This is a genomic window from Variovorax gossypii, from assembly GCF_003965815.1.
Classification (GTDB): domain Bacteria; phylum Pseudomonadota; class Gammaproteobacteria; order Burkholderiales; family Burkholderiaceae_C; genus Variovorax; species Variovorax gossypii.
Map to the genome: position 1 here is coordinate 1 of NZ_RXOE01000008.1, position 55,351 is coordinate 55,351.

Genomic DNA, 55,351 nt, shown 5'->3' on the forward strand with positions numbered 1-55,351 from the left:
GGTGGTGACGCCGGGGCCGACGTCGACCACGATGCCCGCGCCTTCATGGCCGAGGATGGCGGGGAAGATGCCTTCGGGGTCGGCGCCCGAGAGGGTGTAGTAGTCGGTATGGCAGATGCCGGTGGCCTTGATCTCGACGAGCACTTCGCCGAACTTCGGGCCTTCGAGGTCCACGGTTTCGATGGTGAGCGGGGCTGCGGATTTCCAGGCGACGGCGGCTTTGGTTTTCATGATGTTCGGTCTCGAAAGCGGGGGATGGGGGAGGATTCTCAGGCAGGGCCAGCAGGGAAGATACCCGACATGCCGATGAACCCGGGCAAGTGGCGGAAATCCCAGACCCAGTTTCGCAGCGCGGGAAACTCGTCGAGCGAAATGCCGCCTTCTCCCGCGAGCGCGACGTAGGGAAAGCAGGCGAGGTCGGCAACGGTGGGCCCGGGCGACGACGCGAGCCAGCGCAGGCCCTCGCTGGCCCGCTCGGCGAGATGGTCGTCGAGCACCCGGAACACGGCGCGTGCGCCGCTGCGGCAGGCCTCGATGTCGAGGTGGTGATAGCCGAGCGCGTCGTGCAGTCGCGCGGCCGATGCGGTGCGCGTGATCTCGTCGGCGGTGGCGAGCCACTGGGCGACTTCGCCGCGCAGCTTCGGGTCGGCGGGATACCAGCGGCCCTCCGCGTCGTGGCGGCTCGCGAGGTAGACCAGGATGGCCTGTGCGTCCCGCAGCACGAAGCCGTCGTCGTCGATCACCGGCAGCTGGCCCAGCGGATTGACGTTGGCGAGGAATGCGGCCGACTTGTGCTCGCGGCCGGGAAAGAAATCGACCGGCACCGTTTGATACGGCACGCCCAGCCAGGCCAGCATCTGCCGCACCTTGAAGCAGTTGCCCGAGAGCGGGTAGTCGTAGAGCTTCAGCGTCGTCATGCCGCGGCCCTCACGCCGAAGCGCATGCCGCGCTCACGCAGCCATCGCCGGTAGGTGACGGAGGAGGTGTCGCCGCGCGTCGGCGTCTCGGCGCGGCCTTCGAGCGGCATGCGCTTGAAGGCGTGGTTCTCCAGGATGGGCTTGTCCTGCCCGAAGATGGTGTGCTGGAAGGCGATGAGCTCCGCGTCTGTGGAGCCGTCGTCGTAGCAGGCGAGCAGGGTGTGGGCGATGACGTGCTCGTCGTCGACCGGCTGCAGGAAGAGGCCGATCGCGTCGAGCTCGCCCGCGCGGAAGCTCGACTTGTAGAGCATGGCCGAGAAGGGCTGCATCACGCGGTACTTGTAGAGCACCTCGCTGCCCGACGAATCGTGGGCGGCCGAGGCGCGCGGCTGCCAGAAGCGGCAGTCGGTGGCCCAGATCTCGCCGGTGGAGGGCTCCACCTGCACCTGGTACTGCGCCACCTCGGTGTGCGGCACCTTGCCGAGGTAGTCGGCATGCACGAAGGGAAAGTGCGCCATGTCGAGGAAGTTCTCGATCACGCGCAGCCCCGACACCGCGACGCCGATGCCGCCGCAGTCGACGAGGCGACGGCCGGGCTCGCCGTATTCGGGAAAGTCGAAGAGCGGCCGGGCAGGGCGGCCGCTGGGGCAGACCCACAGGTAGCCGTAGCGTGGCTGCACGGCGAGCTGCATGTCGCCGAGGCTGCAGTGGGGCATGCCGTCGGCGTCGGTCGACAGCAGCACTGCCTCGCCGAGCAGACGGGTGGCGCGCGAGGCCGATGGCGCCGGCGCCGGGCCGACGACCAGCCAGTCGTCGAGCATGTTGGGATCGTCGGTGACGAAGGGCATGGGTTCTTCTTTCAGCCTTGGGGCAGGGCTTCGATTTCGGTGCGCAGCTGGCGGGCTGCTGCGTGCAAGGCTTTCATGGCGGCCGAGCCGGGGGCTGCTTCAGTCCACAGGTGGATGAAGGCGAGCCCGGGCTGGGCATCGAGGACGAGTGCGACGGTTTCCGTGCCGCCGAGCCGGCCGCGCCAGCCGGGAGCGGCCGGCCCTTCGGCTAGGCCATTGCGTGCCAGCGCTTCCCGTGCAGTGCCGGCGGACGCACGGACCGTCAGCGTGCGGCAGAAGTGCCAGCCGTCGGGAACAGCGCCGCCCAGCGCATCGGGCACGGGCGGCACCTCAGGAGAGAGGTTCACCCACAGCATTCCTGCCGCCTCCGCCGTGCCGAAGGTCTTCGCGCAGACGTTGCGCGGTGCCTGCATGGCCGGATGCGCCGGGATGCTGGCGCACTGCCCGCTGCCGGCCTCGTATTGCCAGCCGTGGTACGCGCAGGCCAGTCGGTTGTCGATGACCTGCCCCAGCGTGAAGCGCACGCTGCGGTGGGGGCAGCGGTTCTCCCAGGCCTGGGCGGTGCCGTCGGCGGCGCGCCAGAGCGCGAGTTCCTGGCCTTCGGCGAAGCCGGCGACGATGTTGGCGCCCGGGCGCAGGTCGGCCGAGCGCGCGACGGGGTGCCACGGGGCTGTGTTTTCAGGAGTGTTCATGGATCGTGGGAATGCGCCGAAAGGGCGGCTGTTCGCCGGTGATACCGTACCGTTTCCGCCGCACCGATGAAAGTCACATGAAGAGACGCTGCTTTTCATTCCTGCAACGCTGGGCCGCATGAGCCGCATCGATCTCGCCCTGGTCGAGGCTTTCGTGCTGATCGCCCGCAGCGGCAGCCTCACGAAGGCCGAAAGCCTCTCCGGCGTTTCCAAGGCCACCTTGAGCCGCCAGCTCACGCGGCTGGAGGAACTGCTGGGCGCGCAACTGCTTTTGCGCAGCCCTCGCCGAATCTCGTTGACCGAGGCCGGCCACGCCTTTCTCGCGCGCGGCGAAGGGCTGCTCGACGAAGTGAAGGGCCGGCTGGAAGAGGCCAGCACCGAGATCCATGCGCTGACCACGGGCGTGTCGGGCAGCCTCTCGCTGCTGTCGGACACGCAGTTCAGCACCTCCTTCGTCTGCCACGTGGTCAAGCTGTTCCTGGAGGCCCATCCCGACGTGCGCTGCCAGCTCGACGTGGCGAACGGCTTCCATGCGCCGCGCATCGCCGATGTCGATTGCTACGTGTGTTCCGAGCCGCCCGACGCGCCGAATCTCGTGGCCAGGCTGCTGGGGCGGCTGAACTACGGGCTGTACGCGAGCCCGCAGTACCTGGCGCGGCACGGCACGCCGTCGTCGCCAAGCGAGCTGGCAGCGCACCAGTCGATCGTGATGAAGGAGCCTTCGGAGCGCTCGCAGGTGCTGCTGGTGTCGGGCACGGCCAGCTTCGCCTTCAGGCCTGAGCCGGCCTTCGAAACCAACGACCACTGGGTGATGAAGACCTTCTGCATCGATGGCCTGGGCATCGCGCTGCTGCCGGCCTTCTTCGTGCGGCCCGAGCTGGAGCAGGGCGTACTGGTGCCGGTGCTGCCGCAGTGGCAGCCGGAGCCGCGGCGCATCTACTGCGCCTACCAGCGGCAGCGCTACATGGGCCAGAAGCTGCGCTCCTTCGTCGACCTGATGGCGCGCTGCGTGGTCGACATCGATTCGTACAACTACTACGTCGGCTCGACCGCCGCGCGCAGGCGCAGGACGGCCGCGAGAACATAATTGGCCTCCGTTTGCCAGACTCCGACAACCATCATGAAGAAGATCCTCGTCCTCAACGGCCCCAACCTCAACCTGCTCGGCACGCGCGAGCCCGAACAGTACGGTCGCGACACGCTGGCCGACGTCGAACGGCTGTGCAAGGAAACCGGCGCGAAGCACGGCGTGGAGATCGAATGCCGCCAGTCGAACCACGAGGGCGTGCTGATCGACTGGATCCAGGAAGCCGGCCGCGAGGTGGCGGCGGGCAACATGATCGGCGTGGTGATGAACCCGGGCGCCTACACCCACACCTCGATCGCGCTGCACGACGCCATCAAGGGCGCGAGCGTGCCGCTGATCGAACTGCACATCTCGAACGTGCATGCGCGGGAGGAATTCCGCCACCACTCGTACATCTCGCCGGCGGCGAAGGGCATCATCGTGGGGCTGGGCGTGAAGGGCTACATCCTCGCCATCACGGCGCTGGCGACCTGACCCTTCGCCTTCGATCGATCAATCAATAGAGTTGCTTCGGCGCCGAGGCCTTCCAGCTGCGGCTGATGCGGCCCTGGCTGTCGATGCTTTCCAGGTGCACGTCGAAGCCCCAGAGCCGCGCGACGTGCTTGAGCACTTCTTCGGCCGTGTCGTGCAGCGGCAGGTTGTTGCGCTGCGTGTGTCGCAGCGTCAGCGAGCGGTCGCCGCGCATGGCCACGTTCCACACCTGGATGTCGGGCTCGCGGCTGCCCATGTCGTACTGGCGTGACAGCGATTCGCGCAGCGCGTGATAGCCGCTGTCGTCGTGGATGGCCGAAACCTCCAGTTCCGATTCGCTCTGGAAGTCGCGGATCGCGAAGAGGCGGAAGTCGCGCATCGTCTTCGGGCTCAGGAACTGGCCGATGAAGCTCTCGTCCTTGAAGTTGCGCATCGCGTAGTCGAGCGTGCGCAGCCAGTCGGTGCCGGCGAAGTCGGGGAACCAGCGGCGGTCTTCCTCGGTCGGCTTCTCGCAGATGCGGCGCAGGTCGGTGTACATCGCGAAGCCCAGCGCATAGGGGTTGATGCCGCTGTAGGCGCGGTGCCCCACCGGCGGCTGGAAGATCACGCCGGTGTGCGAACTGAGCCACTCCATCATGAAGCCGTCGGCCAGTTGGCCGCGGTCGTACATGGTGTTGAGCAGCGTGTAGTGCCAGAAGGTGGCCCAGCCCTCGTTCATGACCTGGGTCTGGCGCTGCGGGTAGAAGTACTGCGCGATCTTGCGCACGATGCGCACCACCTCGCGCTGCCACGGCTCCAGCAGCGCGGCGTTCTTCTCGATGAAGTAGAGCAGGTTCTCCTGCGGTTCCGAGGGAAAGCGCTTGGCGGCATCGGCTTCGGCCGCCTGCTCGCTCTTGCGCGGCAGCGTGCGCCAGAGGTCGTTCACCTGTTGCTGCATGTGGCGCTCGCGCTCGGCGCGCTGCGCGCTTTCCTGTGCCAGCGAGCGCTTCTGCGGACGGCGATAGCGGTCGACGCCGTAGTTCATCAGCGCATGGCATGAATCGAGAAGCTCTTCCACCGCATCGAGGCCCTGGCGCTCCTCGCACTCGGCGATGTAGTGCCGCGCATAGACCAGGTAGTCGATGATGGACGAGGCATCCGTCCACATCCGGAACAGATAGTTGCCCTTGAAGAAGCTGTTGTGGCCGTAGGCCGCATGCGCGATCACCAGGGCCTGCATGGCCATGGTGTTCTCCTCCATCAGGTAGGCGATGCACGGATCGGAGTTGATGACGATCTCGTAGGCCAGCCCCATGTGGCCGCGCTTGTAGTTCTTCTCGGTCGAGATGAACTGCTTTCCGTACGACCAGTGGCGATAGATCATGGGCATGCCCACGCTCGCGTAGGCATCCATCATCTGCTCGGCCGTGATGACTTCGAGCTGGTTCGCGTACACGTCGAGGCCGTAGCCCCTGGCGGTCTTCGCGATCTCGGAGTGATAGGTCTCGATGAGCTCGAAGGTCCAGTCGGAAGGGCTGGGCAGGCGCTCCAGCCGCGGCAGGCTGGTGGCAGGCGGGGGAGCGGAGATGGCGATGTTCATGACGTGACCCCTTCCTTCTTGAACAGGTCGCGGAAGACCGGGTAGATGTCCTGTGCGTCGGACACCTTGCGCATCGCGAAGTTGGGCTCCACGCCCTCGAGCTGCTGGTATTCCTGCCACAGGTTCTGCTCGGTCTCCGCCACCTGCACGTAGGCGTAGTAGCGCACCACCGGCAGGATGTTCTCGACCAGCAACTCGCGGCAGCGGCCGCTATCCTGGTGCCAGTTGTCGCCGTCGCTGGCCTGCGCGCCGTACACGTTCCATTCGCCGCTCGGGTAGCGCGCCTTGATGATCTCGTCCATCAGCACCAGCGCGCTCGACACGACCGTGCCGCCAGTCTCGGTGGCGTGGAAGAACTCTTCCTCCGTCACTTCCTGCGCCTGCGTGTGGTGGCGCAGGAAGACCAGGTCGATCTTCTCGTAGTGCCGCGTGAGGAACATGTACAGCAGCATGAAGAAGCGCTTGGCCATGTCCTTGCGCGCCTCGTCCATGGAGCCCGAGACGTCCATCAGGCAGAACATCACGGCCTTGGCGCTGGGCACTGGCGTCTTCACGCGGTTGCGGTAGCGCAGGTCGATGGGGTCGATGTAGGGCACGTGCCGCATGGTGCGGCGCAGCTCGGCGATGCGTTCTTCCGTCTCGCGGATTTCCTTCTGGATGAAGGGCTGCTCGACCTGCGGATGCCGCTGCAGGCTTTCGAGGTGCGCCTCCAGCCGCTTGAGCTCCTTGCGCGGTTCGCCGCCCAGCGCGATGCGACGGGCGAGGGCCCCGCGCATCGAGCGCACCACGTGCAGGTTGTTGGGCGAGCCGTCGCTGGTGAAGCCGGCTCGGTGGCTCTTCCACTCGGGCACGTCGGCGATCTGCGTGCGGATGAGGTGCGGCAGCGCGAGGTCGTCGAAGAAGACGCGCATGAACTCCTCGCGGGTGAGGCGGAAGACGAAGTCGTCCTCGCCCTCGCCGCTGTCGCTGGCCTCGCCGCTACCCGAGCCGCCGTTGCCGCCGCCCTCGGGGCGCTTGATGCGGTCGCCCTTCAGGTACTCCTGGTTGCCCGGGTGCACGTACTCGCGGTCGCCGCCCCGGGCGTGGCCGAACACGGGCTCGGACACGTCGTGGCGCGGCAGGGTCACATCTTCGCCTTGCTCCAGTTCGCGGATGTTGCGGCCGCTGACGGCGCGCCTCACCGCTTCCTGGATCTGCCCCTTGTAGCGCCTGAGGAAGCGCTCACGGTTGCCAATGGACTTGTTCTTGCCCGATAGCCGGCGGTCGATGATCTGCTGCAGGATGGCCACGATGTTGTCAACGCTCCTTGCAAAGAGAAAACGAACGGGACGACGCTTTTTCTATGAACTCTTGCGCACCCGCAGATACCACTCGCAGAGCAGGCGCACCTGCTTGGCCGTGTAGCCCTTCTCGACCATGCGGGTCACGAAGTCTTCGTGCTTCTTCTGTTCGTCGGCACTGCTCTTGGTGTTGAAGCTGATCACCGGCAGGAGCTCTTCGGTGTTGGAGAACATCTTCTTCTCGATCACCGAGCGCAGCTTCTCGTAGCTGGTCCACGCCGGGTTGCGCCCCGCGTTGCCGGCCCGCGCGCGCAGCACGAAGTTGACGATCTCGTTGCGGAAGTCCTTCGGGTTGCCGATGCCGGCCGGCCGCTCGATCTTCTCGAGTTCGGCGTTGAGCGAGGCGCGGTCGAAGACTTCGCCGGTGTCGACGTCGCGGAACTCCTGGTCCTGGATCCAGTAGTCGGCGTAGGTGACATAGCGGTCGAAGATGTTCTGGCCGTACTCGCTGTAGCTCTCCAGGTAGGCTGTCTGGATCTCCTTGCCGATGAACTCGGCATAGCGCGGCGCCAGCAGCTCCTTGATGTAGCTGATGTACTTCTGCTCGACCTCCGGCGGGAACTGCTCGCGCTCGATCTGCTGTTCGAGCACGTACATCAGGTGCACCGGGTTGGCGGCCACCTCGGAGCTGTCGAAGTTGAACACCTTCGAGATGATCTTGAAGGCGAAGCGCGTGGAGACGCCGCTCATGCCTTCGTCGACGCCCGCGTAGTCGCGGTACTCCTGGATCGACTTGGCCTTGGGGTCGGTGTCCTTGAGGTTCTCGCCGTCGTACACCTGCATCTTGCTGAAGGTGCTGGAGTTCTCCGGCTCCTTCAGGCGGGTGAGCACCGAGAGCTGGGCCATCATGCGCAGCGTTCCGGGGGCGCAGGGCGCCTTCGCCAGGGACGAGTTGCGCACCAGCTTCTCGTAGATCTTGATTTCCTCCGAGGCGCGCAGGCAGTAGGGCACCTTGACGATGTAGATCCGGTCGAGGAAAGCCTCGTTGTTCTTGTTGTTGCGGAAGGCCTTCCACTCGCTCTCGTTGCTGTGCGCGAGCACGATGCCGTCGAAGGGGATGGCGCCGAAGCCTTCGGTGCCCTTGAAGTTGCTTTCCTGCGTGGCGGTCAGCAGCGGATGCAGCACCTTGATGGGCGCCTTGAACATTTCCACGAACTCCAGCAGGCCCTGGTTGGCCAGGCACAGGCCGCCGGAGTAGGAGTAGGCATCGGGGTCGTCCTGGGCGAAGGTCTCGAGCTTGCGGATGTCGACCTTGCCGACCAGCGAGGAGATGTCCTGGTTGTTCTCGTCGCCCGGCTCGGTCTTGGCCACCGCGATCTGCCGCAGCACCGACGGGTAGCGCTTGACGACCTTGAACTGGCGGATGTCGCCGCCGTACTCCTCGAGCCGCTTGACGGCCCAGGGCGAGAGAATTCGATTCAGGTAGCGGCTCGGGATGCCGTATTCCTTTTCAAGGATCTCGCCGTCCTCGACCGTGTCGAAGAGGCCGAGCGGGGATTCGTTCACCGGCGAGCCCTGGATGGCGTAGAAGGGCACGTGCTCCATGAGCTGCTTCAGGCGTTCGGCGATCGAGCTCTTGCCGCCGCCCACCGGGCCCAGGAGGTAAAGGATTTGCTTCTTTTCTTCCAGCCCCTGCGCGGCGTGGCGGAAATAGGACACCACCTGCTCTATGGCGTCTTCCATGCCATAGAACTCCTTGAACGCCGGGTAGATCTTGATGACCTTGTTGGCGAAGATCCGCGAAAGCCGGGGATCGTTGCGGGTGTCGACCAGCTGGGGCTCCCCGATGGCCTTGAGCATGCGCTCGGAGGCCGTGGCGTAAGCCATGGGATCGCGCTTGCAGATGTCCAGGTAGTCCTGCAGCGAGATGACTTCCTCGCGGGTGCGCTCGTAGCGGGCGGCAAAGTTGCTGATCACATCCATGGTCACGCCTCCTTCAGGTCGATGGGCTTTGTGCCCGATGGCGTGCAGCAAAGGCGTTGCGCAACATTAAAAGGTGTGCCTGCCCATGGCTGCATGCCGCGGAAAACTCCCTTACAACAATCTGCTAACAATCAGCATAAAGCAAAGATTGAACCCGGCAAATCATTTGTTAATTCAGAACCACGCCAGCAAGTAAAGTTCAACAAAAAACAAGGAACAAATTTCCGGATTTCAGGTAAATTCAAAGGCTCGCTTTCCTAATTCTCTCCGGGTGAAAACACCTATGCCGAATGGCCATCGTCCGTCTTTGGCTTTTCTCCGGGAAAAAATCGCCTATTGAGCTTCGAGGCTCAAAAAAGAGGCGTCTCCTGCTGCAATAACGCGCGATCTGCCGTTCGGTTTATTGCTCAGCCCAAAAAAATATAAAAGCAATCCTCGCGCCACTTTTGGGTGGGCGGCCTGCGCGAACTGGCGTGGGAGGCTGGCTCGGGAGAGATCCGGCATGCTTCGCGAAGGTGCGAAACGCACTGAAGACGTGCTCGCCATGAGGCGGGAAGGCCCGCATGCACCAACATGAAGGCCCTGAAACGGCAAAGGGCCGCAGTGCGGCCCTTGCTGGAGGGGGATGTGTCCCTGGGGAGTGAAGTCCCCGGTGTTACATCTCCGATGGAAAGGAGGATCGACGCGTTGCGCCGGCACCGGATGGCACGCGGGAACAGCCCTCGGGCTGCCCCTCCTTGCACATCTTTGGTGCCTTCCGATCCGTCAGCTGAAGAATTCCTTCGCCTTGTCGAACCAGCCCTTGTCGGTCGGGCTGTGCTTCTCGCCGCCCTTCTTGAGCGACTCGTCGAGCTCCTTGAGCAGCTTGCGCTGGAACTCCGTGAGCTTCACCGGCGTCTCGACGCGCACGTGGCAGTACAGGTCGCCCGGATAGCTCGAGTTCACGCCCTTGATGCCCTTGCCGCGCAGGCGGAACTGCTTGCCGCTTTGCGTGCCTTCGGGAATGTCGATGGCAGCCGCGCCCTTCAGCGTGGGCACGTTGATCTCGCCCCCGAGCGCAGCCGTGGTCACGCTCACGGGCACCACGCAGTGCAGGTTGTCGCCGTCGCGCTCGAAGATGTCGTGCTTCTTGAGCCGGATCTCGATGTACAGGTCGCCCGGCGGGCCGCCGTTGACACCGGGCTCGCCGCTGCCGGTCACGCGCATGCGCTGGCCGTCGTCGATGCCGGCGCGGATCTTCACCTCGAGCGTCTTGTTGCGCTTGATCTTGCCCTGGCCATGGCACGCGGTGCAGGGCTCGGGAATGATCTTGCCGCTGCCGTGGCAGGTCGGGCAGGTCTGCTGCACGCTGAAGAAGCCCTGGCGCATCTGCACCGCGCCCGCGCCGTGGCAGGTGGTGCAGGTGATGGGCTTGGTGCCGGGCTTCGCGCCCGAGCCGTGGCAGGTCTCGCATTCGTCCCAGGTGGGAATGCGGATCTCGGTGGTCTTGCCCTCCGCCGCTTCCTCGAGCGTGATCTCCATCGCGTAGCTCAGGTCGCTGCCGCGGAAGACCTGGCGGCCGCCGCCCCCCCGGCCACGGCCGCCGCCGAACACGTCGCCGAAGATGTCGCCGAAGGCCTCGGCGAAGCCGCCGAAGCCTTCCGCGCCCGGGCCGCCGCGCATGTTGGGGTCGACGCCGGCATGGCCGTACTGGTCGTAGGCCGCGCGCTTCTGCCCGTCGGACAGCATTTCGTAGGCTTCCTTCACCTCCTTGAACTTGGCCTCGGCCTCCTTGGAGGTATCGCCGTGGTTGCGGTCAGGATGGTGCTTCATCGCGAGCTTGCGATAAGCCTTCTTGATTTCTTCCTCGCTCGCGTTCTTGGGGACGCCGAGGGTTTCGTAGTAGTCGCGTTTGGTGGCCATGACAGGTCGATCGGGAGATCAGGGGGAGCAGCGGGAACTCGGGTAACTTGAAGCGAGAAAGGCTGGAGCACCTTTTCAGGTGTTCCAGCCTTGTCCAGGGAACTGAAGATCAGCCCTTCTTGACTTCCTTCACTTCGGCGTCGACCACGTTGTCGTCGGCCTGCGCGTGTGCGGAAGCTTCCGCGCCACCGGCGCCGGAGGCTGCCGATGCACCCGCCGCGGCGGCCTGCGATTCGGCATACATCTTCTCGCCGAGCTTCTGGCTCGCGGTCATCAGCGTGTTGGTCTTGTCCTCGATCACGGCCTTGTCTTCACCCTTGAGGGCTTCCTCGAGGTCCTTGATCGCGGCTTCGATCGCGTCCTTCTCGGCGGCTTCCAGGCTCGCGCCATGCTCGCCCAGCGACTTCTTCACGCTGTGCACCATGGCCTCGCCCTGGTTGCGCGCCTGCACGATCTCGAGCTTCTTCTTGTCGTCGGCCGCGTTCAGCTCGGCGTCCTTCACCATCTTCTGGATCTCGTCCTCCGAGAGGCCCGAGCTCGCCTTGATGGTGATCTTGTTTTCCTTGCCGGTGCCCTTGTCCTTCGCGCCGACGTGCAGGATGCCGTTGGCGTCGATGTCGAAGCTCACCTCGATCTGCGGCGTGCCGCGCGATGCCGGCGGAATGCCTTCGAGGTTGAATTCGCCCAGCAGCTTGTTGCCCGCGGCGATGTCGCGCTCGCCCTGGAACACCTTGATGGTCACGGCCGGCTGGTTGTCTTCCGCGGTCGAGAAGGTCTGCGCGAACTTCGTCGGGATCGTGGTGTTCTTGGCGATCATCTTCGTCATGACGCCGCCCATGGTCTCGATGCCCAGCGACAGCGGGGTCACGTCCAGCAGCAGCACGTCCTTGCGGTCGCCCGAGAGCACCTGGCCCTGGATGGCGGCGCCGACGGCCACGGCCTCGTCGGGGTTCACGTCCTTGCGCGGATCCTTGCCGAAGAAGGCCTTCACCTTTTCCTGCACCTTGGGCATGCGGGTCATGCCGCCGACCAGGATCACGTCGTTGATGTCGCCCACGCTGATGCCGGCGTCCTTGATGGCCAGGCGGCAGGGAGCGATGGTGCGCTCGATCAGCTCGTCGACCAGGCTCTCGAGCTTGGCGCGGGTGAGCTTGATGTTCAGGTGCTTCGGACCCGAGGCATCGGCCGTGATGTACGGCAGGTTGATGTCGGTCTGCGCGCTGTTCGACAGTTCGATCTTGGCCTTCTCGGCGGCTTCCTTCAGGCGCTGCAGAGCGAGCACGTCCTTGCTCAGGTCGACGCCCTGTTCCTTTTTGAACTCGCCGATGATGTAGTCGATGATGCGCTGGTCGAAGTCTTCGCCACCCAGGAAGGTGTCGCCGTTGGTCGACAGCACTTCGAACTGCTTCTCGCCGTCGACGTCGGCGATCTCGATGATCGACACGTCGAAGGTACCGCCGCCGAGGTCATACACGGCGATCTTGCGGTCGGCCTTGTCCTGCTTGTCGAGGCCGAAGGCCAGGGCGGCAGCGGTGGGCTCGTTGATGATGCGCTTCACGTCGAGGCCGGCGATGCGGCCGGCGTCCTTGGTGGCCTGGCGCTGGGCGTCGTTGAAGTAGGCCGGCACCGTGATCACGGCTTCGGTCACGGTTTCGCCGAGGTAGTCTTCGGCGGTCTTCTTCATCTTGCGCAGGATGTCGGCGCTGACCTGCTGCGGGGCCATCTTCTTGCCGCGCACTTCCACCCATGCGTCGCCGTTGTCGGCCTTGGCGATGGTGTAGGGCATCAGGTCGATGTCCTTCTGGACTTCCTTTTCCTCGAACTTGCGGCCGATCAGGCGCTTGATCGCGTACAGCGTGTTCTTGGGGTTGGTGACGGCCTGGCGCTTGGCCGAGGCACCGACCAGCACTTCACCGTCTTCCTGGTACGCGACGATCGACGGCGTGGTGCGCGCACCTTCCGAGTTCTCGATCACACGCGTGGTGTTGCCTTCCATGATCGACACGCACGAGTTGGTGGTGCCGAGGTCGATGCCGATGATCTTTGCCATGTTCTTACTCCTGAAAGCCTGAAAAATATGTTGTTATGAACTTGTGGATAACCCGTCGCGATTCAAGGTATGACGCGGGGATTTCCTGTGGGAATCGTGTGTGCCGTTGTGCGCCGCTATGTGCCGGTTACTTCGGCGCGCTGACCGTGACCAGCGCCGGGCGCAGCACGCGCTCGTTGATCGTGTAGCCCTTCTGCAGCACGCTCACCACGGTGTTGGGTTCCTGGTCGGCGGGGACCATCGAAATGGCCTGGTGCAGGTGCGGGTCGAACTTCGTGCCGGGTGCGGGGGCCACTTCGACCACCTTGTTGCGCTCCAGCGCGCTCTTGAGCTGGCGCAGCGTGGCCTCGGCGCCTTCGCGGATCTGCTCGGGCGTGGCGTCCTTGACGGCCAGGCCGGCTTCCAGGCTGTCGGTCACGGGCAGCAGGCTTTCGGCAAAGGCCTCGACGGCGAACTTGCGGGCCTTGCTGACTTCCTCGTCGGCGCGGCGACGGGCGTTCTGCACATCGGCCTGGGCGCGCAGGTACTGATCGGCAAGCTCGGCGTTCTTGGTCTGCAGCGCGGCGAGTTCGCCCTGGGCCACGGCCAGGGCGTCGAGCGCCTCGGCTTCATTGGCGAATTGCGCAGCCTCCAGTTCCTCGGGGCTCGGCTCGCCTTGCAGCATTTGAGAATTCTTCGCGGATTGTTGCGGGTCAGACATTTTTCAAAGAACCGGTACGGGCCGGAAAACAAACAACAGCCAGCCACATGGGGCTGGCCAGAGGCATTTCAAGCGAAAAAATGCGGCCAAATGGGCCGCAGGAGCACTGAAACTCAGGCAATTCAGCCGGGAACACCGCGGAACCGGCTTTGCCGGGCCGCAGGTGTTGCCCCCGGTAGGGGGTTGGCGAAGCGACACGAAGTGCGCGAAGCCTGGGGGCGAGCTTCGGTCAGTGGGCGTCGAGCAGTTCGACGTCGAACTTCAGGGTGGCGTTCGGGGGGATCACACCGCCGGCGCCGCGGGCGCCATAGCCCAGCGATGCGGGAATGATCAGCGTGCGCTTGCCGCCGATCTTCATGCCGGCCACGCCTTCGTCCCAGCCCTTGATGACCTGGCCCGCGCCCAGCGAGAAGGCGAAGGGATCGTTGCGGTCGCGGCTCGAGTCGAACTTGGCGCCTTGCACGCCGTCGTTATAGAGCCAGCCGGTGTAGTGCACATGCACGTGGTGACCGGCCTTGGCTTCGGCGCCGGTGCCGACTTCGGTGTCTTCGTATTGCAGGCCGGAGGGAGTGGTGGGCATGGGAAACGCTCCTTGCGTCGATGTGAGATCCGTGGATCGAAGGCGCGGAGTTTACCGAGGCCCGGCAGGCGGCCCTGCGGTCCGTCAGCCGTGGCCGGTGTCGTCGCCGGGCGCCGCGGGCGTAGGCGCAGGCGCCGCGAGGGGCTCGGGAGAGGGGGCCGCCGCAGGCGGAACCGCGGTTGCGGCGGGGGCGGCCGAGGTGGTCGGTGCGGCGGCGGCAGGCGCGGTTGCGGCAGCCTTCTTCATCTGGCCGAGCTGCCACTTGCCGGCGAAGGCCTGCAGGTCGGACAGGCGCTTGAGCAGGTCCTGCCCGCTGAGCGTGAGGCTGTAGCCGTCGCTGCCGTGGCCGACGAGGCCGGCTTCGCGCAGTTCCTTGATGCGGGTGTTGAGCGTGTTGGGAGTGATGCCGCCGACGCTGTCCTGCAGCAGCCGGAAGGTCTGCGCGTGTCCGTCGCGCAGCGCCCAGAGCACGCGCAGTGCATAGCGGGCTTCGAGCAGGGCGAGCAACTGGCTGACGGCTGCGTTTTCCTTGGTACTCATCGACATCATCTCCTCGAAGCTGGGCGGGCCGTCAGCCTGTGGGGCAGGGCGACGCCTCGCGTTCTTGTGGTTGGTATGAACCGTCTCGTTGGCCGGCGACTATAGCTCAATCGATGAGGATGCTACTAGTTTTGTAGCTGTCAAGGCAATCTGGATGCGGGTTGTGAGACAAAGCCTCACAAATTGGTGTATTCGGCCATGGCTTCGCCCAACCGGATCGCGCGGCCTGGCGACCACTGCGGGTTGAAGGCCAGCGCGGGCGCCGGGAAGAGCATGACGACGGTGGAGCCCAGCAAGAATCGGCCCATCTCGTCGCCCTTGCGGATGTCGATCTGCTGGTCGGCGTAGTGCCACTCGCGCAGCTCGCCCACGCGCGGAGGGTTGACCACGCCATGCCACACGGTGGCCATGCTGCCGACGATGGTGGCGCCCACGAGCACCAGCACGAAGGGGCCGCGCGCCGACTCGAAGACGCACACCACGCGTTCGTTGCGAGCGAAGAGGCCGGGCACGCCGCGCGCCGTCGTCGGATTCACCGAGAACAGGTCGCCCGGCACGTGGATCATGCGCACCAGCCGCCCGTCGCAGGGCATGTGGATGCGGTGGTAGTCCTTCGGACTCAGGTAGAGCGTGGCGAAGCTGCCGTGCGCGAACTTCGCGGCCAGCGTGGCGTCGCCGCCCACCAGCGCGGTGGTCGTGTAGTTGTGGCCCTTGGCCTGGAAGATCTGGTCGCCTTGAATTGCGCCGAACTGGCTGATCGCGCCGTCCACCGGGCAGATCAGGTCGGCCTGCGCGATGGGCCGGGCGCCGGGCTTGAGTTCGCGCGTGAAGAACTGGTTGAAGCTCTTGTAGTGGCTGATGTCCGACTCGAGCGCCTCGCCCATGTCCACGCCGTACTTGGCCACGAAGCGCCGGATGATCCAGGTCGTCACCGCCCCCCGCTCCTTGCCCGCGACCCAGCCGGCGAAATTGGTCAGGGCCTGTTTGGGAAACAGGTATTGGGGCAGTACGGCAGAGCGGTCGGACACGTGGGAAGGATCTGGAAAGCGGATCGGAGGGGCATTCTATAAAGGGCTTTTCGCCCGGGGCGTAGGAAGCTTCCCTTGGTTCGGCCCGCCTTCCATCGGCGGGCCCGTCAGTCCGCCTTGATCCCCGCCGCCTTGATCACCTGGGCCCACTTCTCCACCTCGGCCTTCTGGAAGGCCGCGATCTGCGTGGTGCTCAGGTCGGCCGGCTCCATGCCGAAGCCCTTGAGCTTGTCCTGCATCTCGGGCGTCGCGAGGATCTTGCGGATCTCCGTGTGCAGCCGGTCTACCACTGGCGCGGGCGTGTTCGCCGGCACGAAGATCGCCTGCCACGACACCACCTCGAAGTCCTGCAGCCCCGGCACGCCCGATTCGGCCACCGTCGGCACGTCGGGCATCGAGGCTAGCCGCTTCGCCGAGGTGACGGCGATCGCGCGCAGCTTGCCGCTCTGTATGTGCGGGCCGGCCACCACGGTGGTGTCGAACATCATGTCGACCTGTCCGCCGATCACGTCCTGGATCGCCGGGCCGCTGCCCTTGTACGGAATGTGCGTGAACTTCACGCCCGACTTGTAGGCCAGCAGTTCCAGCGCCAGATGCTGCGAGGTGCCCGTGCCGGCCGAGGCCGACGAGAGCCCGCCCGCCTTGCCCTTGCTGGCCGCGATCACGTCCTTCAGCGTCTTGTACGGGCTCGCCTGGTTCACCACCAGCACCACCGGGTTGGTACCGATCAGCGTCACCGGCGCGAACGACTTCTGCGGGTCGTAGCCCAGCTTCGGATACAGGCTGACGTTGATCGCGTGCGAGCTGATCGTGCCGCCCACCAGTGTGAAGCCGTCGGGCGCGGCGCGCGCGCCTATCTCCGAGCCCACGCTGCCGCCGGCACCGCCCTTGTTGTCGATGATCACGGTGGTGCCCAGCACCGGGCCGAGCTTCTGCCCGATCAGACGGCCCAGCACGTCGGTCGTGCCGCCCGCCGGGAACGGCACGAGGTACGTGATGGGCTTGCCCGTGGGCCAGGTGCCGCCGCCCTGCGCGAAGGCCACCGGAAGCGCGGTGGCGAGCGAAGAGGCGAGGGCGGTGCGGATGAGTGTGCGGCGTTGCATGTGAAAGTCTCCTTGGGTTGTCGGGTGGCTGGATGTGGTTGCGATGCGTCGGCCTCTCAGGGCATGTCGACGATCTCGATCCAGTTCGGGTTCTTGCCCACGTCCAGGTGCTGGGGCTTGCCCAGCGCGCCGGTGGCGTTGTCGATGGCGTAGAGCGAGATGCCGTTCGATTCCTGTCCCGCCGCGATCAGGTAGCGGCCGGTGGAATCGATGGCGAAGCCGCGCGGACCCTTCTCGGTCGGCGTCTGGCCCAGCGGCTGCAACTGCCCGGTGGCGGCATCGACCCTGAACGCCGACAGCGTGCTCGACGTGCGCTCCGATGCGTAGAGGAAGCGCCCGTCGGGCGTCAGGTGCAGGTCGGCGGCCCAGGGCTTGCCGGTGAAGCCGGCGGGGAGCGTGGTCGTGCTCTGCTCCAGCTTGAGCGTGCCGCGCGCGGCGTCCCATGCGAACACGTGCAGCGCGGCGTCGAGTTCGTCGAGCAGGTAGACATGGCGCTGCGCCTTGTCCCACACGAAGTGACGCGGGCCCGACTTCGCCGTGGTGCGGGTCAGCGGTGGATCGTTGGGCGAGAGCAGCCCCTTCTCCGCGTCGAAGCGCCAGCTCGACACGTTGTCGCCGCCCAGGCTGGTGGCGAGCACGAAGCGGTTGCTCGCGTCCGCGTGGATGGCGTGGGCGTTGGGCTCGGTCTGGATCAGCTGGTGGATGGGCCCCACGGCACCGTCCTTGCCGATGCCGTTGACCGTGATCTTCCCGCCCTGGTACGAAGCCGCGAACAGCCACCTGCCGCTCGCGTCGAGGTCGATGTTGGCCATGCTGTCGGCCAGCGGCGCCTCGGCCAGCTTCTGCAGCTTTCCGCTGGCACCGTCGATGGATAGCGCCGTCACGCGAAACGGCTGCGAGCGCAGCGCGGCGTACAGCACGCGCTTGTCGCGGCTCACCACCATCGGCATCACCGTGCCGCCCACGTTCAGCGTCTGCACCGGCTTGAGCGCGCCCTGGCTGCGGTCGAGCTCGAGCACCGAGATTTCCTGGCTGTCGGCGTTCGACACGTAGACCCAGGTGGCGGCCGATGCGGGTACCGCCGCGGCCAGCCACAGCAGCGATGCGATGGTCGTCTTCTTCATGGCTGCCGGCTCGCTCAGGGCTTGATGTTGAGTTTGGTGATGAGCTGCTTGAAGTACACGTTGTCCTTCGCCAGCGTCTCCTTGAACACCGCGCCGTCGGTATAGACATAGCCCAGGTTCTGCTTGTCCATCACCTCGTGCATCAGCGGTTCGGCGGCGGTCTTCGCGGTGATCTCGCGCAGCTTCGCCATCACTTCGGGTGGCGTGTTCTTCGGTGCGCCCAGGCCGCGCCAGGTGCCGATCGACAGGTCGATGCCGCGCTCCTTGGCGGTGGGCACCTTCTCGAAACCCTTTACGCGCTTGTCGGCCATCACCATCAGCACCTTGAGCTTGCCGCCCTGCACGTGCGTCGTCACCTCGGCCGGGCTCACCGCCACGGCTTCGATGTGGCCGCCCAGCAGCGCCAGCACCGCGGGCGCCGCGCCCTGGAAGGGGATGTGGCCGAACTTGGCGCCGGTCTTGTCTTCCAGCGCGGCGGCGGCAAGGTGCCAGATCGAGCCGTTGCCCGAGTTGCCCACGCGCACGCTCTCCGGCGACTTCTTGGCGGCGGCCAGGAACTCCTCGATGGTGTTCCACGGCGCATCGGCCTTCACCGTGATCGCGGCCGGGTCGGCGTTGAGCTGCGCGATGGGCTGGAAGTCGTCGTAGTTGAACTTGGCCAGCCCCAGGTGCGGCAGCGTCAGCAGCTCGACCGTGAGCACCGCGAGCTTGTAGCCGTCGGGCTTGGCGTTGATCACTTCCGTCCAGCCGATGGCGCCGCCCGCGCCGGGACGGTTGACGATCACGATGCTCTGCGAGATGTGCTTGCGGCTCGCCTCCGAGAAGGCGCGCGCCAGGCCGTCGGTGCCGCCGCCGGGCTGGTAGGGCACCAACAGCTCGATGGTGCGGTTCGGAAAATCGGCCTGTGCGGCGGCCGGTGCCGTCAGGCCGAGCGAGAGCGCGGCCGCGGCCGAGAGGGCGGCGATGCCGCGAATGAACTGCTTGCGTTTCATGATGTCCTTGTCTCCGTTGTTGTGGGTGAGTGTTGAAGTGTTGAAGAGCGTGGGTGCGCGTCAGGGCATGTACTGCCCGCCGTTCACCTCGATCACCTGCCCGGTGACGTAGCCTGAGAGTTGCTCCGATGCGAGGTAGAGGAACGCGCCCACGCATTCCTCGGGCTCGCCGATGCGGCCCATCGGAATGCTGGCGCGGAAGTTCTCCAGCATCGCGGGCGTCGAGAAGCGGTCCTGGAAGGGCGTCTGGATGACGCCCGGCGCCACCGCGTTCACGCGGATGCGGTCGCCCACCAGCTCCTTCGCCAGGCCGTGCGTCGCCGTGCTCACGAAGCCCTTCGAGCCTGCGTACAGGTAGGCGGAAGGCCCGCCGCCGGTGCGCGCCGCGACCGAGGTCACGTTGATGATGTTGCCGCCGCCGTTCTTGCGCATCAGCGGAACCACCTCGCGGCAGAACGCGAGCACCGAGCGCGCGTTGATGTGCAGCACCTCGTCGAAGAGGGCATCGTCGAACTCGGCGATCGGCACGCGCTTGACCAGGCTGCCCGCGTTGTTCACCAGCACGTCGATTCGGCCGCCGAACTGTGCCGAGGCCTGCTTCACGCATTCGCGGATCGCGCCGGTGTCGCGCACGTCGGCCTTCAGCGCGAAGGCGGTGCCGCCGGCCGCGCGGATGGTGTCGACCACCTGGTTCGCCGCGTCGGCGGAGCTGTTGTAGTGCACCGCCACGCGCATGCCGCGCGCGGCGAAGGCGATGGCCACCGCCGCGCCGATACCGGTGCTGGCGCCTGTAACGAGGGCAGTGCGGTCCTTGAGGTCTTCCATGAGGGGCTCCGTTGATGAAGAGGCTGATCGAAAGAAATCAGTGACGCGCGAATGCACGTCGAGCCGCGGCCGTGCCTCCTCAGGTCACGGGCGCGGGGTTGAAGAGCACGAGCGCGTTGTGCAGCTTCCAGTGCTCGGCCCAGGTCTTCCTGCGGCCGCTGGCCACGTCGAGCATCAGCCGGAAGAGCTCCCAGCCCACGTCCTCGATGCTGGCCTCGCCGTCGGCGATGCGCCCCGCGTTCACGTCCATCAGGTCGTGCCAGCGGCGCGCGAGGTCGCTGCGCGTGGCGACCTTGATCACCGGCACCTCGGCCAGCCCGTAGGGCGTGCCGCGTCCGGTGGTGAACACATGCAGGTTGATGCCGGCGGCCAGCTGCAGCGTGCCGCAGATGAAATCGCTGGCCGGCGTGGCGGTGTAGATCAGGCCCTTCTGCGCGGCCTTCTCGCCGGGCGCGAGCACGCCGGTGATGGGCGCCGAGCCCGACTTGACGATGGAGCCCATCGCCTTCTCGACGATGTTCGAGAGCCCGCCCTTCTTGTTGCCCGGCGTGGTGTTGGCGCTGCGGTCGACGAGGCCCTTCTTCAGGTAGGCGTCGTACCAGGCCATCTCGCGGATCATGGCCTCGGCCACCTCGGGCGTGGATGCGCGCGAGGTGAGCTGGTCGATGCCGTCGCGCACCTCGGTGGTCTCGGAGAACATCACGGTGGCGCCCGCGCGCACCAGCAGGTCGGTGCAGAAGCCCACGGCCGGATTCGCGGTGACGCCCGAGAAGGCGTCGCTGCCGCCGCACTGCACGCCCACCACCAGTTCGCTGGCGGGCACGGTCTCGCGCCTGCGTGCGTTGAGGCGGGCAAGGTGCTCGTCGGCCTGGCGCATGACCGAATCGATCATCGACATGAAGCCGACGTGCGCATCGTCCTGCAGGCAGACCACGTCGAGTTCGGCGTCGGCCTCGGCCTCTCCGCGCTTGTCGACGATGGGAATGCTCCCCGGCGGCAGCAGCCGCTCGGGCTGCAGCTTCTCGCAACCCAGGCTCACCACCATCACCTCGCCGCCGAAGTTGGGGTTGAGGCTGATGTTGCGCAGCGTGCGGATCGGCACGATGGCGTCGGGCGCGTCGATGGCCACGCCGCAGCCGTAGGTGTGCTCCAGCGCCACCACGTCGTCGACGTTGGGGTACTTCGGCAGCAGCTCGGTCTTGATGCGCTGCACCGCGAACTCGGTGACGCCCGCCACGCACTGCACCGTCTGCGTGATGGCCAGGATGTTGCGCGTGCCCACCGAGCCATCGGCATTGCGATAGCCCTCGAAGGTGTAGCCCTCCAGCGGCGCGAGGGCAGGGGGCTTGACGGTGGCGATGGGCAGGCCGTCGAGCTCGGGCGCGGTCGGCATGCGCATCACGCGCTCGTGCACCCAGCTGCCGCGCGGCAGCGCCTTCAGCGCGTAGCCGATCACCACGTCGTAGCGGCGGATGGCGTCGCCTTCGGCCAGGTCGACCAGCGCGACCTTGTGGCCCTGCGGCACGTTGTCCACCAGCCGCAGGCCGTCGGCGAACTCCGCGCCGGCCTTCAGCCCGCCGTCGTTGGCGACGATGGCGACGTTGTCTGCCGCATGGATGCGGATGTAGAGCGGTGGGCGGGTGGTCTCGGTCATCGCGGGATCTTCCTTGCCTTGCTTACTTCACTACCATGAACATGCTGGGAAGCCATGTGGAGAACGCGGGCACGAAGGTGACCACCCCCAGTGCGAAGATCAGCGCGCCGTAGAACGGCCAGATGGTGCGCATCACCGTTCCCACCGACACCCCGCCGATCGCGCAGCCGACGAACTGCGTCGTGCCCACGGGCGGCGTGTTCAGGCCCAGCGCGCAGTTGATGAGCATCACGATGCCGAACTGCACCGAGGTCATGCCGTACTGCTGCGCGATGGGCAGGAAGATGGGCGTGCACAGCAGGATGGTGGCCGCCATGTCCAGGAAGGTGCCCAGCACGAACAGGATGATGTTGATGAGCAGGAAGATCACCCACGGCGTGCTCGTTACCTGCGACAGCATCTGGCCAGTGAGCTCGGCCACGCCGTACAGGCTGATGAGGTAGCCGAAGGTGCTGGAGATGCCGATCAGCAGCAGGATCACGCCGGTGGTGCGCACCGCCTTCGAGGCGGCCTTGATGAAGTGCTCCCACTTCAGCGTGCGGTACACGAAGATCGTGAGGCCCAGCGCGTAGAGCACCGCCACCGCCGCCGATTCGGTCGCGGTGAAGATGCCCGACAGGATGCCGCCCAGGATCAGCAGCACCACGAACAGGCCCGGCAGCGCCGCTGCGAACGAGCGCCCCACGATGGCCCAGCCGGGGAAGGTGCCGGCCGGGTAGCCGCGCTTCACCGCCACCAGGTAGGCGGCCACGAGGTTGCTGATGGTGAGCACCGCAGCCGGCAGCAGGGCCGCCAGGATCAGCGCCGCGATCGACACCTTTCCGCCCGCGGCCAGCGAATAGATGATGAGGTTGTGGCTGGTCGGCATCAGCGCGCCCACCAGTGCCGCGTGGGTCGTCACGTTGACCGCGTAGTCGGCGTGATAGCCCTCCTTCTTCATCATCGGGATCATCACGGCGCCCATGGCCGAGACGTCCGCCACGGGCGAGCCAGAGACGCCGCCGAACAGCGTGCAGGCCACCACGTTCGACATGCCGAGGCCGCCGCGCACGTGGCCCACCAGGTCGCGCGCCAGGTTGACGATGCGGTCGGCGATGCCGCCGTAGAGCATCAGCTCGCCGGCGAAGATGAAGAACGGGATGGCGAGGAACGAGAAGATGCCCATGCCCGAGGTCATCTGCTGGAAGCCGACCGCCAGTGGCAGGCCTTCATAGAGCAGTGTGGCCAGGGCAGATAGGCCGATGGAAAAAGCCACCGGCACGCCCAGCAGGAGGAAGAGCGTGAACGAGAGGCAGAGAATCAACAGAGGAATGGTCATGGTGGCTCAGCCCCAGGCGGGTTCTACTTCGCGGCCTTGAGCGAGCGCGATGATGTGTTCGATGGAGAAGAGGACGATCAGCACGCCCGAGACGGAGGCCGGCACGTACTTCCAGCCTTCGGAGATCCACAGCGTGGGCAGGCGGTATTCCCAGACCGAACCGGCCAGCTCGGCGCAGTTCCAGGCCATGGCCAGGCCGAACACCAGGATCAGCGCGTGGATGAGGTATTCCATCTTCAGCCGCAGCCAGTCGGGCGCGAGGACGAGGAAGGATTCGAGTCCGATGTGGCCCGCGTCGCGCACGCCCACGGCCACGCCGAGCATGGTGACGTAGAGCACCAGCAGCAGCGCGAGGCTTTCGGCCCAGGTGGGGGTGTTGTTGAGCACGTAGCGGCCGAACACCTGCCAGCTCACGGCGCAGATCACCGCGACGAGGCCCAGGATGCCCAACCACATGCATGCACGCGCGAGGGTGCGGCAGAGTTTGGTGTACATATTTTCCAGCGCAAGAGATGGTGGGGGGCTGCCCATTCGTGAAACACCGAGGAACCGGCTTCGCCGGGCCTCAGGTGTTGCCCCCGGTAGGGGGTGGCGGCTACACGAAGTGAGCAAGCCTGGGGGCGAGCCCTATTTCGTGTCTTGCACGCGCTTGACCAGGTCCTTGAGCTTCGCGTCGGTGATGAACTTGTCGTACACCGGCTTCATCGCCGCCTGGAACGGAGCCTTGTCGACTTCGATGATCTCGGCACCGCCGGCCTTCACCGTGGCCAGCGACTTCACTTCGCGCTCTTCCCACTGCTTGCGCATGTAGGGCACCGACTCCTTGGCGGCCTGGCGGATCCAGCCCTGTTCCTCGGCGGAGAGCTTGTCCCACGCGCGCTTGGAGAACAGCAGCATCTCGGGCGCCATCGAGTGCTCGGTCTTGCTGTAGTACTTGGCCACTTCGAAGGCGCGCGCGCTTTCGTACGTGGGGTAGTTGTTCTCGGCGGCGTCGATCAGCCCGGTCTTCAGGCCGGTGTAGACCTCGCCCATGGGCATCGGCGTGGCGTTGGCGCCCATGGCTTCCAGCATCGACACCCACAGGTCGGACTGCTGCACGCGAACCTTCAGGCCCTTCATGTCGGCGAAGCTGCGCACCGGCTTCTTGGCGGTGAACATCGAGCGCGCGCCGCTGTCGTAGTAGGCCAGGCCCACGAAGCCCTGCTTCTCGCAAGACTTCAGGATCTCCTCGCCGATCGGGCCGTCGAGCACCTTGTGCAGGTGGTCGACCGAGCGGAACAGGAAGGGCATGGTCGGCACCTGCGTCTCGGGGCAGATGTTGTTCATCGGCGCGATGTTCACGCGCACCATCTGCAGCGCGCCGATCTTGGTCTGCTCGATCGTGTCCTTCTCGCTGCCGAGCGCACTGTTGTTGAACACCTTGATGCTGTGCTTGCCGCCCGACAGCGCCTTCAGCCGCTCGCTCATGAACTTCACCGCGGTCACGGTGGGGTAGTCGTCGGGATGGATGTCGGCCGAACGGAACTCGGTGGCGTGTGCAGCCATGGTGGTCAGCGCGGCTGCTGCGCACGCGGAAATTGCGATCAGGGTCTTCTTGGCGAATTTCATTTGTCTCGTCCTCTTGCTTGGTGGTTGTTGAAAAAAGGTTCAGCTGCCGAAGGCCGGTTCCGGAACGCCCTGCGCGCCGGGCCGCAGTGCGAAGACGCCGCCGGCCAGCGGCTGGTCGCTCAGGTCGATGCCGCCGGGGCGGATCGAGGTGACGAACAGGGTGTCGAGTCCCGCGCCGCCGAAGGCGCACATGGCGGGCTTCTTCACCGGCACTTCGAGCGAGCGGTCGAGCCGGCCGTCGGGCGTGAAGCGGTGCACCAGGCCGGCGTCGTTGCCGCAGATCCAGTAGCAGCCGTCGGTGTCCATGGCGGCGCCGTCGGGGCGGCCGGGCAGGGGCTTCATGTCGACGAACAGGCGGCGGTTGCCGGGCGTGCCGGTTTCCGTGTCGTAGTCGAAGGCCCAGACGGCCTGCACGGCGGGGTGCGAATCCGAGAGGTACATCGTGCGGCCGTCGGGGCCGAAGGCCAGGCCGTTGGGCACGATGAAGTCGTCGAGGCGCAAGGTGGCGTTGCTGTCGCCCTTGCCGTAGCTGTAGAGGCGGCCGACGCGCGAGCCGGCGGCCATGTCGAGCAGCATGGTGCCGGCCCAGAAGCGGCCCTGGCGATCGCAGCGGCCGTCGTTGAAGCGCATGGCGGGTGCCGCGTGCTCGACAGGGGCGAGCGAGGCGGCGGCCAGCGTGCCGTCGGCCTGCGGCTTGAGCGAGAAGAGGCCGCTTTCCATGCCGGCGATCCACTCGCCGGGTGCATCGGTGCGCGGCGCGATGCAGGCGATCATCTCGTCGGCCTTCCACTGCGCATGGCCTTCGCTCGCATGCCAGCGGTTCAGCGTGCGTGCCGGAATGTCGACCCAGTACAGCGCCTGCTGTGCGGCATGCCACACCGGGCTTTCGCCGGTGCCGTTGCGCGCGTCGAGGACGAGTTCAGCTTGCATCGCCTCAATCGCCGAATGGGCCCTGTGCGGTGAAGGCGCCGCCCTGGTAGATGGCGTTCGGGTCGGTCGGCGCCACGGGAGGTTGCTGCTCGACCTTGTCGCGGAATACTTCGGAGCCGTCCTGCGGCACGAAGCCCAGGTGCGCGGCGGCGCTGTTGTCCCACCACACGTCGCGGTTGCTCGACATGCCGTAGACCACGGTGTGCTTCACGTCGGGCGTGAACAGCGACTTCTCGATCAGCGAAGTCAGGTCGCGGTAGCTGAGCCAGGTGCTCATCATCCGACGGTTGGCCGGCTCGGGGAACGAGGAGCCGATGCGGATGCTCACCGTCTCGATGCCCCAGCGGTCGAAATAGAACTGGGCCACGTCCTCGCCGAAGGACTTCGACAGGCCGTAGTAGCCGTCGGGCCGGCGCGCGGCGTGGGCGTCGATGTGCTCGCTCTGCTTGTAGAAGCCGATCACGTGGTTCGAGCTCGCGAACACGACGCGCTTCACGCCGTGGCGGCGCGCTGCCTCGTAGATGTGGAACACGCCCTTGATGTTGGCCTCGAGGATTTCCTCGAACGGCCGCTCGACCGACACGCCACCCAGGTGGACGATGGCGTCGCAGCCCTCGACCAGCGCGTGCACCGCGGCCTTGTCCGAGAGATCGCAGGGCACGACTTCCTCGTGCGCATCGGCGGCCGGCGAAAGCGCGGCGATGTCCGACAGCCGCAGCACGTTCGCAAAAGGCTTGAGCCGCTCGCGCAGCACCTTGCCGAGCCCGCCGGCCGCGCCGGTCAGCAGGAGGCGGTTCATCTTGTTGTTGTCTGTCATGGTTGCCCGTCCTTGCGCGCGGGAGTCATGGTTTTCGAGGGGCTGCCGTCACGGCGTACTTCCTGAAGCGGCCGGTACGATGCCGACGGAGCGAAGTCGAAGGGGCGCTGCATGTCGGTGTCGTGAAGACCGGAAAACCGCCGGCGCATCGGCCTGCGACTCCTGGGAGTTGAGTGATAAGTTATCTGTTGTCGTACAACTAGTTTGGAGATTATCATCGTGGCCATGGTTCAGTCGACTGCGGGTAATCCCTTGGTGGCGGAAGCGCCGGTGGAAACGGCTTCCGTTGCTCCTTCCTTCGTGGGGCGTCCGCGCCAGCGCGCGCGGGGGCTGGCTCACGGGCTGGTGGAAGACCTCGGCGAGAAGATCCGCAACCAGTCGCTGCGGCCGGGAGACAAGCTCCCGACCGAGTCGGCCATCATGCAGGCCTACGGCGTGAGCCGCACCGTGGTGCGCGAGGCGCTGTCGAAGCTGCAGGCCGCCGGGCTCGTCGAAACGCTGCACGGCGTGGGCACCTTCGTGCTGCAGCCGCGCACGGGCGGGGTGTTTCGCCTCGATCCGGGCGAGATCGCCGCCTCGGTCGACGTGCTGGCCGTGCTGGAGCTGCGCATCAGCCTGGAGACCGAATCGGCCGGCCTCGCCGCCAGCCGCCGCACCGACGAGCAACTCGTCGCAATGCGCCAGGCGCTCGACGACTTCGAGCGCAACGTGGTCGTGGCGGGCGACACGGTGGGGCCGGACTTCCGCTTCCACCTGCAGATCGCCGAGTCGACCGGCAACCCCTATTTCGCGGACATCATGCGGCACCTGGGCACCACGCTCATTCCGCGTACCCGCATCAGCGCCATCCGCACGCACGAGGGCGGGGCGCCTTACCTGAGCCGCGTCAACCGCGAGCACGAAGAGATCTACGCGGCCATCGCTCGGCGCGACCCCGAGTCGGCGCGCGCCGCCATGCGCATCCATCTGACCAACAGCCGCGAGCGGCTGCGCATGGCTCAGGAAGCCGCGCAGCAGAAGGCGAAGGCTGATGCCTCCGCCGGGGCCGATGCGCCCGCGCCGTCGTCCGACGGCACCCCCTCGCACTGATCCTCCGCTGATTTTTCTTGTCCGCCATGCTGGACAAGTCATCTTTCTAGTTGTACGATGACTGATAACTTGTGCGATCAGTCATCAGTCGTGCGAGCCATGACGACCATCGAACAACAGGAGGCAGCATGACCATCAACCGACGCGGCGCATTGGGCGCCGCCCTGGCCACGACGCTGGCCGCCAGCCTGCCGATGCGCTCCCTCGCCCAGGGAGCCCAAGGCGCGCAGGGCGGCACCGGCAACTGGCCCTCGAAGCCGATCCGCATCATCGTTCCGTACCCGCCGGGCGGTTCGTCCGACATCATTGCGCGCGCCATCAGCCAGCCTCTGTCGGAGGCGCTGGGCCAGTCGGTCATCATCGACAACCGCGCGGGCGCCAACGGCAACCTCGGCGCCGACCTGCTGGCCAAGGCGCCGGCCGACGGCTACACGCTGATGCTGTGCGACCTCGGCGCGCTGGCCATCAGCCCGTCCCTCTATCCCAAGCTGCCTTTCGATCCGTCGAAGGACCTGCGCAGCGTGGCCATGCTGGCCTACTCGCCGCACCTGCTGGTGGTGCATCCCTCGGTGCAGGCGAACACGCTGAAGGAGCTCGTCGAGTTCTCGAAGAAGAGCGACCTCAATTTCGCCGTCACCGCCAGCGGCAGCACCGCGCACCTCGCGGGCATCGAGCTGCAGCGCCGGGTCGGCGCCAAGTGGGAATACGTGCCCTACAAGGGCGGCGTGCAGGCGGTGCTCGACACCGTCGCGGGCCAGACGCAGGTGCTCATGAACGGCATGCTCGCCACCTACCCGCAGGTGCAGGCCGGCAAGCTCAAGCTGATCGCGGTTTCCAAGGCCACGCGCATGCCGCTGATCGGCAATGTGCCGACCATCGCGGAGCAGGGCGCTCCCGGCTACGAGTCGGGCACCTGGCAGGGCATGGTCGCGGCGCGTGGCGTGCCCGACGCGGTGGTCGCGCGCTTCAACCGCGAGCTGGTCCGCATCATCCGCACCGCCGACATCCGGGCCCGCCTCGCGGGGCAGGGCGCCGAGGTCGTGACCATGACTCCGGCCGAGCAGGACCAGTTCTTCGCCAAGGAGCGCGCGCGCTGGGCGCAAGTCGTCAAGGAGGCCAACGTCAGGCTCGACTGACCGGCTTCCTCATCCCCTCTTTTTCATTTTTCGAATCTTCACTGGACGTTCCCGATGAATCCGCAAGAACTCAAGACCATCATGGGCTCCGGCCTGCTCTCGTTCCCGCTGACCGACTTCGACAGCAACGGCGACTTCAACAAGAAGGGCTACGAGCAGCGCCTCGAATGGCTCGCCCCCTACGGCGCGAGCGCGCTGTTCGCGGCCGGCGGCACCGGCGAGTTCTTCTCGCTCACCGGCGACGAGTACCCCGGCATCATCAAGACCGCGGTCGACACCTGCCGCGGCGTGGTGCCGATCATCGCGGGCGCCGGCGGCCCCACACGCTTCGCCATCCAGTGCGCGCAGGCCGCCGAGAAGGCCGGCGCGCACGGCATCCTGCTGCTGCCGCACTACCTCACCGAGGCCGGCCAGGAGGGCCTGGCTGCGCACGTCGAGGCCGTGTGCAAGAGCGTGAAGTTCGGCGTGATCGTCTACAACCGCGCCACCAGCCGCCTGAAGCCCGACACGCTGGCCGCGCTGGCCGAGCGCAACCCCAACCTCGTCGGCTTCAAGGACGGCGTGGGCGACATCGAGGCCATGGTCGCCATCTACCAGAAGATGGGTGACCGCTTCGCCTACCTGGGCGGCTTGCCCACCGCCGAGGTCTACGCTGCCGCCTACAAGGCGATGGGCACGCCGGTGTATTCGTCGGCCGTCTTCAACTTCATTCCGAAGACCGCCATGGACTTCTACAGGGCCGTCGCCGCCGACGACCTGCCGACGCAGCACCGCCTGCTGAAGAACTTCTTCATGCCGTATCTCGAGCTGCGCAACCGCGTGCCCGGCTATGCCGTGAGCATCGTGAAGGCCGGCGCGAAGATCGTCGGCCACGACGCCGGCCCCGTGCGCGCGCCTCTCACCGACCTGAAGCCCGCCGAGATGGAGCAGCTCAAGGCGCTGATCGACTCGCTCGGCCCGCAGTAAGCCGCGCCAGCCTGAAGACGAAACCACAACAACGGAGACAAGACAACATGTTCCTCAAGAAGCTCTTTCTGGTCGCCGCCTCGGCAGCCCTGTTCTCGGCCTGCTCGGTGATGCCCTCGGGCAATGCCGCGTCGGCCGCGCCCGAAGTGGCCGCCGCCGCCGAGCGCCTGCGCATCGCGATGATCGACCCCACCGCTCCCGCATTGGGCGCGCTGGTGGCCGACGACCTCAGCTATGGCCACTCCGGCGGCAAGGTCGACACCAAGACCAGCTTCATCGCCGACCTGCTCGACGGCAAGTCCGACTTCGTGACCATCGCCATCACCGACCAGACCGTCAAGGTGGTCGACGGCAACACCGCCATCGTGCGCCACACGCTCACGGCCGACACCAACGACTCGGGCAAGCCCGGCAAGGTGGCGTTGAAGATCCTGGGCGTCTGGCAGAAGCAGGGCGGCAGCTGGAAGCTGTTGGCCCGGCAGGCTGTGAGGATCTAGGTCGAATGAAGAAGAGAGTCCTTCTTGGGGCGGCCCTCGCGGCTGCCTCGGCGGTGCTGCTGCCCCGGGTCGCCTCGGCGCAGTCCGACGCATGGCCGCAGCAGAAGCCGGTGACCATCGTCGTGCCGTTCCCGGCCGGCGGCTCCACCGACATGGTCGCGCGCGCCATCGCGCTGCAGCTGCAGACCAGGCTCGGCGGCAGCTTCGTCGTCGACAACCGGCCCGGCGCCACCGGCACCATCGGCGCGGGCCAGGTCAAGCGCGCTGCGCCCGACGGCTACACGCTGCTGGTGTCCTCGCTCGGCGCCTTCGTCGTCACGCCGCACCTGCAGAAGAGCGTGCCCTACGACGCGACGAAAGACTTCGACTACATCAGCGTGCCCGTGCAGGCGCCCAACGTGCTCGTCGCGAACGTCGCGCGGCCCGAACACACGGTGGCCGACGTGCTGACGCTGCTGCGCAAGACGCCGGGCAAGGTCTCGTTCGCGAGCTCGGGCAACGGCTCCTCCGACCATCTCTCGGCCGAGCTCTTCTGGCAGCAGACGAAGACCGAAGGCGTGCACGTGCCCTACAAGGGCGGGGCGCCGGCGGTCAACGACCTGCTGGGCAACCAGGTCGACTTCTCGTTCCAGAACGTCAATGCCGTGCTGCCGCACATCCGGGCCGGCAAGCTGCGCGCCATTGCCGTCACTGGCGACAAGCGCTCGCCCGTGCTGCCTGACGTGCCCACGCTGGCCGAGGCCGGCGTGAAGGGGGCCGAGGTCTATTCGTGGCAGGGCATGGCTGCGCCCAAGGGCCTGCCGCCCGCCGTGAAGAAGAAGCTGAGCGACGCGGTCATCGCCGCCATGCAAGACCCTGAGACGAAGAAACGCATGCTCGACCAGGGCCTGGAGATCGTCGCCAGCACCCCCGAAGAATTCACCGCCTTCCAGTTGCGCGAATGGACGCGTTGGAAGACATTGATCGACACCCGCCACATCACCGCAGACTGAAGCACGCAGCCCGAAGATGACAAGCCCTGAATCCGTTGTTTCCAAAGCCGTGACAGGCGCCCCCGTCGTCACCGGCATGCGCGTGGTACCCGTCGCGGGCCACGACAGCATGCTGATGAACCTGAGCGGCGCGCATGGCCCGTTCTTCACGCGCAACCTGCTGATCCTGACCGACAGCGCCGGCCACACCGGCGTGGGCGAAGTGCCCGGCGGCGAGAAGATCCGCCAGACGCTGGAAGACGCGCGCGATCTCATCGTCGGCCAGCCCATCGGCCGCCACAACGCGATCCTCAACAGCATGCGCAGCGCTTTTGCCGGCCGCGACAGCGGCGGGCGCGGCCTGCAGACATTCGACCTGCGCGTGACCATCCATGCGGTCACCGCCGTCGAAGCCTCGCTGCTCGACCTGCTGGGCCAGTTCCTCGAAGTGCCCGTGGCGGCCCTGCTCGGCGAAGGCCAGCAGCGCGACGCGGTGCAGATGCTCGGCTATCTTTTCTACGTGGGCGACCGCAGGAAGACCGATCTGCCTTACGAGAGCGACCCCGGCGCCGACAACGACTGGTTCCGCCTGCGCCACGAGGAAGCCATGACGCCCGAGGCCATCGTGCGCCTGGCCGAGGCCACGCATGCGCGCTACGGTTTCACCGACTTCAAGCTCAAGGGCGGCGTGCTGCGCGGCGAGGAAGAGGTCGAGGCGATCCGTGCGCTGCACGAGCGCTTTCCGAATGCCCGCGTCACGCTCGACCCCAACGGCGGCTGGCTGCTGCAGGACGCGATCCGCCTGTGCCGCGACCTGCACGGCGTGATGGCCTATGCCGAAGACCCGTGCGGCGCCGAGGGCGTGTTCTCGGGCCGCGAGGTGATGGCCGAGTTCCGCCGCGCCACCGGGCTGCCGACCGCGACCAACATGGTCGCCACCGACTGGCGCGAGATGGTGCACAGCCTCTCGCTGCAGTCTGTCGACATCCCGCTGGCCGATCCGCATTTCTGGACCATGCAGGGCTCGGTGCGCGTGGCGCAGCTGTGCCAGGCCTGGGGCCTGACCTGGGGCTCGCACTCGAACAACCACTTCGACGTGTCGCTCGCGATGTTCACCCATGTGGCCGCTGCGGCGCCGGGCAAGGTGACCGCCATCGACACGCACTGGATCTGGCAGGACGGCCAGCGCCTGACGAAGGCGCCTCTGCAGATCGAGGACGGCTTCGTGAAGGTGCCCACGCGCGGCGGCCTGGGCGTGGAACTCGACATGGACGAGGTCGAGAAAGCGCACCAGCTGTACCTGAAGCACGGCCTCGGCGCGCGCAACGACGCGCAGGCCATGCAGTACCTGATTCCGGGATGGACCTTCGACAACAAGAAGCCCTGCATGGTCAGGTAAAGGCGTAGTCTCCGTTTCTCATCATTCCCGCAGCCGGAGCCCTCGCTCCGGCTTCTTTCTTTTCATCCATCGAACAGCAAGGAACCCAACATGCAGAACTTCGACAACCTCATCGGCGGCGAATGGCGTGCCGGCGCGGGCTACAGCCCGAACGTCAATCCGAGCAACCTGTCGGACGTGATCGGCCAGTACACACAGGGCGATGCCTCGCACGTCGACGCGGCAGTAGCCGCCGCCACCGCGGCCTTCCCGGCCTGGGCCACGGGCAGCGTGCAGGCGCGCTCCGACGCGCTCGACAAGATCGGCAACGAGATCCTCGCGCGCAAGGAAGAACTGGGCACGCTGCTCGCTCGCGAAGAAGGCAAGACCAAGGCCGAAGGCATCGGCGAGGCCGCGCGCGCGGGCTACATCTTCAAGTTCTTCGCGGGCGAGTGCCTGCGCCTGTCGGGCGAGGTGCTGCCTTCGGTGCGGCCCAACATCGGCGTGGAGATCACGCGCGAGCCTGTCGGCGTGGTTGGCCTCATCACGCCATGGAACTTTCCGATCGCCATTCCGGCCTGGAAGATCGCGCCTGCACTGGCCTTCGGCAATTGCGTGGTGCTGAAGCCCGCCGACCTCGTGCCGGGCTGCGCCTGGGCGATCGCGGAGATCATCAGCCGCTCGGGCATTCCGGCGGGCGTGTTCAACCTCGTGATGGGGCGCGGCAGCGTGATCGGCAATGCGCTGGTCAACCACCCCGGCATCCATGCGATCAGCTTCACCGGCTCGGTGGGCGTGGGGCGCAACATCGCGGTGCAGTGCGTCACCAACCACAAGAAGGTGCAGCTCGAGATGGGCGGCAAGAACCCGCAGGTGGTGCTCGACGACGCCGACCTCGCGCAGGCCGTGGAGCTCAGCGTGCAGAGCGCGTTCTATTCGACCGGCCAGCGTTGCACTGCGTCGAGCCGGCTCATCGTCACCGAAGGCATCTATCCGAAGTTCATCGACGCCATGAAGGAACGCATGGCGAAGATCAAGGTGGGCGACGCGCTCGCGCAGGGCACCGACATGGGCCCGGTCTCGTCGAAGTCGCAGCTCGACCAGGACATGGAATACGTCGCCATCGGCAAGGGCGAGGGCGCCACGCTGGCCGCGGGCGGCGAGCTGCTGAAGCTGGAGACCGACGGCTACTACATGTCGCCCGCACTCTTCAGCGAATCGTCGGCCGCGATGCGCATCAACAAGGAAGAGATCTTCGGCCCGGTGGCCAGCGTGATCCGCGTGAAGAACTACGAGGAAGCACTGGCCACGGCCAACGACACCGAGTTCGGCCTCTCGGCCGGCATCGCCACCACCTCGCTGAAGTACGCCACGCACTTCAAGCGCCACAGCCAGGCCGGCATGGTGATGGTCAACCTGCCGACCGCGGGTGTCGACTACCACGTGCCCTTCGGCGGTCGCAAGGGCAGCAGCTACGGCCCGCGCGAACAGGGTCGCTACGCCCAGGAGTTCTTCACGACGGTGAAGACGGCCTACACGCTGGCCTGATCGGTCTTCAGGCGGGCGGAAGCGAAGACGGCGGCGCGCGGCGGCGTCTTCGCATGATGTATTCGACGAGCTCGAACACGCCTTCGCTCAGCAGTGCCAGCGCGGCCGCCGGCAGCGCGCCCGCCACCAGCAGCTCGCGGTCGTTGAGCGCCAGCCCCGTCACGATGCGCTCGCCGAATCCGCCCGCGCCGATGAAGGCCGCGATGGTCGCCGTGCCGATGGCGATCGCCGTGGCCGTGCGCACGCCCGCCAGCAGCGTGGGCAGCGCGAGCGGCAGCAGCACCAGCCGGAGGCTCTGCGGCGGCGTCATGCCAAGTGCCGTGCCCGCCAAGCGCAGGCCGTTAGGCACTTCGGTCAGCCCCGTCACCGTGTTGCGCATGATCGGCAGCAGCGAATAGAGCGTGAGCGCGATCAGCGCCGGCAGCGCGCCGATGGCGCCCAGCATCGAGATCAGCACGGCCAGCAGCGCCAGCGAGGGCACGGTCTGCAGCAGGCTCGCGAAGCCCAGCACCACCGCGCGCAGGCGCACATGGGGAAACACCAGGATTGCGATCGGCACGCCGACAAGGATGGCGATGCCCACCGACAGCGCCACCAGCAGCAGGTGCTGGCGCGCGAGCTTCCACAGATCGGGCCCGAACAGCTTGGCTGTGAAGCCGCGGCGTTCTTCCTGCGGCTGTGCACTTGCACCCTTGCCGGTGCTCGCAATGAAGTCGCGCGCGATCGCATCGAAGGGCACGCCCTGCAGCTCGGCGCGCGCATTCATCGCGATCATCGCGTGCTCGTCGACCTTGCCTTCCAGCGTCTTCAGCGCGGCCCAGGCCTTGGGCAGCCGGGCGGGCAGGTCGAGCTTGTAGAGCACCACGGCGTCGTAGCGCGGAAAGTACTTCCTGTCGTCCTCCAGCACGCGCAGGCCGAGGTGGTCGATCTTGGCGTCGGTGGTGTAGATGTCGATCACGTCGATCTGCTTCGCGGCCACCGCGTCGTAGGCCAACCCGTGGTCAAGGCCGGTGGGCGTCTGCGCGAAGCCGTAGCGTCCGGCCAGGCCCTTCCAGCCGTCGGCGCGGCCGATGAATTCGTTCGACAGGCCGAACTTCAGCTCGGGGTGCTTCGCCAGGTCGCTCAGCGTTCGGAGGCCCAGCCGCTCGGCGTCGGCGGCGCGCACCGCGAGCGCATAGCCGTCGTTGAAGCCCAGCGGGATCGCCACGCCCAGGCCCATCGGCGCGAGCGCGGCGTTCATCGCTTCGCGCGTGTCGGCCGGTGCGCCCTTGAGGATCTCGAGCGCGATGGTGCCGGTGTATTCGGCGTACAGGTCGATGGCGCCCGAGCGCAGCGCCTCGTACACGATGGCCGTGTTGCCCAGCCCTTGCCGCACGACGGGCGGCGTGGCCGTGTGCGGTGCCGCCGTCTGCGCCAGCAGTTCGGCCAGGATGTACGACTCGGTGAAGCGCTTGGAGCCGACGCGCAGCGTCTCGTCCGCCGCCCGCGCGATGCCGCAGACGGCAAGCCAGGCGAGGGCGAAGAGCAGGGCGGCGCGCAGGAAGCTGCGGGGCAGGTGCATCCGGGCCAGTGTATAGACAACGCCCCGTTCGGCGTACCCGCCAATCTCCTACACGCCATGGTGCGCCGAGCCGATGGGGCGGGCGGCCGGCGAGGCTCACAGTCGGGTGCGATGAAGAAGACCAAGCCCGCGAAAGAAGAAGTCGACCTTCCCGGCCCCGACGTCCACGGCCTGCGCGAACTGCCAGGCCTGCAGGTCGACGGCTACAGCCTGCAGTTGCGCGACAAGGACGGCTTCGTCGGCGACCAGGCCAGCCAGACCGCATTTCGCGAACTGCTCGAACACTGGCGCAAGCGCCGCCGCAGGAAGGGCAAGGATCCGCTGGGCAAATCGCATTCGCGCGACCTCGCCAAGAAGGAGCTCGACCGCGTGCTGCAGGAGAAGAAGGCGTCCGAAGCCACCGACCTGATGCATGTGGCCATCGAGGAGTTCGCGCAGGAACTGGCCTCCGTGATCCAGCGCTTCATGCGCCAGCCCTCGTGGAAGAAGGTCGAGCGCATCGTGATCGGCGGCGGCTTTCCCGAGAGCGACGTGGGCGAGCGCGCCATCCTGCAGGCCGCCGCCATCCTCGAGGAGCTTGGCCTGCACGTGCAGATCGCCCGTCTGTCGCACGACGTGGACGACGGCGGCCTGATCGGCTGGGCGCACCTCGTGCCGCCCGCCATGCTGAAGGGCCACGACGCGATCCTCGCCGTGGACATAGGCGGCACCAACGTGCGCTGCGGCATCGTGAAGACGCGCCACCGCAAGGCGCCCGACTTCTCGCTGGCGAAGGTGGTGCGCCGCGAGAAGTGGCGCCACGCGGACGAAGGCCCGAACCGAGGCGGCATGGTCGACCACATCGCCGGCATGCTCGAGGAGATGGTGCGCTACAGCGAGCGCAAGAAGATCCGGCTCGCGCCCTTCGTCGGCATCGGCTGCCCGGGGCTGATCCGGCCCGACGGCTCCATCGCCCGCGGAGCGCAGAACCTGCCGGGCGACTGGGAAGGCCACGCCTTCCACCTGCCGAGCCAGCTATGGCGCCGCATGCCGATGATGGGCTCCGGCCCGACGCTGGTGCTGATGCACAACGACGCGGTGGTGCAGGGCCTGAGCGAGTTGCCTTTCATGCGCGACGTGCGGCACTGGGGCGTGCTGACCATCGGCACCGGGCTCGGCAACGCGAGCTTTACCAACAGGGACTGATGTCAGCCCGTCGTCTGTCTTGCCATGGCCCGCAGCCGTGGCAGCAGGCGGCCTAGCGCGATGGCGAAGTTGCCGAGCGCAATGAGCATCGTGGCCGACAGCAGGGCCGGAATGCCCTGGGCCACGATCAGGTGGCCGGCGAGCAGGGGATAGCCGAACACGCCGATGAAGTAGGACAGGCTGAACAGCAGCAGCGCCTGCGGCGTCTCGCCCTGCGGCGCTTCGTTGGCGGCCAGTCCGTTGATGACCGAATAGGTCAGGCCGTAGCCCACGCCCAGCGTCACCGAGGCGAGCAGATAGCTGGGCCAGTCGCTCACGAGAAACCGGAACATCGCGATCGACAGGACGACAAGGAAGGTGAGGACGGCAGCTGCGAGGTGGGGGTTCTGGCGGACGACGATGCCTGAAAGCAGCATGCGGCAACCGATGGCCGCACCCATGAAGCCGATGAAGAAGATCGAGAAGTCCAGTCCCTTGGCTGCGGCGTAGGCGGTCTGAAAACTCGACAGGCCCCCGAAGATGGCGCCCCCGAGCCCCACCATCGCGATTGGAAAGACCGCCTTCGCCTGCAGTACCCGCAAGAGGCTTGCCCAGGACAGCCGGGTGGCCCTGGCCGCGCCCTGGGTGGCCGTGATGCGGCGGATCGGCTCGTGCAGGAAGAAGAAGATCAATGCGCCGCACAGGCTCGTTGCCGCGGCAAGCCAATATGTGGCTTCCAGCGGCCAGCCCAGAAGCTTCGCACCCCGGCCCAGGATCGGCCCGCTGCCGATGCCGCTCATCATGCTGCCGGACAGCAGCGCGAAGTACCGGATGCGTCGTGCCGGTTCAACGATGGCAGCCACGATGATCGGCCCGAGCGTGTAGAACGCCCCCCAGCCGCAGCCCAGCAGAAGACCGCAGATCCGCATGCTCTGGCCCACGCCCGGCACGAGGGCAAAACCCAGGCAACTGGCGGACAGGATCAGGCCGGACACACCCACCGCGCGCGGTGCCCCCACGGCGTCGCTGGCATGGCCCGACAGGATCACCGCCACGATCGTGCTGACGATGGCCGTCGAGATGATCAGACCGGTATCGCCCTCGTTGCCGCCGCGCGAGGCGACCAGCAAGGCCAGCAGGAAGGTCGTGCCATAGGACATCGATAGCAGGTAGCCGCCGAGACAGAACAGCGAGAACACGCGGGGCGAAGCGCCGGCCGATGTCGGGCTCGTGGAGGCCTCGGCGGCAGGAGTAAGGGGCTGGGTGCTCATTCCGGTTGCCTCTGCGAAGCTTGTGAAGCGACGGATTCTGGTGGCCTCATTACTCCGAATAAACCGCAAGATTTCACTCCTTGCTTGCGGAGGTGTGAAACTTTCACGAACAGGGAGGAGCCGCGCGATGCGCGTGGGTGACGAGCGGCCGCGGCTACAGGTCCTCGGCCCGCAATCCTTCGATGCGCACGCTTGCGGAGACGGAGGCAACGTTTCCCGCCGCATCGGCCACACGCGCCTCGATGTTCACGGCGCCGGGCCTCTTCGGCGTCCACGCGCACACGTACGGCGCGGCGCGCAGCGTGCACGCGGTCTTGCCGTCGACGATGAACTTCAGCTCGGTCACGGCCACGTTGTCGGAAGCAGTGGCGGTGAGCCTTGCCGCAATGCCGGTCGCGACGCTCGCGGGCGCGGAGAGCGCCACGGTGGGCGGCACCGTGTCCGAGGGCGGATTGACGATCACGTTGGCCGAGGCCACGGCCGAGTTGCCCGCCGCGTCGACGGCGACCACGCGGATCGTCTGCACGCCCGGCGCGCTCGGCGTCCAGCTGCAGGTGTAGGGCGGGGCGGTGAAGGTGCAGATCGGGATGCTGTCCCTGCCCAGCACCTTGACGCCCCACACGCCCGCGTTGTCCACCACGGCCGGCGCGATGACCGTGAGCTGCCCGACGGTGGCCATGGAGGGCGCGGCCACCGACACGGTGGGCGGCGCGGTGTCGGCGCCGCCGAGCGCCAGGTCGATGGTGAACATCTGCTGGCCCTGCACCGCCTTCTGCTCGAAGGCATCGAAGATGGTGAACCAGCTCGCGCCGGGCGCGCGGTTGGCGGCGCGGGCCTTGACGAGCAGCGTCGTCTTGCCGGTGGCGAAGCAGCTGAAGCCGCAGTCCCAGTCGAACACGAAACGGCCGGAGGCGTCGGCCACGCCGGTCACCAGCATCACCAGCGGCTTGCCGGCTCCCGGGTTGCGCCACACCGAGACCTGCGCGCCGGGCAGGGCGGTGCCGGTGTCGCGATCGGTCACGCGCACCTGGGTGGCGTTGGTGCCGGCCATGAACTTCGAGCTGCCGAGCTTGGGCCAGTCGGTCCAGTCGGTGTTGATGTTGGCCTTGGTGCCTTCGGTGAAGCGGATCAGCTCGAGCGTGGCGACGCGGTTGGCCGCCGGATCGCGGCGCTGCTCGAAGACGGTGCCCAGAAGGGGGTCGAGCCGCCAGTGCTGGCGGGTCCACCAGTAGCGGTCGGCATCGTTGGCCAGCGCGAGATCGGTGACGGGCGCGACGCCGGTGGTGTCGGCGACGGCGATGCCGTTGTAGTACTCGCCCGCGCCGGCGCCGAACACATGCTCCAGCTCGTGCATCAGCGTCTTGAGCTGGCGGCCCAGGTAGTCCTTCTCGGTGGATTCGGGCGCGCCCGGCGTGGGCGCGCGCGAGAGGCGCAGCGGGTCGTGGATGGCGATCCAGTTCAGGTTCCAGGCCACGCCCTTCTGCGGAAAGGTCCAGCTCATCGACAGCCCGCCGTGGCTGTAGCCGCGCATGGACTTCGAGACGCACACCACCACCTCGCCGTTGACCAGCCCGTTGTAGCTGCACTGCGGCGCGTTCGCGGGCGCGAGCAGCTGCAGGTCGGCAGCGGGGTCGAAGGCGAAGCTGCGCACCGTCTCGCGCGTGAACACGGTGTTGACGTCGGCCACGTACTGGGCGAGCCGGCGGCCGGCTTCGGCGGGGCCGATGTCGGCGGCGAGCTCGGGGTCGACGATGAACTTCAGGCGATGAGTGCTGGGGGCGGCCCGGCCGACCTCGTCCATGGCGGCGAAGGCGGGCGTCGCGATTCCAGACAGTGCGAATACCGTTGGTATGGCAGCAAACGCCAGATTGGCCAGGGTGCGCAGCGAGAAGAAAGCTCGCATCGGTTTTCCCCGGAGGCCGGGGCGCAGGACTCGGACGGACGGCGCTTCGGTCGGCCCCGCGGGAGGCCGTGCCCAAGCGGGCTACCCCGCTACGCAGGGGGTGCAGGGAGATCCGTTCGAGCCCTTCCGATGGCGAACCGGTGGCTGGGCAAGCCTGTCAATCCCCGAAACCGGTAGGTATTTTAGTCTGCATGTTCAATTGGTTTCAATTGTGTTGCATTTGTGCTTCCGGCGCCACAGCTTCGCCGCCCAGCGCCTTGTAGACCGCCACCAGCCCCACCGCCAGCCGGCTGGAGCTTTGTGCCTGGTCGCGCCTCGCCTGCAGCAGGGTGCGGCGCGCGTCGAGCTCCACGCCGAAGTCGGTGAGCCCGCCCTTGTAGCGCGCCGACGCTAGCACCAGCGCGTCGCGGCTGCGACGCTCGCGCTCGGCCAGCTCGGCTTGGCGCTGGCGCTCGGCGGCGTAGGCGGTGAGGGCCGAATCGATCTCGTGCCAGGCCTTGAGCACGGTCTGCTGGAACGCCACGGCCGCTTCCTGCTGCTGCAGCTCGCGCAGCTCGACGGTGCCGCGGCGACGGCCGCCGTCGAAGATCGGCAGACTGATCGACGGCCCCACGTGCCATTGCCTGCTGCCCCATTCGCCGAAGCGCTCGCTGCCCACCGATTCATAGCCGAAGCCGGCGCCCAGCGTCACGCGCGGATAGAGGTCGGCCACCGCCACGCCGACGCGGGCTGTGGCCGCGTGCAGTTGCGCCTCGGCGGCCGCGATGTCGGGGCGGCGGCGCGCGAGTTCGCCCGGCTGGCCCAGCGCGAGCGCGGGCAGCGTGGGGGTATCGAGTGCGTCACCGGCGGCGGTGTCGGCCAGTTCGGCGTTCAGCGTGCCCGGCGCGGCGCCGGCCAGCAGCGTGATGCGGTTCATCGCGTCGGCCTCTTGCTGCAGCAGCGCGGGAATGCGTGCGCGCAGTTCGGCGAGCAGCGCGCGCTGGCGCGCCGGGTCCAGGTCGGTCACGAGGCCGCCGTCGGCGCGCGCCTGAACCAGCTCGAGCGATTCGGCGGCCGCCGCGTTGTCGGCGCGCGCGATGCGCAGTTCGCGCTGCGTGCCGCGCAGCTCGAAGTAGTTGCGCGCCAGCTCGGCCTGCACGCTGAGCCGGGCCTGCCGCAGCAGCGCGGCCGAGGCGCCTGCGTCGGCATCGGCCGCCTCGATGGCGCGGCGCACGCGGCCCCACAGGTCGATTTCCCACGAGGCATCGAAGCCGGCCTGGTAGAGGTTGTAGGGCTCACTGAGCGTGCGGATGAGCTGGTCGCGGTTGGAGACCGACGAGCCCAGCGCGTCGATCATCCGCGTAGCGGCGCCGGTCTCGCTCTGGCGCTGCCGGGTGACGCCGGCGCTCGCGTTCAGCTGCGGCCCCTGCTGCGCGGCGGTGGTGGTGCGCTGCACGCGGCTTTGCGCGAAGCGCAGCGCGGCCGTCTGCAGATCGGGGTTGCTGGCGAGCACCATGGCTTCGAGGCGGTCCAGCACCGGATCGCCGAAGGCTTTCCAGTCGCCCGATGCGATGCCGGTGCCCGCGGCGTTCTGCCGTTCCGCGCCGAGCAGCGCGGGCGAGCCGCCATGCCATGCGGACCAGTCGGCGGGCGCATCGGTCTTTGGCGACTGGTGATCGGGCCCCACGGCGCAGCCGGCAAGAGCGAGGGCGAGCGACAGCGATGCAGCGGCGCAGGCAAGGGAAGAAAGAGGATGGGACATGGCGTGCTCCCGTTTTCAGACAAGGCGATTGCGGAACAGCCACGCCGCCAGCGGCAGCGTGACGGCGGCGATGACGGCCAGCGGAATCAGGTTGTGCCAGACCGTGGCCAGCCCGACGCCTTCGAGGTACACGCGCTGCACCAGGTCGATGGCGAAGCGCAGCGGATTGGCCAGCGTCGCCACCTGCAGCGCGTGCGGCATGTTGCGCACCGGCGTGGTCAGGCCCGACAGCAGCATCAGCGGCATCAGCAGCACGAAGGCGTAGAGCATGGCCTGCTGCATGTTGGCCGACACGGCGGAGATCGACAGGCCGATGCCCACGCTCGCCACCGTGAAGAACAAGAGCCCCGTGTAGAGCGTGACGAGCGAGCCCGCCATCGGAATGCGGAACCAGAAGAGCGCCACCAGCAGGATCAGCGAGGACTGCACCAGCCCCACCAGCACCGGCGGCAGCGCCTTGCCGATCATGATTTCGAGCGGCGACATCGGCGTCACCAGCAGCTGGTCGAAGGTGCCCTGTTCACGTTCGCGTGCCACCGACAGCGCCGTGAGCAGCAGCGTTTGCAGCATGCTGAGCGCGGCGATCATGCCCGGCAGCAGGTTCCAGCGCGTCTCCAGGTTCGGGTTGAACCACGCGCGCGATTCGACGGTCAGCGAAGGCGGCGGTGCGCCCGCGCGTGTGCGCAGCTCGGCGTTGTAGCGCTCGACCACCGCGCTCACGTAGCCCGCCGCCGAGCCCGCGGTGTTGGAGTTGCGCGCATCCAGGATGAGCTGGATGGCCGCCGTCTGCCCCGCGCTGAGCTGCTGCTCGAAGTTCGCGGGAATCTGGATGACGAGCAGCGCCTTCTCGGTATCGATCACTTCGCGGATGTCGGCCTGCGAGCGCAGCGTGGCGACGCGATGGAACACGCCCGTGCTGTCGAGGTGTGCGATCAGTTCCGACGATGCGCCGTTGCGGCTCTGGTCGAGCAGCGCATAGGGCACGTCGTTGAGGTCGTAGGTGGCGCCGTAGCCGAAGACCAGACTCTGCATGATCGCCGGCGCCACCAGGATGGCGCGCGTGGCCGGGTCCTTGAGGATGGTCAGCAGCTCCTTGCGGCAGAGGTTGGCCACGCGAAGGAAGAAGTCGATGAGGGCGTTCATGGCCGTGCTTTCAGTCGAGGCTCTTTCGCGTCACCGCGCGGGCCACCAGCAGCAGGCCCACGGCGTACGCGAGAAGGATCGCGCAGTTGCGCCACACCAGCGGCCAGACGTCGCCCGCGAGGAACAGCGTCTTGATGAGGTCCATGAAGTAGGTGGCCGGGAGCGCGTGGCCGATCACCCATACGGCGGTGGGCACGTTGCGCAGGTCGAAGAGAAAGCCCGACAGCATCATCGAGGGCATGAAGGTCGCGATCAGTGCCACCTGGCTCGCGAGGAACTGGTTGCGCGTGACCGAGGAGATCACCAGGCCCAGGCTCACCGCCACGATCAAGTAGAGCATCGAGGCGAACACCACCACGACGAGCGAGCCGTACATCGGCACCGCGAACAGGTAGCGCGCCGACAGCAGGCACAGCGCGAGGCCGAGCATGCCGACCGCGAAGTACGGAATGATCTTCGCCAGCAGGATTTCCACCGGCCGCACCGGCGTGACGAAGAGCGCCTCCAGCGTGCCGCGCTCCCACTCGCGCGCCATCACCAGCGCGGTGAGGAAGGCGCCCACCAGCGTCATGATGAGCACGATGAGCCCCGGCACCAGGTACCAGGTGCTGGTGTTCGCCGCGTTGAACCACATGCGCTGCTCGACCGTGACGCTGCCGGTGGGCGGTGCGTCGGCGCCGGTGCTGTTGCCGCCCCGGTCGATCCGCCGCACCGACGACTGCATGAGCGCGCCCGTCACGTAGGCCTGGATGATGCTCGCGCGCCCCGCGTCGGAGCCGTGCACGATGAGCTGCACGCGCGCATTGCCCGCGGCGAGCGAGCGCGAGAAGTCGGAGGGCACGCGCACGATGCCGTCGACCTTGCGCTCGCGCATGAGCTCCTCGGCGTCGTGCATCGAGCCCAGCAGCACCGGCGCGATGGTGGGCGAGAGCTCCAGCCCGGCGATGGCCTCGTGCGCCGCGGGTGAGGCGTCTTCCATCACCACCGCCACGGGCGCGTTCTTCACGTCGAGCGACATGCCGTAGCCGAAGATCAGGATCAGCACCATCGGCAGCAGGATGCCGATGGCCAGGTTGCTGCGGTCGCGCAGCAGCTGGCGGAACTCCTTGCGCGTGAGGGAGAGCAGGCGGGACCAGAAGCCGCTCATGCCGGTACCTCTGCGCGGACCTTGCGCCGCGCCTTCTCGACGATGCCGATGAAGGCCTGTTCCATGTCGATGCGCTTTTCCCTGTCGTCGCCGAGTGCCTGCGCGCGCACCTCCTGCGGCGTGCCGATGGCCAGCACCTTGCCCGCGTCCTGGATCACGATGCGGTCGCAGTACTCGGCCTCCTCCATGAAGTGCGTGGTGATGACGACCGTGGTGCCGCCTTCGGCCAGCGCGGTGATGCGCCGCCAGAACTCGCGGCGCGCGAGCGGGTCGGCACCGCTGGTGGGCTCGTCGAGGAACAGGATTTCGGGTTCGTGCAGCAGGCCCGTGGCCATGGCCAGGCGCTGCTTGTAGCCGCCGGGCAACTGGCCGCTGGGCGAGTCGAGCGAATGGGCCAAGTCGAACTGGCGCAGCACCGTGTCCATGCGGTCGCGCAGCTTCGCTCCGCGCAGGCCGTAGGCGCCGCCGAAGAACGAGAGGTTCTCGCGCACCGTGAGGTTTCCGTAGAGCGCGAACTTCTGCGAGACGTAGCCGATGCGCTGGCGCGCCTGCGCGCGGGCATGCCGCAGGTCGACGCCCGCCACGCGCAGTTGCCCGCCGCTGGCCGGCAGCAGGCCGCACAGCATGCGGAAGGTGGTCGTCTTGCCCGCGCCGTTGGGGCCGAGCAGGCCGAAGATCTCGCCGCGACGCACCGAGAAGCTGGTGCTGGCCACCGCGACGAAATCGCCGAAGCGGCGCACGAGGTCCTTCACCTCTATGACCACTTCGCCGGGCTGGCCGGCGTCTTGTCGAGGCGTGGCTGGCATGGCCGCCGGTGTGGTGTCTTCATCATGCGAGGCCTGGGTGCGCAGCAGCGTCATGAAGCCGTCTTCGAGACGCGGCGCGACGGGCTCGGCGTGTGCGCCTTCCAGCAGTTCGTCGAGCCGCGCTTCGCCCGTTGCCTCGCGACGGATGAATCGCACCTCGCCGCCCTGGGGCACGGCATCGACGATCTCCTGCCGCGCATCGAGCAGGCGGGCCTGCAGCAGCCGCGGCGGCTCGTCGCCGGGCGGCGTGGCTACGAAGCACAAACCGTCCGCCCGGTCGCGCAGCTCGGCCGGCGCTCCCTGCGCCAGCAGCTTGCCGCCGTGCAGCACGAACACATGGCTGCAGCGCTCGGCCTCGTCGAGGTAGGCGGTGCTGACGATGACGGAGAGCCTTTCCTCGTCCACCAGCTGCTGCACGATCTCCCACAGCTCGCGGCGCGAGAGCGGGTCGACGCCCACGGTCGGCTCGTCGAGCAGCAGCAGGTCGGGCGAACGCACCAGCGTGCAGGCCAGCCCGAGCTTCTGCTTCATGCCGCCAGAGAGCTTGCCTGCCGGACGGTCGGTGAAGCGGCCGAGGTCGGTCATCTCCATCAGCCGCGCGTAGCGCTCGCGCCGCCTGTCGCGGGGCACGCCGTGCAGGTCGGCGTAGAGGTCGAGGTTCTCCTGCACGCTGAGGTCGTCGTAGAGGCCGAAGCGCTGCGGCATGTAGCTGATGCGGTCCTGCACCGCCTGCGGATCGGCCGACACGTCGATGCCGAGCACGCGCAGTTCGCCCGAATCGGCGCGCATCAGGCCGGCCATCAGACGCAGCAGCGTGGTCTTGCCGGCGCCGTCGGGGCCGACCAGCGCGGTGAGCGTGCCGGCGGGAATTTCGAGCGACACGTCGTCGAGCGCATGCACGGCCGCGGCCGGCGGCTTCGGCACGAAGCGCTTGTGCAGCGAGCGTCCGGCCACGACCGGCCCGGTGGTGGTCATCAGGGCTTGCCGGTGGCAGTGGAGGAAGAACCGGAAGAGGGCGGCGGCGACAGCTGCACGGTGGCCGGCATGCCGAGGCGAAGCCGGTCCTGCGGGTCGTCGACCATCACGCGGACTTCGTAGACCAGGCTGCTGCGCAGCTCCTCGGTCTGCACGGTCTTGGGCGTGAACTCGGCCACCGACGAGATGTAGCCGACCTTGCCCGCGATGGTCTCGCCGGGCTGGCTGTCGGTGCTCACGCGGGCTTCCTGCCCGGCGCGCACGCGGCCGAGGTCTGGTTCAGCCACGTAGGTCCGCACCCACTTGGGATCGGTGATGGCGAGCGTGAAGGCCGGGCGCTGCGGAGAGGCCATGTCGCCGGGCTCGAGCAGGCGGGCGCGCACGATGGCGTCGATCGGCGCCTTGAGCTCGGCCTCGGTCAACTGGTGGTTCATGAGCGCGAGTTCGGCGCGGGCCGATTCGAGCTGGGCCTGCGCCTGTCCGATGTCTTCCTTGCGCGGGCCGGCCACCACCAGCTGCTGCGCCTTGCGTGCGTTGTCGAGCTGCGCCAGCGCCACCTTGCGCCGGGCCTGCGCGCTGTCGAGATCCTGCTGGCTCACGGCCCGGCCGGCGGTGGTGGTGCCGATGGCCTGCAGGCGTGCGAGCTGCTGCTGCGCCAGTTCGGCGTCGGCCTGCGCGGCGGCCACCTGTGCGCCTGCCTGCGCCACTTCCTCGGGACGGCTGCCGGTCTTCAGGCGCAGCAGGGCCTGTTCCTGCACGCCGATGCGCGCCTGCGACTGCGCCACGCGCAGCACCAGCGAGCGGGTGTCGAGCCGGCCCAGCACCTGCCCGGCGCGCACGCGGTCGCCCTCGCGCACCGTCAGCTCGGCGATGCGGTCGTTGGCGTTGAAGGCCAGCGAGACCTGTCGCAGGTCGACGTTGCCGTACAGCACGAGCTGGTCGGAGGGCGTGGCGGAGCGGTTCGCGTACCACCAGCCGCCCGCCGCGGCGGCGATGGCCACGACGGCGACGGCGATGAGGGGTTTCCTGTTCATGGCGTGTTTCCTGGCGGGGCTGCTGCCCGGGAGTCGGCGCGATGTTATCAAATTGAAATTTGAATTTGAAGTATTTTTTTGTTTGGGTTAGCCTCGGGGCATGGCAACCCGCACTCCGCGCACCGACGGCAACGCAACGCGCCTGCACATCCTCGAAACCGCCGGACAGCTGTTCGCGGCGCAAGGCTTCGCGGAAAGCACCAGCAAGGAAATCTGCACCCGTGCCGGCACCAACATGGCGGCCATCAACTACCACTTCGGCGGCCGAGACGGCCTCTACGAGGCGGTGCTGATCGATGCGCACAGGCAACTGGTGAGCCTCGACGAGCTGATGGCGCTGTCGGTGGAGTCGAGCGATCCGCGCCAGAAGCTGCGCGCCTTTCTCACGCACATGGTCGAGATGAGCGCGCAGCCGAAGGCACCCTGGGGCTTTCGCGTGGTGCTGCGCGAGGCGCTGTCGCCGTCGCCGGCCATGCCGGCGCTGATCCAGCGCGCGGTGCTGCCGAAGGCCAAGCTGCTGCGGGGCATCGTCGGCGAGATCATGGGCCTGCCCGACGACCATCCCTCGGTGCAGCGCAGCCTGCTGCTCACGGTGCTCCCTTGCCTGGTGATGACGGTGGCGCCCAAGGATCTGAGCAGCAAGGTGCTGCCGGCGCTGAAGGACACGCAGGCCCTGGCCGACGAAGTCGTGCGCTACGTGCTTGCAGGGCTCGACGCGGTGGCAAAGGCCGCCGAGCCGCCGCCTAAAGCTGGAAAGCGACGGTGAGCAGCAGGCCTTCCGCCACGTCGCGCACCAGCCCCGGCCTGCGCGCGCGATAAGGCTCGCCGGCCGAAGCGGTGGTCTCGATCCACTCGGCCAGCCACTCGATGTGGTCGTGGCCGTAGAACACCACGGCAGCCTCGTGGTTCAGCAGCAGGCTGCGCAGGTCGAGGTTGATCGATCCGCACATCGCGAGCTCCTCGTCCACCACCACTGCCTTGGCGTGCGCCATGAAGGGCAGCATGCGAAAGCTCACGCCTGCGCGCGCCAGGTCGCGCATGGCGCGTGCGCGCACGAAGTCGGCCAGCCGGTGGTTGGATTGCGCGGGCATCGCGATGGTCACCTGCACACCGCGTCGCGCAGCCAGCCGCAGTGCGTCGCGCAGGCCGTCGCCGGGCACGAAGTAGGGCGTGATCGCCAGGATGCGGTGCTCGGCACGGAAGCAGGCGTCGATCAGCAGCGCGTGCGCCGTGTCCTCCGTCTGGTCGGGGCCGCTCGGCAGGAACTGCGCCATGGCCGTGTCCGGGCCTGCGGCATCGGGAGCGGTGATGGCGCGCGCCTTGCGGCTGCGCACCGAGGCCCAGTCGTGGTCGAACTGGCGCGCCGCCGCGGCCGCCACGCTGCCGCGCAGGTCGAACGAGAGATCGCGCCAGGCCTCGGGATGCTTGTCGTTGCCGGTGAAGTATTCGCCTGCGAGGTTGCGCCCGCCCGACCACAGCCAGCGGTCGTCGGCGATGGTGAACTTGCGGTGGTTGCGCAGGTTGCGCGGACCGATGCGGCGCAGGCTGAAGAAGGGACGGAACACGGCCACCTCGCCGCCCGCCGCGCGCAGCCGGTCGAAGTGATGGCGCGGTAGCGACAACGCGCCGAAGCCGTCGAGCAGCACCCGCACCTTGATGCCCTCGCGCGCCCGCTGGGCCAGCCGGTCGAGCACCGCATGCCCGAGCGGATCGTCGCCGATGATGAAGGTGCACACGTCGATGCGTTCGCGCGCGCCGTCGATCACCTCCCACAGCGCCTCTCGCGCGGCCTCGCCGTCGGCATGCATGCGGATCGCGCTGCGCCCGGGCGGCGCGAGGCCGAAGCTCTCGATCAGGTCGGCCGCCCAGTGGCCCGGCGGCACCGAGCGCGGCGGCCTGGGCGAACCCGCCGGGCGCAGCTTGCGCTGGCCGAACAGCAGGTACATCGGCAGGATGAAATAGGGCATCAGCACCAGTCCCATGACCCAGGCGATGGCGGTGGTGGGGGCGCGCTGCTCGCGGCGCGCGCGCGTGGTCAGCACGTAGACCAGCAGTGCGAAGGTGACGACGAGAAAGTGCTGCGAGGGTGAAGGCAGCCAGTCGAACTCTTTGGTCGGCATGAATCGATGATGCCTCAGCGCTGAGGGCGGTGCCTTCAGTGTCCCTTCAGCGCTGCAGGAAGGCTGGCACGCCGCGCCCCTGCGAGGCGAGGAACCGCATCATCGGATCGACCACCGCGCGTACCGCGGGCCGGTCGCCCACGCGCGTGCGCCAGGCCAGCAGGCGAGGCGTGGCGTCGGTCATGCCCGCGCCCTTGCGGTCGGCGAACACGCAGGCCATGTAGAAGGCGATGTCGGCGAAGGAGTAGGGGCCCGCCAGGTACTCGCGCGTGGCGAGCAGGCCTTCCATCTCCTCGTAGAAGCGCGCGCAGCCGGCGCAGGCCGCGATCGCCGGGGCGCTCTGCATGGCCTCCTGCAGGCCGAAGAGCTTGATGACGTTGGGGAAGAAAACCTCGTCCGACTTCTGCTCCAGCTGCCGAGCGCGGGCCCGCTCGGCAATGCCATCGGGCCACAGCGCGGGGCTTGGATAGCGGTCTTCCAGGTACTCGAAGATCTGCGTCGAGTCGAAGAGCGACACCTCGTCGTCGACCAGCACCGGCACCTGCTGCTTGACGGGATTGACCCGAAGCACCTCGGGGTGCTTGGGCTCGTAGTGGTCGCCTTCGATGAAGGGCACCATGACCAGCTCGAAGGGTACGCCTTTCTCGCGTGCCGCGATCTCGACCTTGGCGCCGAACATGCTGAGGGGACCGGAGTAGATGTGAGTCGTCATGGTCCCCGACTTCAACAGAAACCGGGCCTCAGGTCGAGCCCCACACCTCCTGCGCCGTCTCGACCACCAGGCGCAGCTTGTTGCGCTGCGCTTCCACCGCGATGTTGTTGCCGTGCACGGTGCTGGAGAAGCCGCACTGCGGCGACAGCGCGAGCTGGTCGAGCGAGGCGTACTTGCTCGCGTCCTCGATGCGGCGCTTGAGTTCGTCCTTGTCTTCCATCTCGCCGAACTTGGTGGTCACGAGGCCGAGCACCACGGTCTTGCCCTTGGGCAGGTAGCGCAGCGGCTTGAAGTCGCCCGAGCGGGCGTCGTCGTATTCCATGAAGTAGGCGTCGAGGTCCATCTCCTTGAGCAGCGCCTCGGCCACCGGCTCGTAGTTGCCGGCGGCGGCGTGCGTGCTCTTGAAGTTGCCGCGGCACAGGTGCATGGCCAGCAGCATGCCCGGCGGCTTCTGCGCCACCACCTTGTTGATGAAGGCGGCGTAGCGGTGCGGCAGTTCGTTCGGATCGTCGCCGCGCTTGCGGGCGGCTTCGCGCATGTGCTCGTCGCACAGGTAGGCGAGGTTGGTGTCGTCCATCTGCACGTAGGTGCAGCCGGCGGCGGCCAGCGAGCGCAGCTCGTCGCCGTACGCCTTGGCCACGTCGTCGTAGAACGTGGGGTCGAGCTCGGGGTAGGCGTCCTTGCTGATGCCGGCGCGGCCGCCGCGGAAGTGCAGCATGGTCGGCGAGGGGATCGTCACCTTCGGCGTGCGGCCTGCGGAAACCTGGCTCTTGAGGTACTGGAAGTCGGCGAGCTGGATGTCCTTGACGTGGCGGACCTTGTCGATCACGCGCATCGCGGGCGGTGCCAATTCCTCGGTGCCGTCGGGCTTGCGGATGGTGACCGGAATGTCGGTCTTCACGCCGCCGAGCTGGTCGAGGAAGTCGATGTGGAAATAGGTGCGGCGGAACTCGCCGTCGGTGATGCTCTTCAGGCCGATGTCTTCCTGGAACCGGACGATCTCGGTGATCGCCTTGTCCTCGACGAGGCGAAGCTGCTCGGGCGTGATCTCGCCCTTGGCCTTCTGCTCGCGGGCTTCGAGCAGGTACTTGGGGCGCAGGAAACTGCCCACGTGGTCGTAGCGGGCAGGCAAGGCGGCGTGCTGTGTCATGGATGACTCCGTCGGGATTCTTTGGGGAATGAGCAGAACATCGTATCGCCTTCGAAAAGGCGATTGCTGTATACAGATATCTCGGTATTTACCCTCGAAATGTCCTGAAAGGCTGGAAATTCTCTGTTTTCTGTATACATTGAGTATTCATGAAAACGCCCACGACCGCCTTTCCCCTGAACGCTTGGTACGCAGCCGCCTACGACGTCGAAGTGCGCCATGCACTGCTGCCTCGCACCATCTGCAACCAGAAAGTGGTGCTGTTCCGCCGTACCGACGGGCAGGTCGCCGTGCTCGAGGACGCCTGCTGGCACAGGCTGATGCCGCTGTCGCTGGGCCGCCTGGAGGGCGACGAACTGGTCTGCGGCTATCACGGCCTCGTCTACAACAGCCAGGGCCGCTGTACGCACATGCCCAGCCAGGAAACGCTGAACCCCTCGGCCTGCGTGCGCAGCTTTCCGGTGGCGGAGAAGCACCGCTTCGTGTGGATCTGGCCCGGCGACCCGGCCAAGGCCGACCCGGCGCTCATTCCCGACATGCACTGGAACGACGACCCCGCCTGGGCCGGCGACGGCAAGATGATCCGCGTCAACTGCGACTACCGCCTCGTGGTCGACAACCTCATGGACCTGACGCACGAGACCTTCGTGCACGGCTCATCCATCGGCAACCGCGAAGTCGCCGAGGCCCCCTTCGTCGCCACGCACGGCGACCGCTCGGCCACCGTCACGCGCTGGATGGAGAACATCGATCCGCCGCCGTTCTGGGGCAGCCAGATCCGCCATGCGCGTGGCTACACCGGCAAGGTCGACCGCTGGCAGATCATCCGCTTCGAAGGTCCGTGCACAGTGAACATCGACGTCGGCGTGGCCGAGGCCGGCAGCGGCGCGGTGCCGGCGGACGGCAACCCCGGCGACCGCAGCAAGGGCGTGAACGGCTACGTGCTCAACACAATCACGCCCGAGACCGACAAGACGTGTCTCTACTTCTGGGCCTTCGCGCGCAACTACTGTCTGGGCGAGCAGCGCCTCACGCACGAGCTGCGAGAGGGCGTGTCGGGCATCTTCCGCGAGGACGAGCTCGTGCTCGAGGCGCAGCAGAAGGCCATCGACGAGCACCCCGACCACCAGTTCTACAACCTCAACATCGACGCCGGCTCCATGTGGGCGCGCAAGCTGATCGATCGCATGGTCGAGAAGGAGAAGCCCGCGCGCGCGGCGATCCCGATCCGTCCGGCCGAGAAGGAGGCTGCGTGAAGGTCGCGGCAGTGTCCAACGCCGCCGAGCCGGGCGACAGCGGCAGTTCGCAGGCCGTGAAGGCGCAGCTGCGGCTGCGCGAGATGATCCTCGCGGGCGAGCTGCCCGGCGGTGCGCGCATTGCCGAGGTGGCGATCTCCGAGCAGCTCGGCGTGTCGCGCACGCCGGTGCGCACCGCGCTCATGCGGCTGGAACAGGAAGGCCTGCTCGAGGCGCTGCCCAACGGCGGCTATGCGGTGCGCACTTTCTCCGAGCGCGACGTGGCCGATGCCATCGAGCTGCGCGGCACGCTCGAAGGCCTGGTGGCCCGGCTCGCAGCCGAGCGCGGCGCGGCGCCGGTGGTGCTGCGCGAGGCGCGCGCCTGCCTGCAGCGCATCGATGAACTGCTGCGCGAGCCCGCGCTCGACGACGCGGCCTTCTCGCGCTACGTGACGCACAACGAGCGCTTCCATGCGCTGCTGTGCGAGATGGCGGGCAGCCCCGTCATCGCGCAGCAGCTGGAGCGCGTGGTCAACCTGCCGTTCGCCTCGCCCTCGGGCTTCGTCGTGGTGCAGGCCAACTCGCCGGCCGCGCGCGACATGCTCGTGGTCGCGCAGGACCAGCACGTGCAGGTGCTCGACGCCATCGAGTCCGGCGAAGGCTCGCGCGCCGAGGCGCTGATGCGCGAGCACAGCCGCATCGCGCGACGCAACCTGCGCGAGGCGCTGCATGGCACGCCTACGGCGGAACAGCGTCCGCTGCCGGGCGTGCAGCTGATCCGCAGGCGCGGCTGATTCCATCTTTCTCCCATTTCTCCTTCCTGTTGTTCCCCGATGAAAAGCGATCTTCAATGGATGCAGGCGCAGGTCGTCGCGCTGCGCGACGTGACGCCCACCGTGCGCGAATTCGAACTGCGCCCCGAGAGCGGATTCGCCGCCGCCCATGAACCCGGCGCCCACCTGCAGGTGCAGGTGATGATGGCGCAGGGCAGGGTGCAGACCCGTTCCTATTCGCTGGTGGGCGAGGGCGACAGCCGTTGCTGGCGCATCGCCGTCAAGCGGCTCGACGACGGCCGCGGCGGCTCGCTCGCGATGTGGCGGCTCGCGGTGGGCGACCGCCTGCAGGTGAGCGCGCCGCAGAACCACTTTCCGCTCGACCTTTCCGCGCCGGGCTACCTGCTGGTGGCCGGCGGCATCGGCATCACGCCGCTGGTGCTGATGGCGCAGCGGCTGGGCGCGCACGCGAAGCGCACCGGCGTGCCGGTGAAGATGCTCTATGGCGCGCGCAATGCGGGCGAGTTCGGCTACCTGCCGCACCTGCGCGAGGCGCTGGGCGAGAGCGGTGTCGAAGCCCACGAAGGCGCGACGCCCATCGACTTCGCCGCCGCCATCGCCGCGCTGCCGCCAGGCGGCCAGCTCTACACCTGCGGCCCGGTGCCGATGCTCGAAGCCGTCAAGCGCGCGTGGCACGCTGCCGGGCGTGCCATCGAGGACCTGCGCTTCGAGACCTTCGGCAGCAGCGGCCGCCTGGCCACGCAGCCCTTCCAGGTGCGGATTCCACGGCACGACCTGGCCATCACCGTGCCGGCCGACTGCACGCTGCTCGAGGCGCTCGACGCGGCGGGCGTGCAGACGCTTTCCGACTGCAAGCGCGGCGAATGCGGCCTGTGCGCCATGGACGTGATCTCCGTCGACGGCGAGATCGACCATCGCGACGTGTTCCTCAGCGAGCACGAGAAGAAGTCGGTCACGCGCATCTGCGCCTGCGTGTCACGCGCCGTGGGTACGCTCACGCTCGACTCCGCGTACCGCGCCGACAGCTGATCCGTTCGTCTCGGAATACACCCTGCGCGATGATCGCGCAGTTAATTTGTCAATCGCGCAACAAAGGCCGGCGACGGCGACCGGCTAGGTGATTGCCTGCCCCGCCGGATGTTGCAAAGTGTTCAAAATAGCCCCGGTTCGCGTTCCGCCCCTCAAAGGAAAAAACATGCAAAGACGCCATCTCATTCAGACCGCCGCCCTGTCAGCACTTGCGCTTTCGATGTCGCTGGCCAGCGCCCAGGACAACAAGTTCAAGATCGGCCTGATCCTTCCGATGACGGGCCAGTCGGCCTCCACGGGCCGCCAGATCGAAGCCGCCGCGCGCCTGTACATGGCCCAGAACGGCGACACCGTGGCCGGCAAGAAGGTGGAGCTGATCGTCAAGGACGACACCGGCCTGCCCGACGTGACCAAGCGCCTCGCGCAGGAGCTGGTGGTGAACGACAAGGTCAATGTGCTGGCCGGCTTCGGCCTGACGCCGCTGGCCCTCGCGGTGGCGCCCATCGCCACCCAGTCGAAGACGCCGGAAGTGGTAATGGCCGCCGCCACGTCGAGCATCACCGAGGCATCGCCCTACATCATCCGTTCGAGCTTCACGCTGCCGCAGGTGTCGGTGGCCATGGGCGACTGGGCTCCGAAGAACGGCGTGAAGACGGTCGTCACGCTGGTGGCCGACTACGGCCCGGGCAACGACGCCGAGAAGTTCTTCACCGAGCGCTTCCAGCTCAACGGCGGCAAGGTGCTCGACAAGCTGCGCGTGCCGCTGCGCAACCCCGACTTCGCTCCCTTCCTGCAGAAGGTGCGCGACGTGAAGCCCGATGCGCTCTTCGTCTTCGTGCCCTCCGGCGCGGGCGCGGCGGTGATGAAGCAGTTCCTGGAGCGCGGCATGGACAAGGCCGGCATCCGCATGATCGCCACCGGCGACGTGACCGACGACGACCAGCTCAACGACATGGGCGACGGCGCGCTCGGCGTGGTCACCTCGCACCACTACTCGGCGGCGCACCCCTCGGCGATGAACAAGAAGTTCGTCGAGGCCTTCGAGAAGGCCAACCCCAAGATGCGCCCCAACTTCATGGCCGTGGGCGGCTATGACGGCATGCGCGTGATCTACGAGGCGCTCAAGGCCACCAAGGGCCAGGGCGGCGGCGAGGCGCTGCTGGCGGCCATGAAGGGCCAGGTCTTCGAGAGCCCGCGCGGCCAGGTGCTGATCGACGCGCAGACGCGCGACATCGTGCAGGACGTGTACCTGCGCAAGGTCGAGAAGAAGGACGGGCAGCTCTACAACGTCGAGTTCGACGTGATCAAGGGCGTGAAGGACCCGGGCAAAGCAAAATAAAAAAATAGCTCGCCCCCAGGCTGCGCGCACTTCGTGTCGCTTCGCCAACCCCCTTCCGGGGGCAACACCTGAGGCCCGGCAAAGCCGGTTCCTCGGTGTTTCGCGAAGAGACCGCAAGGCGCGGCCCGTGTTTGAGTAGCTGACATGTTGACCATCCTTTTCGACGGCATCGCCTACGGCATGCTGCTCTTCGTGCTCGCCGTCGGGCTGGCCGTGACGCTGGGGCTGATGAACTTCATCAACCTCGCGCACGGCGCCTTCGCCATGGCGGGCGGCTATCTCACGGTGTTCGCGATGCAGAAGCTGGGCGTGCCGTTCCTGGCTTGCCTGCCGCTCGCGTTCATCGTCGTCGCGCTGGCCGGCGCGCTGCTGGAGCGAACGCTCTACCGACCGATGTACGGCAAGCCGCACCTCGACCAGGTGCTCTTTTCCATCGGCCTGGCCTTCATGGCCGTGGCTGCTGTCGACTACTTCGTGGGCTCGTCGCAGCAGAACGTGCAGCTGCCCGAATGGCTGCGCGGTCGCACCGAGATCGGCGACGGCGCGCTGCTGCTGGGCATGGGGCACTACCGGCTCTTCATCATCGGCGTGTGCGCGGTGCTCACGGTGGTGCT

Annotated in this window: 50 protein-coding genes and 1 pseudogene (1 of these 51 cut by a window edge); 17 read left to right on the forward strand and 34 right to left on the reverse strand. The window is 67.3% G+C overall.

Annotated features, from left to right (window positions below):
• The 4 genes from EJP69_RS23710 to EJP69_RS23725 all read right to left on the reverse strand — a co-directional run.
• The coding region (locus EJP69_RS23710) for an alcohol dehydrogenase catalytic domain-containing protein (RefSeq protein WP_170217220.1) at positions 1-231 on the reverse strand (231 nt) is incomplete at its 3' end.
• Positions 232-269: 38 nt separating this feature from the next.
• Positions 270-917 (reverse strand): glutathione S-transferase family protein, encoded by a 648-nt coding sequence (locus tag EJP69_RS23715; protein ID WP_126472724.1) that lies wholly within the window; start codon positions 915-917, stop codon positions 270-272.
• On the reverse strand, positions 914-1,765 hold the full coding sequence (locus tag EJP69_RS23720) for an aromatic ring-hydroxylating oxygenase subunit alpha (protein ID WP_126472725.1): 852 nt from the start codon (positions 1,763-1,765) through the stop codon (positions 914-916). Before EJP69_RS23720 ends, EJP69_RS23715 begins: the two co-directional genes overlap by 4 nt.
• An 11-nt stretch (positions 1,766-1,776) precedes the next feature.
• On the reverse strand, positions 1,777-2,457 hold the full coding sequence (locus EJP69_RS23725; protein ID WP_126472726.1) for a Rieske (2Fe-2S) protein: 681 nt from the start codon (positions 2,455-2,457) through the stop codon (positions 1,777-1,779).
• Positions 2,458-2,575: 118 nt separating this feature from the next.
• On the opposite strand from EJP69_RS23725, the gene EJP69_RS23730 reads away from it, so the two are divergent.
• Both EJP69_RS23730 and aroQ read left to right on the forward strand, forming a co-directional pair.
• A complete protein-coding gene (locus EJP69_RS23730; protein ID WP_126472727.1) occupies positions 2,576-3,544 on the forward strand; it encodes a LysR family transcriptional regulator in 969 nt (322 codons plus the stop codon).
• Between the two features lie 33 nt (positions 3,545-3,577).
• The gene (gene aroQ, locus EJP69_RS23735; protein WP_093203563.1) at positions 3,578-4,018 is read left to right on the forward strand and encodes a type II 3-dehydroquinate dehydratase; all 441 of its coding nucleotides are present in this window, start codon (positions 3,578-3,580) and stop codon (positions 4,016-4,018) included.
• 22 nt (positions 4,019-4,040) lie between these two features.
• Here aroQ and EJP69_RS23740 read toward each other — a convergent pair whose 3' ends face one another.
• From EJP69_RS23740 to EJP69_RS23750, 3 genes are read right to left on the reverse strand one after another with little or no spacing between them, the layout of a single operon-like run.
• Positions 4,041-5,594, reverse strand: a complete 1,554-nt coding sequence (locus EJP69_RS23740) for a SpoVR family protein (protein ID WP_126472728.1) — start codon at positions 5,592-5,594, stop codon at positions 4,041-4,043.
• Positions 5,591-6,883: a YeaH/YhbH family protein gene (locus EJP69_RS23745; protein WP_093203558.1), complete on the reverse strand. Its 1,293-nt coding sequence runs from the start codon at positions 6,881-6,883 to the stop codon at positions 5,591-5,593. Before EJP69_RS23745 ends, EJP69_RS23740 begins: the two co-directional genes overlap by 4 nt.
• A gap of 51 nt (positions 6,884-6,934) precedes the next feature.
• Complete coding sequence (locus tag EJP69_RS23750) at positions 6,935-8,857, reverse strand: PrkA family serine protein kinase (RefSeq protein ID WP_093203555.1); 1,923 nt, start codon at positions 8,855-8,857, stop codon at positions 6,935-6,937.
• A gap of 21 nt (positions 8,858-8,878) precedes the next feature.
• On the opposite strand from EJP69_RS23750, the gene EJP69_RS29660 reads away from it, so the two are divergent.
• Entirely contained in the window at positions 8,879-9,118 is a 240-nt protein-coding gene (locus EJP69_RS29660; protein ID WP_126472729.1) for a hypothetical protein, read from the forward strand.
• A 504-nt stretch (positions 9,119-9,622) separates the two neighbouring features.
• Here the strand turns inward: EJP69_RS29660 and dnaJ are convergent.
• The 16 genes and pseudogenes from dnaJ to EJP69_RS23835 all read right to left on the reverse strand — a co-directional run bounded on the left by dnaJ (position 9,623) and on the right by EJP69_RS23835 (position 26,028).
• Positions 9,623-10,759: a molecular chaperone DnaJ gene (dnaJ, locus tag EJP69_RS23760; RefSeq protein ID WP_093203552.1), complete on the reverse strand. Its 1,137-nt coding sequence runs from the start codon at positions 10,757-10,759 to the stop codon at positions 9,623-9,625.
• A 109-nt stretch (positions 10,760-10,868) separates the two neighbouring features.
• The gene (gene dnaK / locus EJP69_RS23765) at positions 10,869-12,809 is read right to left on the reverse strand and encodes a molecular chaperone DnaK (protein ID WP_126472730.1); all 1,941 of its coding nucleotides are present in this window, start codon (positions 12,807-12,809) and stop codon (positions 10,869-10,871) included.
• Positions 12,810-12,936: 127 nt separating this feature from the next.
• Positions 12,937-13,509, reverse strand: coding sequence for a nucleotide exchange factor GrpE (grpE, locus tag EJP69_RS23770; protein ID WP_093203547.1), 573 nt, complete (start codon positions 13,507-13,509; stop codon positions 12,937-12,939).
• A gap of 229 nt (positions 13,510-13,738) precedes the next feature.
• A complete protein-coding gene (locus EJP69_RS23775; protein ID WP_019655816.1) occupies positions 13,739-14,089 on the reverse strand; it encodes an FKBP-type peptidyl-prolyl cis-trans isomerase in 351 nt (116 codons plus the stop codon).
• Positions 14,090-14,326: 237 nt separating this feature from the next.
• Positions 14,327-14,629 (reverse strand): annotated as a pseudogene (locus tag EJP69_RS30020) (winged helix-turn-helix transcriptional regulator); the annotation flags it as partial.
• A gap of 176 nt (positions 14,630-14,805) precedes the next feature.
• Entirely contained in the window at positions 14,806-15,657 is an 852-nt protein-coding gene (gene asd / locus EJP69_RS23785) for an archaetidylserine decarboxylase (RefSeq protein ID WP_126472732.1), read from the reverse strand.
• A 107-nt stretch (positions 15,658-15,764) separates the two neighbouring features.
• Entirely contained in the window at positions 15,765-16,760 is a 996-nt protein-coding gene (locus tag EJP69_RS23790; RefSeq protein WP_126472733.1) for a Bug family tripartite tricarboxylate transporter substrate binding protein, read from the reverse strand.
• Between the two features lie 56 nt (positions 16,761-16,816).
• On the reverse strand, positions 16,817-17,884 hold the full coding sequence (locus tag EJP69_RS23795; RefSeq protein ID WP_126472734.1) for a lactonase family protein: 1,068 nt from the start codon (positions 17,882-17,884) through the stop codon (positions 16,817-16,819).
• Positions 17,885-17,898: 14 nt separating this feature from the next.
• Positions 17,899-18,876, reverse strand: coding sequence for a Bug family tripartite tricarboxylate transporter substrate binding protein (locus EJP69_RS23800; RefSeq protein ID WP_126472735.1), 978 nt, complete (start codon positions 18,874-18,876; stop codon positions 17,899-17,901).
• A gap of 60 nt (positions 18,877-18,936) precedes the next feature.
• Positions 18,937-19,701 carry an SDR family NAD(P)-dependent oxidoreductase gene (locus tag EJP69_RS23805; protein ID WP_093203534.1) on the reverse strand — a complete coding sequence of 255 codons (765 nt, stop codon included), beginning with the start codon at positions 19,699-19,701 and terminating at the stop codon, positions 18,937-18,939.
• Positions 19,702-19,780: 79 nt separating this feature from the next.
• A complete protein-coding gene (gene garD / locus EJP69_RS23810) occupies positions 19,781-21,355 on the reverse strand; it encodes a galactarate dehydratase (RefSeq protein WP_093203529.1) in 1,575 nt (524 codons plus the stop codon).
• Between the two features lie 22 nt (positions 21,356-21,377).
• Positions 21,378-22,673 (reverse strand): TRAP transporter large permease, encoded by a 1,296-nt coding sequence (locus tag EJP69_RS23815; RefSeq protein ID WP_126472736.1) that lies wholly within the window; start codon positions 22,671-22,673, stop codon positions 21,378-21,380.
• A 6-nt stretch (positions 22,674-22,679) separates the two neighbouring features.
• Positions 22,680-23,168 (reverse strand): TRAP transporter small permease, encoded by a 489-nt coding sequence (locus EJP69_RS23820; RefSeq protein WP_093203521.1) that lies wholly within the window; start codon positions 23,166-23,168, stop codon positions 22,680-22,682.
• A 132-nt stretch (positions 23,169-23,300) separates the two neighbouring features.
• A complete protein-coding gene (locus EJP69_RS23825; RefSeq protein WP_019655825.1) occupies positions 23,301-24,281 on the reverse strand; it encodes a TRAP transporter substrate-binding protein in 981 nt (326 codons plus the stop codon).
• 39 nt (positions 24,282-24,320) lie between these two features.
• On the reverse strand, positions 24,321-25,211 hold the full coding sequence (locus tag EJP69_RS23830; RefSeq protein WP_126472737.1) for an SMP-30/gluconolactonase/LRE family protein: 891 nt from the start codon (positions 25,209-25,211) through the stop codon (positions 24,321-24,323).
• A 4-nt stretch (positions 25,212-25,215) separates the two neighbouring features.
• A complete protein-coding gene (locus EJP69_RS23835; protein ID WP_126472738.1) occupies positions 25,216-26,028 on the reverse strand; it encodes an NAD-dependent epimerase/dehydratase family protein in 813 nt (270 codons plus the stop codon).
• A gap of 225 nt (positions 26,029-26,253) precedes the next feature.
• Between EJP69_RS23835 and EJP69_RS23840 the strand changes: the two genes are divergently transcribed.
• The 7 genes from EJP69_RS23840 (at position 26,254) to EJP69_RS23870 (ending at position 33,613) form a co-directional block, all read left to right on the forward strand.
• The gene (locus EJP69_RS23840) at positions 26,254-27,117 is read left to right on the forward strand and encodes a FadR/GntR family transcriptional regulator (protein ID WP_126472739.1); all 864 of its coding nucleotides are present in this window, start codon (positions 26,254-26,256) and stop codon (positions 27,115-27,117) included.
• A gap of 128 nt (positions 27,118-27,245) precedes the next feature.
• Positions 27,246-28,253, forward strand: coding sequence for a Bug family tripartite tricarboxylate transporter substrate binding protein (locus EJP69_RS23845; RefSeq protein ID WP_093203511.1), 1,008 nt, complete (start codon positions 27,246-27,248; stop codon positions 28,251-28,253).
• A gap of 54 nt (positions 28,254-28,307) precedes the next feature.
• The gene (kdgD, locus tag EJP69_RS23850; protein WP_093203508.1) at positions 28,308-29,219 is read left to right on the forward strand and encodes a 5-dehydro-4-deoxyglucarate dehydratase; all 912 of its coding nucleotides are present in this window, start codon (positions 28,308-28,310) and stop codon (positions 29,217-29,219) included.
• Positions 29,220-29,266: 47 nt separating this feature from the next.
• Positions 29,267-29,716, forward strand: coding sequence for a nuclear transport factor 2 family protein (locus EJP69_RS23855; protein ID WP_093203506.1), 450 nt, complete (start codon positions 29,267-29,269; stop codon positions 29,714-29,716).
• A 5-nt stretch (positions 29,717-29,721) separates the two neighbouring features.
• Positions 29,722-30,708, forward strand: a complete 987-nt coding sequence (locus EJP69_RS23860) for a Bug family tripartite tricarboxylate transporter substrate binding protein (RefSeq protein ID WP_126472740.1) — start codon at positions 29,722-29,724, stop codon at positions 30,706-30,708.
• A gap of 16 nt (positions 30,709-30,724) precedes the next feature.
• Positions 30,725-32,086 (forward strand): glucarate dehydratase, encoded by a 1,362-nt coding sequence (gene gudD, locus EJP69_RS23865; protein ID WP_126472741.1) that lies wholly within the window; start codon positions 30,725-30,727, stop codon positions 32,084-32,086.
• Positions 32,087-32,176: 90 nt separating this feature from the next.
• Positions 32,177-33,613 (forward strand): aldehyde dehydrogenase family protein, encoded by a 1,437-nt coding sequence (locus EJP69_RS23870; RefSeq protein WP_126472742.1) that lies wholly within the window; start codon positions 32,177-32,179, stop codon positions 33,611-33,613.
• Between the two features lie 7 nt (positions 33,614-33,620).
• Here EJP69_RS23870 and EJP69_RS23875 read toward each other — a convergent pair whose 3' ends face one another.
• Entirely contained in the window at positions 33,621-35,174 is a 1,554-nt protein-coding gene (locus EJP69_RS23875) for an ABC transporter permease/substrate-binding protein (RefSeq protein WP_126472743.1), read from the reverse strand.
• Positions 35,175-35,285: 111 nt separating this feature from the next.
• Here EJP69_RS23875 and EJP69_RS23880 point away from each other — a divergent pair, with 111 nt between their 5' ends.
• Positions 35,286-36,359, forward strand: a complete 1,074-nt coding sequence (locus EJP69_RS23880) for an ROK family protein (RefSeq protein ID WP_126472744.1) — start codon at positions 35,286-35,288, stop codon at positions 36,357-36,359.
• 2 nt (positions 36,360-36,361) lie between these two features.
• Here EJP69_RS23880 and EJP69_RS23885 read toward each other — a convergent pair whose 3' ends face one another.
• From EJP69_RS23885 to EJP69_RS23915, 7 genes are all read right to left on the reverse strand, one after another.
• Entirely contained in the window at positions 36,362-37,537 is a 1,176-nt protein-coding gene (locus tag EJP69_RS23885) for an MFS transporter (RefSeq protein ID WP_206169379.1), read from the reverse strand.
• A gap of 226 nt (positions 37,538-37,763) precedes the next feature.
• Positions 37,764-39,410 carry an Ig-like domain-containing protein gene (locus tag EJP69_RS23890; RefSeq protein WP_240652278.1) on the reverse strand — a complete coding sequence of 549 codons (1,647 nt, stop codon included), beginning with the start codon at positions 39,408-39,410 and terminating at the stop codon, positions 37,764-37,766.
• Positions 39,411-39,717: 307 nt separating this feature from the next.
• Positions 39,718-41,253 carry an efflux transporter outer membrane subunit gene (locus EJP69_RS23895; protein ID WP_126472746.1) on the reverse strand — a complete coding sequence of 512 codons (1,536 nt, stop codon included), beginning with the start codon at positions 41,251-41,253 and terminating at the stop codon, positions 39,718-39,720.
• A gap of 15 nt (positions 41,254-41,268) precedes the next feature.
• The gene (locus EJP69_RS23900; RefSeq protein ID WP_126472747.1) at positions 41,269-42,396 is read right to left on the reverse strand and encodes an ABC transporter permease; all 1,128 of its coding nucleotides are present in this window, start codon (positions 42,394-42,396) and stop codon (positions 41,269-41,271) included.
• Positions 42,397-42,406: 10 nt separating this feature from the next.
• Complete coding sequence (locus EJP69_RS23905) at positions 42,407-43,543, reverse strand: ABC transporter permease (protein WP_126472748.1); 1,137 nt, start codon at positions 43,541-43,543, stop codon at positions 42,407-42,409.
• Positions 43,540-45,324 carry an ATP-binding cassette domain-containing protein gene (locus tag EJP69_RS23910; RefSeq protein ID WP_126472749.1) on the reverse strand — a complete coding sequence of 595 codons (1,785 nt, stop codon included), beginning with the start codon at positions 45,322-45,324 and terminating at the stop codon, positions 43,540-43,542. The genes EJP69_RS23905 and EJP69_RS23910 overlap by 4 nt, the downstream gene beginning before the upstream one ends.
• Entirely contained in the window at positions 45,324-46,358 is a 1,035-nt protein-coding gene (locus tag EJP69_RS23915) for an HlyD family secretion protein (protein ID WP_126472750.1), read from the reverse strand. Before EJP69_RS23915 ends, EJP69_RS23910 begins: the two co-directional genes overlap by 1 nt.
• A gap of 100 nt (positions 46,359-46,458) precedes the next feature.
• Between EJP69_RS23915 and EJP69_RS23920 the strand changes: the two genes are divergently transcribed.
• Positions 46,459-47,124 carry a TetR/AcrR family transcriptional regulator gene (locus EJP69_RS23920; RefSeq protein WP_093203472.1) on the forward strand — a complete coding sequence of 222 codons (666 nt, stop codon included), beginning with the start codon at positions 46,459-46,461 and terminating at the stop codon, positions 47,122-47,124.
• Here the strand turns inward: EJP69_RS23920 and EJP69_RS23925 are convergent.
• Genes EJP69_RS23925 through EJP69_RS23935 form a run of 3 tightly spaced genes read right to left on the reverse strand, consistent with a single transcriptional unit; the run spans position 47,102 to position 50,340 of the window.
• Positions 47,102-48,478 (reverse strand): phospholipase D-like domain-containing protein, encoded by a 1,377-nt coding sequence (locus EJP69_RS23925; RefSeq protein ID WP_126472751.1) that lies wholly within the window; start codon positions 48,476-48,478, stop codon positions 47,102-47,104. The genes EJP69_RS23920 and EJP69_RS23925 overlap by 23 nt on opposite strands.
• 46 nt (positions 48,479-48,524) lie before the next feature.
• Positions 48,525-49,190 carry a glutathione S-transferase family protein gene (locus EJP69_RS23930; RefSeq protein WP_126472752.1) on the reverse strand — a complete coding sequence of 222 codons (666 nt, stop codon included), beginning with the start codon at positions 49,188-49,190 and terminating at the stop codon, positions 48,525-48,527.
• Between the two features lie 28 nt (positions 49,191-49,218).
• Positions 49,219-50,340 (reverse strand): 5-methyltetrahydropteroyltriglutamate--homocysteine S-methyltransferase, encoded by a 1,122-nt coding sequence (locus EJP69_RS23935; protein WP_093203469.1) that lies wholly within the window; start codon positions 50,338-50,340, stop codon positions 49,219-49,221.
• Positions 50,341-50,489: 149 nt separating this feature from the next.
• Between EJP69_RS23935 and EJP69_RS23940 the strand changes: the two genes are divergently transcribed.
• The 5 genes from EJP69_RS23940 to EJP69_RS23960 all read left to right on the forward strand — a co-directional run.
• Complete coding sequence (locus tag EJP69_RS23940) at positions 50,490-51,596, forward strand: aromatic ring-hydroxylating dioxygenase subunit alpha (protein ID WP_126472753.1); 1,107 nt, start codon at positions 50,490-50,492, stop codon at positions 51,594-51,596.
• The gene (locus tag EJP69_RS23945) at positions 51,593-52,369 is read left to right on the forward strand and encodes a GntR family transcriptional regulator (RefSeq protein ID WP_176947532.1); all 777 of its coding nucleotides are present in this window, start codon (positions 51,593-51,595) and stop codon (positions 52,367-52,369) included. The genes EJP69_RS23940 and EJP69_RS23945 overlap by 4 nt, the downstream gene beginning before the upstream one ends.
• Before the next feature lie 39 nt (positions 52,370-52,408).
• Positions 52,409-53,398 carry a PDR/VanB family oxidoreductase gene (locus EJP69_RS23950; RefSeq protein ID WP_126472754.1) on the forward strand — a complete coding sequence of 330 codons (990 nt, stop codon included), beginning with the start codon at positions 52,409-52,411 and terminating at the stop codon, positions 53,396-53,398.
• A 166-nt stretch (positions 53,399-53,564) separates the two neighbouring features.
• The gene (locus EJP69_RS23955; RefSeq protein WP_093203464.1) at positions 53,565-54,737 is read left to right on the forward strand and encodes an ABC transporter substrate-binding protein; all 1,173 of its coding nucleotides are present in this window, start codon (positions 53,565-53,567) and stop codon (positions 54,735-54,737) included.
• A gap of 144 nt (positions 54,738-54,881) precedes the next feature.
• Positions 54,882-55,351 carry the 5' portion of a branched-chain amino acid ABC transporter permease gene (locus EJP69_RS23960; protein WP_019655845.1) on the forward strand. Its footprint extends 403 nt past the window's final position, so 470 of the gene's 873 nt are visible here — the first part of the coding sequence; its start codon is at positions 54,882-54,884; its stop codon lies beyond the right edge, outside the window.

What these genes read in the sequence shown, in the direction of transcription:
- EJP69_RS23795 (WP_126472734.1), bottom strand. Translation starts at nt 17,884, where the DNA reads ATGAAGAAGACGACCATCGCATCGCTGCTGTGGCTGGCCGCGGCGGTA.
- EJP69_RS23915 (WP_126472750.1), bottom strand. Translation starts at nt 46,358, where the DNA reads ATGAACAGGAAACCCCTCATCGCCGTCGCCGTCGTGGCCATCGCCGCC.
- EJP69_RS23930 (WP_126472752.1), bottom strand. Translation starts at nt 49,190, where the DNA reads ATGACGACTCACATCTACTCCGGTCCCCTCAGCATGTTCGGCGCCAAG.
- EJP69_RS23820 (WP_093203521.1), bottom strand. Translation starts at nt 23,168, where the DNA reads ATGTACACCAAACTCTGCCGCACCCTCGCGCGTGCATGCATGTGGTTG.
- dnaJ (WP_093203552.1), bottom strand. Translation starts at nt 10,759, where the DNA reads ATGGCCACCAAACGCGACTACTACGAAACCCTCGGCGTCCCCAAGAAC.
- EJP69_RS23750 (WP_093203555.1), bottom strand. Translation starts at nt 8,857, where the DNA reads ATGGATGTGATCAGCAACTTTGCCGCCCGCTACGAGCGCACCCGCGAG.
- EJP69_RS23730 (WP_126472727.1), top strand. Translation starts at nt 2,576, where the DNA reads ATGAGCCGCATCGATCTCGCCCTGGTCGAGGCTTTCGTGCTGATCGCC.
- EJP69_RS23715 (WP_126472724.1), bottom strand. Translation starts at nt 917, where the DNA reads ATGACGACGCTGAAGCTCTACGACTACCCGCTCTCGGGCAACTGCTTC.
- garD (WP_093203529.1), bottom strand. Translation starts at nt 21,355, where the DNA reads ATGACCGAGACCACCCGCCCACCGCTCTACATCCGCATCCATGCGGCA.
- EJP69_RS23925 (WP_126472751.1), bottom strand. Translation starts at nt 48,478, where the DNA reads ATGCCGACCAAAGAGTTCGACTGGCTGCCTTCACCCTCGCAGCACTTT.
- EJP69_RS23920 (WP_093203472.1), top strand. Translation starts at nt 46,459, where the DNA reads ATGGCAACCCGCACTCCGCGCACCGACGGCAACGCAACGCGCCTGCAC.
- EJP69_RS23955 (WP_093203464.1), top strand. Translation starts at nt 53,565, where the DNA reads ATGCAAAGACGCCATCTCATTCAGACCGCCGCCCTGTCAGCACTTGCG.
- EJP69_RS23940 (WP_126472753.1), top strand. Translation starts at nt 50,490, where the DNA reads ATGAAAACGCCCACGACCGCCTTTCCCCTGAACGCTTGGTACGCAGCC.
- EJP69_RS23900 (WP_126472747.1), bottom strand. Translation starts at nt 42,396, where the DNA reads ATGAACGCCCTCATCGACTTCTTCCTTCGCGTGGCCAACCTCTGCCGC.
- EJP69_RS23805 (WP_093203534.1), bottom strand. Translation starts at nt 19,701, where the DNA reads ATGGAAGACCTCAAGGACCGCACTGCCCTCGTTACAGGCGCCAGCACC.
- dnaK (WP_126472730.1), bottom strand. Translation starts at nt 12,809, where the DNA reads ATGGCAAAGATCATCGGCATCGACCTCGGCACCACCAACTCGTGCGTG.
- EJP69_RS23790 (WP_126472733.1), bottom strand. Translation starts at nt 16,760, where the DNA reads ATGCAACGCCGCACACTCATCCGCACCGCCCTCGCCTCTTCGCTCGCC.
- EJP69_RS23855 (WP_093203506.1), top strand. Translation starts at nt 29,267, where the DNA reads ATGTTCCTCAAGAAGCTCTTTCTGGTCGCCGCCTCGGCAGCCCTGTTC.
- EJP69_RS23825 (WP_019655825.1), bottom strand. Translation starts at nt 24,281, where the DNA reads ATGAAATTCGCCAAGAAGACCCTGATCGCAATTTCCGCGTGCGCAGCA.
- EJP69_RS23905 (WP_126472748.1), bottom strand. Translation starts at nt 43,543, where the DNA reads ATGAGCGGCTTCTGGTCCCGCCTGCTCTCCCTCACGCGCAAGGAGTTC.
- gudD (WP_126472741.1), top strand. Translation starts at nt 30,725, where the DNA reads ATGACAAGCCCTGAATCCGTTGTTTCCAAAGCCGTGACAGGCGCCCCC.
- EJP69_RS23740 (WP_126472728.1), bottom strand. Translation starts at nt 5,594, where the DNA reads ATGAACATCGCCATCTCCGCTCCCCCGCCTGCCACCAGCCTGCCGCGG.
- EJP69_RS23870 (WP_126472742.1), top strand. Translation starts at nt 32,177, where the DNA reads ATGCAGAACTTCGACAACCTCATCGGCGGCGAATGGCGTGCCGGCGCG.
- EJP69_RS23910 (WP_126472749.1), bottom strand. Translation starts at nt 45,324, where the DNA reads ATGACCACCACCGGGCCGGTCGTGGCCGGACGCTCGCTGCACAAGCGC.
- kdgD (WP_093203508.1), top strand. Translation starts at nt 28,308, where the DNA reads ATGAATCCGCAAGAACTCAAGACCATCATGGGCTCCGGCCTGCTCTCG.
- EJP69_RS23880 (WP_126472744.1), top strand. Translation starts at nt 35,286, where the DNA reads ATGAAGAAGACCAAGCCCGCGAAAGAAGAAGTCGACCTTCCCGGCCCC.
- EJP69_RS23800 (WP_126472735.1), bottom strand. Translation starts at nt 18,876, where the DNA reads ATGAAACGCAAGCAGTTCATTCGCGGCATCGCCGCCCTCTCGGCCGCG.
- EJP69_RS23725 (WP_126472726.1), bottom strand. Translation starts at nt 2,457, where the DNA reads ATGAACACTCCTGAAAACACAGCCCCGTGGCACCCCGTCGCGCGCTCG.
- EJP69_RS23935 (WP_093203469.1), bottom strand. Translation starts at nt 50,340, where the DNA reads ATGACACAGCACGCCGCCTTGCCTGCCCGCTACGACCACGTGGGCAGT.
- EJP69_RS23845 (WP_093203511.1), top strand. Translation starts at nt 27,246, where the DNA reads ATGACCATCAACCGACGCGGCGCATTGGGCGCCGCCCTGGCCACGACG.
- aroQ (WP_093203563.1), top strand. Translation starts at nt 3,578, where the DNA reads ATGAAGAAGATCCTCGTCCTCAACGGCCCCAACCTCAACCTGCTCGGC.
- EJP69_RS23835 (WP_126472738.1), bottom strand. Translation starts at nt 26,028, where the DNA reads ATGACAGACAACAACAAGATGAACCGCCTCCTGCTGACCGGCGCGGCC.
- grpE (WP_093203547.1), bottom strand. Translation starts at nt 13,509, where the DNA reads ATGTCTGACCCGCAACAATCCGCGAAGAATTCTCAAATGCTGCAAGGC.
- EJP69_RS23895 (WP_126472746.1), bottom strand. Translation starts at nt 41,253, where the DNA reads ATGTCCCATCCTCTTTCTTCCCTTGCCTGCGCCGCTGCATCGCTGTCG.
- EJP69_RS23950 (WP_126472754.1), top strand. Translation starts at nt 52,409, where the DNA reads ATGAAAAGCGATCTTCAATGGATGCAGGCGCAGGTCGTCGCGCTGCGC.
- EJP69_RS23815 (WP_126472736.1), bottom strand. Translation starts at nt 22,673, where the DNA reads ATGACCATTCCTCTGTTGATTCTCTGCCTCTCGTTCACGCTCTTCCTC.
- EJP69_RS23890 (WP_240652278.1), bottom strand. Translation starts at nt 39,410, where the DNA reads ATGGACGAGGTCGGCCGGGCCGCCCCCAGCACTCATCGCCTGAAGTTC.
- EJP69_RS23720 (WP_126472725.1), bottom strand. Translation starts at nt 1,765, where the DNA reads ATGCCCTTCGTCACCGACGATCCCAACATGCTCGACGACTGGCTGGTC.
- EJP69_RS23840 (WP_126472739.1), top strand. Translation starts at nt 26,254, where the DNA reads ATGGTTCAGTCGACTGCGGGTAATCCCTTGGTGGCGGAAGCGCCGGTG.
- EJP69_RS23860 (WP_126472740.1), top strand. Translation starts at nt 29,722, where the DNA reads ATGAAGAAGAGAGTCCTTCTTGGGGCGGCCCTCGCGGCTGCCTCGGCG.
- EJP69_RS29660 (WP_126472729.1), top strand. Translation starts at nt 8,879, where the DNA reads ATGGGCTTTGTGCCCGATGGCGTGCAGCAAAGGCGTTGCGCAACATTA.
- EJP69_RS23830 (WP_126472737.1), bottom strand. Translation starts at nt 25,211, where the DNA reads ATGCAAGCTGAACTCGTCCTCGACGCGCGCAACGGCACCGGCGAAAGC.
- EJP69_RS23775 (WP_019655816.1), bottom strand. Translation starts at nt 14,089, where the DNA reads ATGCCCACCACTCCCTCCGGCCTGCAATACGAAGACACCGAAGTCGGC.
- EJP69_RS23875 (WP_126472743.1), bottom strand. Translation starts at nt 35,174, where the DNA reads ATGCACCTGCCCCGCAGCTTCCTGCGCGCCGCCCTGCTCTTCGCCCTC.